The following is a 57,671-nucleotide window of genomic DNA, read 5'->3' as shown; positions in this document are numbered from 1 at the left end:
TAAATACAAGTCGCCCGGATTGCGCACCTGCAAGCCGATTGGCGCGGCCGGCGTCGCACCTGCGGCCACGTCCGTAAAATCGGATGGCCCGTTGCGGCCAGCCTTGAATGGCGCGCTGCACGAGATGACGGGGATGTTCTTGTAGCTGGACAAGGTCGCATCCGTGCTGGTGGCGATGAAATTCTTCACGTAGTCGAGCTGTGCCTGGTTCACCAGCTGGATGGCGCTGACGTCGCCCACCAGCGCGAAGTAGGCGGACATTTCGAAATCCGTGCTGATGCCCAGCGGCTGCTTGGCATAGGCGATGGTGGCAGCGTGTTCGGTGGCCACCAGCGGCGCGATGGCAGGGTCGGCTTTCACCAGAGTCTTGCCATCCGTATACTTGAAGCCGCGCGATTCCACCGTCGTCTTGGCCGGCTGCACCACCCATTTACCGCCTTGGTACGCCAAAGTCAGCTTGATGATGCCCAAACGGCGGCCCCAGCTTTGCGCCATGACGGTGGGCACGCCGTTCACGAAACCATTGACGGCGTCGATCTTCGCGCTGGCGGGGAAGGCGGCAAACGAGGCGTCCAGCGCGGCTGCGCCTTCTTCCTTGCCTTTCGGGAAGATCAAGTGCGAATGGCCGATCATCAGGGCATCGATGCCCGTGCTGGTCAAGTGATAGCTGCCGTTTTCCATCTTCGGGCTGTAGGCGCTCGTGTCCAGGCCGCCATGCGACAGGGCCACGACGAGGTCGGCGCCCTTGTTGCGCAATTCCGGCACATATTGCCTGGCCGCTTCCTGCACGCCCGTCACGCTGACCTTGCCAGCGAGCACTTTTTGATCCCATTCGAGGATTTGCGGCGGCACAAAGCTCAGCACGCCCACATTGATCTTCACGCTCAGCTTGCTGCCATCGGGCGCCGTGGCGGCGAAATCGCGGGGCAGCAGGGTGTAGGGCTGGAAGATGGGCTTGCCGCTGGGCACGCCGACGACATTGCTCAGCACGGAAGGGAAGGCGGGCGCGCCGCAAGTACCCGTCGGCTTGGCCACGCCGGGTATGCCGAAATCCGTGTTGGTGATCTGGCTCAGGTAGGGCAAGCCATAATTGAATTCGTGGTTGCCCATGCCGCCCGCATCGTATTTCAGCGCGTTCATGGCCTTGTGCACGGCCAGCGTGCCGCTGCAAGGAACGGGCGCGGCCACGGCTTGCAAGTCGGCCAGCAGGGTGCCCTGGATGACGTCGCCATCGTCGAGCAGCACATTGTTCGGATTTTCCGTGCGCGCCGCCTGGATCAGGGTCGACGTGCGCTCCAGGCCCAGGCTGGTGTCTTCGGCCAGCGCGTAATAGTTGTAACTCAAGACGTTCGAGTGGATATCGGTGGTTTCCAGCAAGGCCACCGTGACCGTCGTGCCTTCGGGAATGACCTGCGCCGTCGTCGAACCGCCGTTGCAGCCGACCAAGCCCACACTTGCCAGCGCTGCCAGCATGACCCAATTTGTTTTCATTACCGCCCTCGGAAAGATTCAAAGGACGCGACTGTAACGCGGGGATATGACGCCACCATGACAGTGTGGCAGGGCGCATGGCGCCACGCTGGCGCGCCATGGGTGAGTCGGTCTCAATGCGCCGGCAGTTTTTTCAGCACTTCATTGCTGAAGTAAGGTTCATCCTCCACCCAGAAAATATAGTCCAGGCCCAGGTAATTGCGGGCAAAATTGAGCAAATCTTCGACCGAGTTTTTTTTCCCGGTGCGGGGATTGATCTGGCGCAGATTGCCGTCCTGTACGGCCATGCCTTTGACCAGATCGGCCGGGTAGTCCTTGATGAAGCCGTAGCTTTGGCCCATATGGCTTTTTCGATACGGCATCAGGTCGGGGCCGCCCACGCCCATCTGCAGCGTTTGCGCTTGCGCAAACACGCTGCGCATATAGCCCTTGTCGGTCCACGGCAGCCATTCGCCTGGCAAAAAATTCAAATACACCATGGTGGTGGTGTGAGGAAAGGCGCCGGCCAGCACCCGTATGTTTTCCTTGATGGCATCGACATACTGTTGCGGTTTGAAATCATCGGGAAAAATCGTATTTCCTTTACTGTCCTCGACGCCGATGTCGATCGAGCTTTCGCTGAAATTAATGCCCTCGATTTTCCCGTCGAATTCCTGGCCCAGCGCCCGGATCAAGCGCTGGTAGCGGTCGCGCACCGGTTGTTCCCACATCTTTGGCGACCAGCCGTATTCATCATCCGTCACCGGTTTGTGCGGGTCGCGCTCCGGCGCCGAGAGCATGCTTTGCTTGATGATGCCGCCCTGATACAGGGGATCGCTGAGCAAATAGGCCGGCACATTATGGCGCGGCGTGAAGGATTTTTCCTGCAGTTGTATCCACAGTTTTTTGCCGATTGAATCGAGATAGGCGATGTCGTGGCGGATCGCCGCAAAATCATACCGGTCCTGTTGCGGTTCCAGGCTGCGCCAGGTGTAGACGATTTGCGCGCCACGGAAGCGGGGATCGTTTAACGCTTTATCCGAGCGGATGTTTTCCCCGTTCAGTTCACGGTGATTAAAGTAAAGATAGTGCTGGATCGGCTTTTTTATGTCTGCGGCAATGGCACTGCCCATCATCAAAACAAGTAAGGCAAGAAGCCTTGTGGAGTTACGTAAGAACATCGATTCCTTGGTGATTGTGAAAATTTAACTGTGGCAAGATGGAGTATCTTCACGCGCCATGCAAGCACAATTGATCAAGCGCGCCAAAAAATCTAATTTTGTATCAAATCTATATTTTCTGATGAGTTTTTGGCTAATACGGGATTGTTGCTATTATTTAAAACCCAGGGAACAAGCTTGCCATTTTCAATAATTTCTTTTTTGGAATAGATTATACTAAAATAATCCTGTAGTTTGTTGTTGTCTGTCGGCAACGGCAAATTTTTCATATCTTCAGGGATATCTTCGAAGTAATACCTTGATTTTTCCAATGAAGGATACTTCTTCAGCAAATAATCATTCACGGTATATAGCTCATAATCTCCAGTAAATAAGTCTTTTGTCAATATTCCTGTAATTGTAATTTCATTGATATGTTTTTTTAAATATTCAAAATTCTCTTTTGTGGTCGAGAAGTCGGATTGTGAAATTGTGTTATTTTTCGACAATTGCCTGACAACAGAAAGCCGAACATGATCGCCATTGATCTCTATTACTTTGAAAATGTAATAATCCGTTTGAATGCTTTGGCTTCCACCATTAATCCCTGTTTTTTTGTTGAAAATAAAACTTCCAATTTGCAATTTATGCTCAGGGCTGTTAATGGTTTGTTTCCATATATACGGGTTGTAAATCATTTGCTTAAAAGCATATATGGAGATGAGAGCGAGCAGGCTTATTATCAGTATTTTTTTCATTGGACTAGGCGAGAATAAAATATTTAAGAGCGGCTTGCTAAGGGCTAAGTAGGTCGTGGGAAATTATTGTGAAGTTATGACGAACAGAACCGGCGCTCTGCAAGGCGCCAGCTGCGACGCATTGCGAGCACTGCTAGCAGCGGGCAACACCGCAGAGCACCGGTTATGGAAGTCAGAAATCACAATAATTTATTGCGACCTACTTAGTAAAATCGAAGCCAGCCGATGTGATGCTCACGCGGCCGCGCGGCTGAGAAGCACGGCTGTATGTCTGCACGAGGGGCAAAACCAGTCTTCATCGCATCATCCAGGGGCTGTCGACAACAGTTCAGCCTTCATGCGCTTACTTCGATGGCATCGCCGACGAGCTCGCACTCTAGCACGTCGAGGGCCGGGATCCTGATCCTGCTGGTAGCGCATGGATTCCTCTTTTTCACGGTGGCAGGCAAAGATCGCCATACAAATGCAAGTTAGTTGCATTATAATTCGAAAACGCAATTCATTTGCATTAATGCGACCATCGCCAACCCAGCAACTCAGCCAGCCGAAGGAATCCCCATGCCACAGCGCAAACTCCCCGTCACCGTCCTGTCCGGCTTTCTCGGCGCCGGCAAGACCACCTTGCTCAACCACATACTGCGCAACCGCGAAGGCAAGCGCGTGGCCGTCATCGTCAACGACATGAGCGAAGTCAATATCGATGCCTCGCTTGTCAAGGACAGTGCGGAGGCGGCGGGCGCGGCCCTGTCGCGCACGGAAGAAAAACTTGTAGAAATGTCGAACGGCTGCATCTGCTGCACCTTGCGCGACGATTTGCTGCTGGAAGTGCGGCGCCTGGCGTTTGAAGACCGCTTCGATTACTTATTGATCGAATCGACGGGCGTGGGCGAGCCGATGCCCGTGGCCGCCACCTTCGACTTCGAGGACGAGCACGGCGACAGCTTGAACGACGTGGCGCGCATCGACTGCATGGTCACCGTCGTCGACTGCGCCAACCTGCTGACGGATTTCCACAGCGAAGACAGCCTGGAGCAACGGGGAGAAACGGCGGGCGAGGGCGACGAGCGCCAGCTGGCCAATTTACTCACGGAACAGATCGAGTTTGCCAATGTCATCGTCCTCAACAAGGTCGACATGGTGGCGGCCGACGAGCGCCTGCGCGTGCTGGCCATTTTAAAAGCCCTCAATCCCGGCGCGCGCATCATCGAAACCAACCAGTCCATCGTGCCGCTCGACGCCATCCTCGGCACGCAGCTGTTCGACCTGGAGCAGGCGGCCGCCATGCCGGGCTGGGCCCAGGAGCTGGCTGGCGTGCACACGCCGGAGACGGAAACGTATGGCATCAGCAGCTTCGTCTACCGGGCCAGGGAACCGTTCCACGCGCAGCGCCTGCATGAGTATATTTCGCAGCCGATTCCGGGCGTGGTGCGCAGCAAGGGATACTTTTGGCTGGCTGGCCGCCCCGAATGGGTGGCCAGCCTGTCCGGCGCGGGCAAGCTGATGAATATCGAACCCGTGGGCCTGTGGTGGGCGTCCGTGCCGAAGGAACGCTGGCCCACGGATGCCGCCTCGCTGGCGGAAGTGAAGGCGGGCTGGAGCGAGCCATATGGCGACCGCTACCAGGAACTCGTCTTCATCGGCCAAGACATGGACCAGGCCGCCATCGAGGCGGACTTGAAAAAATGTCAACTCAACACCACGGAAACGCGCCAGGGCATGGCCGCCTGGCGCCGGCTGCCCGATCCGTTTCCACTATGGCAGCGCATGGAAGAACTGGAAGACTAACCTGGAACAGGAATACACCATGACAGAACTGATCCCCGTCACCATCATCACGGGTTTTCTCGGCAGCGGAAAAACCACCTTGCTCAAGCGAATATTGCAGGGCGATCACGGCGTGCGCATCGCCGTGATCGAAAATGAATTCGCCGCCGAAAGCATCGACCATGGCTTGCTGGTGCAGGACAGCGACGAGCAGATCGTGGAAATGAACAATGGCTGCATCTGCTGCAGCGTGCGCGGCGACCTGATCCGCATCCTGGGCGAGCTGCACGCGAAACGCGCGGCGGGCACGATCGCCTTCGACCACGTGATCATCGAAACGACGGGCCTGGCCGCGCCGGGCCCCGTGGCGCAAACCTTTTTTGCGGAGCCTTCCATCAGCGAGTGCTATATGCTCGACGCGATATTGACGGTGGTCGATGCGCGCCACGCGCAGCAGCAATTAACGGCGCACAGGGAAGCGCAGGAGCAGGTGGGCTTTGCCGACCGCATCCTGCTGTCGAAGACGGACCTGGTCAGCAAGGACGCGCTGGCCGCGCTGCGCCAGCGCCTGGTCGCCATCAATGGCCGCGCTGGCATCCAGAAAGTGCGCTTCGGCAATGTGCCGCTGCGCGACATCCTGAACATCCGCGGTTTCAATGTGAACGCCATCGTCGAGCTGGAGCCGGATTTCCTCGGAGAATTGGGGCACCGCCATGGGGACGGCGTGCAATCGTTCGTCTACCACCAGTCCCGGCCCCTCGATCTGCTGCAGGTGGAAAACTTCCTCGATGCTGTGGTGCAACTGTTCGGCAGCCAGCTGATGCGCTACAAGGGCATTTTGTACGTGGCCGACTTGCCATGCCGCGCCGTGTTCCAGGGCGTGCACATGCTGATGGGCTCGGAACTGGGCGCGCCGTGGCGCGATGATGAAACGCGCGCCAGCAAGATCATTTTTATCGGCCGCGACTTGCCGCAGGACATGCTGACGCGGGGCCTGGACCGCTGCGTAGTGGACAGTCCGGCTCAGGCGGCCGCATGAGCGTGGAAGCGGGCTTGCCCGCCCTGGCGCTGATTTTCCTGCTCGGCATGCGGCATGGCCTGGAACCGGACCACCTGGCCGCCGTCGACGGTCTCACTTTGCGCAGTCAGGTCGCCCATGCGCGCTGGACACCGTGGATGGGCGCGCTGTTTGCGCTGGGGCATGGCATTTGCGTGCTGCCCATCGTGGCCGTGGCGGCGCTGGCCTCGCGGCAATTTGCGCCATCAGAGGTGGTCTTCGGCTGGCTGGAGTGGCTGCCCATCGCCTTGTTGCTGCTCATCGCCGGCATGAATGCGCGCAGCTTGCTGGCCGGCGCGCAACTGGCCGAGGTGCGCGGCCGGCTGCTGCCAGGCTGGCTGCGGGGCGTTTCCGGGCCGCTCGGTGCCATCCTCGTCGGCATGCTGTTCGCGCTGGTCTTCGACACGGCCTTGCAGGCGGCCGCCTGGGGCTATGCGGCCGTCGCGCTGGGCGGCATGGGGCCAGCCTTGCTGACTGGTACGGTGTTTGCCGTGGGCATGGGCGTGACGGATACCTTCGATGGCTGGGTCACGGCAAAGGTCATGCGCACCGGCAAGATTGATATCGTGCGGGCGTTCCGGCGCCGCCTGGGCTGGCCCATCGTCGCCATCTGCGTGGCGATGGCCGCTTACATGGCTGCCGGCAAGCTGGAACCAGCCTGGTCCCTGCCGGAAAGCTGGACGGCGGCGCTGGGCGCGGCCATGCTGCTGCTGATGGCTGCCCTGTACGGCTGGACCTTGCTGGGCTTGCGCCGCGTGCGTGCGTAAGGGAAGGGCGTGGGTATAATGGAAAAAAACTGCCGAGTCCTCCTATGCCCGCACCCGATATCGTCATCCGCCTGCTGACGCCAGCCGACACCACCGCCTTTTGCGCGCTGCGCCTGCGCGCCATCCTTGACTCTCCCAGCGCGTTTTCCTCGTCGCGCGAGGATGAACTGGTGCGCACGCCCGCAGAACACGCGCAGCGCATCGCCGGCGGTTCCATGCAGCGCGGCTTTGGCGCCTTCGATGGCGATCGTCTCGTGGGTTTTGCCGGCCTGCGGCGCGAATCGCTGCGCCAGCTGTGGCACAAGGCCTTGCTGTGGGGCGTCTTCGTCGATGTGCATCAGCGGGGCAAGGGCATGGCGCGGCGTCTCGTGAATGCCTGCATCGAACAGGCCGAGACGGACCCTGCCATCATGCAGGTGCACTTGAGTGTGAATGCGGAAAACAATGCCGCACGGCAACTGTATGAATCGCTGGGATTTATCGCGTATGGCACGGAGCCGCGATCGATGCGCGTGGGCGACTTGTTTTATGACGAGCATCACCTGGCCTTGCTGCTCAAGTGATGTCAGAAAGGTCTTACTTGCAGCGCGGGCACAGGCCCTTGATCAGGTAATCGACTTCGCCGCCGCTGAAACCTTCCGGCAGAAGCACGGGCGGCGGCAGCTTGACTTCATTGAAGCAGGTGACGTTCGCGCATTTGGTGCACTGGAAGTGCGCGTGTTCGTGCGCCTGGTGGCCCGCACCGGCGCTGAAGCGCCAGACCTGGTCGGCGCCCGCGATGCGGTGCACCAGTTCATTTTCCGTCAGCCATTCCAGCACCCGGTACAGGGTGACGGAATCGATATCGCTGTCCTGCGACAGCGCTTGCTGGATTTCATGGTGGGTCAGCGAACGGCTTTGCGCCATTAAAAAGTCGAGCACCTTCACGCGTGTCTTGGTGACGCGGGCGTTGGTGTTGCGGATCAGCGATTCGGCGTGCGGTGTGGAAGATGATGTCAACATAATAAGCCTGCTTGCGGGGGATCGGCTGGCGGCGTCATCGCCGTGCCCGTTGCCACCCTCTAGGCCGTATCTTAGCATGCGTGCTCACAAGCATGAAGCCGCGTCATGCTTTGAACGGCCAATTCAGCATGCCGGCGCCGCTGGCATGCCCGGGGTAGAGGGCAGTGCCAGCGGGCGCGGGACGCGTATCACGCCATGGCTCAGGGCACCGAACATTCGGCCTTGGCCATGCCCGCGATCCATGCGCTCAACATGGCGTTCGCTTCCGCGTGATTGGAGGCGCGCCCGATCACCGGCATCACCGATTCTGAATCGGTATGGCTGGTGCGGTACAGCAAGATGGAGGTTTCAGGCGAGCCCGGTACGATATCGTACTGGTAGGGCAGTCCCGGGCCACCGTATGCCAGCGGCTTTTTACAGATGCCGCGCTTGATCGAGTCGATCAGCGGATTGGCTGTCTGGTTAAAGCCAAGCAATAGTCCGCTTTGCTGGGCTTGGCCAGTGGTGGAATGACAGTGCGCGCAGTTTGCTTCCAGGTAGCCCTTGGCGCGGGCATCCAGCGTTTGCGAGGCATCGCTCCAATCGACCGCCTTGGGTGCGGCCGCAGCGCTGGTATAGCCGCTCAGCAAACCGAGGTCGTTGAGATTGTCGAGCTGATTTTTTGCTCCCGCGCCATACAGATAAGTCTTGTTGAGATTATGTGCCTTGGTGCCTATCGGCAGCAGTGCGCCCCCGCCAGCCGAGGTGGTGGCGTGGCATTGCTGGCATTGCTGTGCGCTGGGTACTTTATAGCTGATTTTCTGACGCGATGCATTATCGCTGACCAGCTCTACGCGTTTGACGTCGCCGCCAATTTTCAGGGATGCGTCTTTCTGATCGTCATCCCACACATAGGGCAGGCCCAGCCAGCTGCCATCGGCCTGCTTGACCAGCAAGCGGGTTTCTATCAGATGGTTCTTGCTCAGGTCGATGGAGTTGCCCTGCACCGCTTGATGGCTGACTGCCTGTGCCCCGATGTAGCTGGCATCGCTGCCTGTGGCCTTCGGGTAATAAAAAGTCTTGACGATGACCGAGCCATTGGGAAAAACAAAGGGGTCGGCGCCATTGCCGTTATAGGTAATTTTGCCACCCTTGGGCAGATAAATGGCGCGCAACTTGCTGGAATAATCGGAAAACAGGGGGCTGTTCAGATCATACGCCACGGTAGCGGCATTGAGCCGCATCAGCTTGCCATCGCTCTGCACCAAATTCCAGCTGGATAGTTTATCCGGTGCGGTGGTGCGTTCAAAGAGCTTCACCTCGGACGCAAAGCTATCACCCTCGGCAGTCTTGCCGCCGCCGCAGGCGCTTAGCAAGCTCATGGCAAACATGAGGGGGAAAAGTGCGGCAAAAAATGTCAATCTGGTCTTCATATCATGGACTCCTGACGAGCAAAAATGGATGGCAAGCACACTGCACCCTGTGGCGCGGGCACGCGCAGCGGCCCTGGTTTGCTTACTTAATGATCGGAAAGGCTGGAATGGCTGGCAGCGTCAATTGACAGTTCATGCGCGGCGCGAAAGGAAAGCTTGGCTGTAACAGTTCGGCAGGTATGCCGGCAATCGCTTCCGGCGGTGTTTCTCCCGCCTCGACCGAGGCGCCCAACTTCAGCCCGATGAGATTGATATCCAGCGTCTCATAGGAAATCACGGTGTCGATGACGGGGGTATCGAGCGAGGTATTGTTCTTGATGCAAATGCGGCTGTCATCGCTGGCCACGCCACCGATGCCCAGGCCGCCCATGCCGGGCAAGGGTAGCAGGCCGCTACTTTTTGCCGGATCGAGTATGCCGTCCCACACGCCATACGGCAGCAGCGTCGGCAAGCCATTCGATGCCAGCTGCGCGAACAGGCCATCGACCAGGGGTTTGAGTTCCGTCTTGAATGCGCCGTCCGGCGCATAGCCCGATAGCGAGATGGTATTGCCGTAGGCATACAGGCCATGGATGAAGGGATTGTAGTCCGGGTCGTTGATGGCGAAACCGGTCGCCTGATAGCTCAGCGCCAGTATGCTGGTGGTCTTATGGTTCTTGATGACATTGTTTTTGATTTCAGTATTGTCCGCCGCCAGCACCATGATGCCGGTACCGACCGGCACCGATGTGACAAAGCCCGTGGCATTATCGGCGACCGGCGTATTGTTATCGTGGATATTGTTGTTTTGTATCAAAACCCCGGAACCTTTTTTAAAGCGATAGGTGCCAGGCAGGGAGAACACCAGCACGCCGCCCGTGTTGTCATGCAAATCATTGTTCTCCACGATGGCATTGAGCGAGTTTTCTATTTCCACGCCTGCCACGTTCAAATACACTTCATTGTTGCTGACACGAATATTTTGCGATTGTCCGACATAGATACCCGCATCCTCCGAACCGACCACCTTGCTGTTCCTGACGATGATATTGTCGGAGTTGACCGGGTAGAGGCCATACGCCATTTTTGACGTTTTGGTCGGATCGGTGGTCCACTCTGCGCGCAAGCCATCCATGGTCACATTGCTCGACGCTGAGACAAACACGGCATTGCCGGCCGCATCCTCTACCGCGAAATTTTTCAGCGTAATGGTCTTGACATTGCTGACCTGCAAGCCGTTACGGCTGCTGGCGTCCTTAAAGGACAAAATGGTATCGCTGGCCGGATTGCTGCCGCTGCCTTTGCCGATAATCGTCACGCCGCTGGTGTTCATGATCAAGGGACGGTCAAAGTGGAATTTGCCGGCCGGAAGCATGACGGTGGAGCCGTCCTTGAGACGAAACAGCAGATTACTCATGTCGCTGTCATTCATTTGCGCTGCCGTGACGACGACGTCCAGTGTCGGCGGCGCCACGGCCTCGACAACGGGCACGCTGGAACTGCCGCCGCAACTGGCCAGCATGAGCATGGCGGTCGCACAGGACATGGGTTGAAAGTGGCTGAGGCGCGCTAGTTTGTTCATGCAATGTCTCCCTTGTTGTATGGCGGTTTTTATCTTTTTATCCATATTTATGCGATGATTATAGTTCTGCCCTTGACTTTCATTAGTGACAGAATTGGCCTAAATATGTGCATTTCATGCCAAATTTCGGGAGAAAAAATGTTGCATTGCATTATTTAATGAGCCACCAGAGCGCGACCATTTCGGTGAGCCTGGCCACCGATTTGCTGGAAGGACTCGATCCTGATTCGGACCTGGTCAGGACGGTCCTGGCGCGCGCCAAGATCGCGCCCGAATTATTGCTGGAGCAAGGGGGACGCATTACGATAGAGCAATTTTCCACCTTGCTGCGCCAGACTGCGCTCTTGCTCGACGACGAAACACCGCGGTTTTTTTCCCGCCCCTTGCGCAATGGCACGCTGAAGTTTCTCTGCCTGGGGATGCTCGATGCACCCAATCTGGATATTGCACTGCATCGTTTCGTCCGTTATTTCCGTTTGCAGCTCGATGACATGGGCTTTGATGTCACGCACGACAATCAACTGACCCGTATTGCCCTGATCGAATATGTGCCACCAAAAGGAGAGCGGGTGCTCGTACATGAGCTGATGCTGAAACTGGTGCATGGACTCGCTTCATGGATGATAGGGCGCGAGATACCGCTGGCGCGTGCCGATTTTGCGTTTCCCCGGCCGGTCCGGGCGGCTGAATACGTGTATTTATTTCCTGGCCCCATATATTTCGAGCAGGCCCAGACTGCGCTGTACATAGGCTCCGAGCATCTGGGCGCGCCACTGCGTCAGGACAAGAGTGCGCTCAACCAGTTCTTGCGCAATGCGCCTGCCGATTGGCTGTACGTGCCATTGAATGACAAGATCCTCACGCATCGTCTGCGCGACTACCTGGCGTCCCGCCTGGGCGATGTGATGACGATAGGTTCTTGTGCGAAGGCGCTGCATTTTTCCGTCCGCACGCTGTCGCGGCGCCTGGCCGAAGAAGGAAGCTCGTTTCAGACGGTAAAGGATGAGTTGCGGCGCGACATGGCGATTTTGCAGCTGATTAAGAGCGATTTGACGATCGCGGCGATAGGGCAGAACCTGGGCTTCGATGATCCCACCACGTTCAGCCGGGCATTCAAGCTATGGACAGGCAGCGCCCCAGGCGTTTACCGCCGTCTTGGGAGTAGCGAAAAGTGCAATTGAACGGCGTGGCTCAGGGTTTGAACGTCCAATAGCGGCCGGCGGCCGTATCGACGGGGTCGAGAAATCGCTGGTCGGCGCGCGCCTGGTTGCGTATCAGATAAAACATGTCAGACAGGGCCGAGCGCTTTTCCGCAAAGTACGAGTGCTTCATGAAGCTGGTGTCGACCCCGGTGGCGTCGATGGTTTCCACGCCCGCCACGATCAGCATGCCGGCGCCGCTGTCGCCCGCGCGCGCGTAGCCGTGCACGGCTTTCGAGGCGGCCAGGGCCAGGTCTTGCGACGAGGCATACAGGGTGACGGGATTGCGCGCGCCGGCCAGTTGCGGCGCGATATCGTGCTTGAAGATCGCCGCGTCGATGTCGGGCGCGGAGAGGATGAGCTCCGTGATCTTTTGCGCCAGCTGCGGTTGCGCGGCCAGCAAGTCGGCCACGGCGCGCGCCAGGCCCCGGCTGCCCATGCTGTGGCCCACCAGATACACTTGCGCCGCCTCCGTGCTGGCGAGAAAGTCGCACAGGAAGGCCGTGATGTGGGGCGTACTCCATTCGATATTGTTTTCATCGATGGTGTAGCTGGCCACTTCACCGCGCGACGGCCAGCTGTAGAACACGGGCGCGCCGTCGAAACCCAGATCGTAGGCCATTTGTCCCGTGCGCCGCGCCGCATCCTCGAAACTCACGTTGTAGCCGTGCACGAAGATAAAGGCGCTCTTGCCGGCCGAGGCGCGCATCCGGGTTTTGAGTGCTGCAAAGAAGTTGGCACGGTCCAGCACCTCGGCCGACAGCACCACCACGTGCTTGGCCGGGTCGTCGCGAAATTCCAGGCGCCACAGCGACGGCGATTCCAGCTGGCCCATGCGGTGGTCGCGCGGGATGCTGATGTCGCAGCTGCCATAGCTGAGCGGACCATTGCCGCCCATGACGTTGCGTTCGCCGCTGAAGCGCTGCGCCGGCGGCTTGCCCACGTCGCGCTGGCGGTCCGTGGCGAAATACACTTTGACCACCGCATAATTCGAGACCACGGCGCTTTTGTCGGCCGGGGCGGGCGCCGTTGCCACTTCGGGCAGCGGTGAAGGCGGGCGCTGCAGCACATCAAGCAAGCCTTGCGCGGCAAACAGGGTTTCCATGTCGTCCGGGACGTTTGCCGTGGCCAGGGCGGCCGACAGGGCCAGTTGCAGCCGGGCATCGTCAGGCGCCGCTTCCAGCGCGGCGATGGCGGCCAGGATGGCGGCGGCACCGTCGAACTTGGCGATGGCCAGCTTGAGCCGTTGATAGTTGCTGGCGACGGCTTCGGATGCATGGCCGGGCGCGCCATGCCCGATGGCTGCCACCACAGCGGAAGTGATCAAGTCCATGTGCCACCTGCCTTTCAGGTCAATCTGGATTGAATGTCAACCGATATTGCCATAAAAGCACGCGCAAGGCGACTTGTCCAGCACCGCGCGCAGGCGGTGCGCGGCAGATCAATGCTGCTTGTCGTCGCTGAACTGCTGCGCCAGCGATTGCAAGGGCGCCACCGTCAGGCCGCCGCGGCTCACGTGTTCGGGGATGGCCACGCGCACGGGCTTGCTGTGCATGTTGGCGGACGATAGCACGTTCGTCGTGGTCTCGGGCGCCGCATTCCACACGGGATCGACGATGCCTTCGAACACATGTTTCAATTGTTCGCCCCAGGTATCGCGGATCATGCGGAAATACTGGTTCTTTTCATCGATGGTGACGAAGCGCGTGACGGCCAGGCTGCCCGTCTCGTAGACGAGCAGATCGAGCGGCAAGCCGACGGAAATGTTCGAGCGCAGAGTCGAATCCATGGAAATGAGCGCGCACTTGGCCGCCTCGTCCAGGCGTGTGAACGGGTTGATGACCCGGTCGATGATGGGCTTGCCATATTTCGCTTCGCCGATCTGAAAATACGTGTTTTCATCGTGCGATTCGATGAAATTGCCGGCCGAATACACCTGGAACAAGCGGCAGCGCTCGGCACCTATCTGGCCGCCTAAAATGATGCTGACATTGAAATCGATGCCACAGTCGGCCAGGGCCTTCGCTTCGCGCTGGTGCACGGTGCGCACGGCGTCGCCCACGATGCGCGCCGCGTCGTACATGCTGGTCACGTTCCAGATGCTGCGCCCATCCGCATCCACGTGTTCGGAGACGATCTGGCGGATCGCTTGCGAGATTGACAGGTTGCCGGCCGTCATCAAGACCAGCATGCGGTCGCCCGGGTTCTCGAACACGCTCATCTTGCGGAAGGTGCCCACCTGATCCACGCCGGCGTTGGTGCGGGAGTCGGACAGGAAGACCAGGCCTTCGTTCAGGCGCATGCCTATGCAATAAGTCATCGTCGTAAATCAAGTCAAAGGTGGGAGCATTCTACACCAGCCTGGCCGTGCCACCTGCTGGCAAGGCCCGGCCAGCCTCATTCTTGCCACTACACCGGCACGATCTGCACATCAACCCGCAAAGTTTCCGTGCCGCCACCCTGGCGCACGCCGCGCACGGGGGCCGCCGAATCGTAGTCGCGCCCGATGGCCAGGCGGCAATACGCATCCGTCATCAGGCGCGCATGCGTGACGTCGATGCTGACCCAGCCCGCGAAATCCGTGTCTTCCGTCCAGGCATCGACCCAGGCGTGACTGGCCGCATGGCCCGTCGTGCCCGGATCGATGTAGCCGGACACATAGCGGGCCGGGATGCCCCAGGCGTGGCAGCAGGCCAGGAACAGATGGGCATGGTCCTGACACACGCCGCGCCCCAGCGCCAGCGCGTCGCCGGCCGTGGTGGTGACCATGGTGGCGCCGCTTTCATACGCCACCTTGCCGACGATGTGCTCAGCCAGGCGCAGCAAGTGGCCCGTTCCCGCCGTCATGCGCCGGTCGGGCAGGCTGGCGGCCGCCAGTTCGAGGATGGCGGGGTTGGCCTGTGTCAGGGGCGTTGGCATGGTAAACAACAGCGGCGACAAGGTATCGATCAGGTTCAGGCGTCCCTTGTACGGATAGATGGTTTCCACCACGCCGTGCGCGACCAGGCTCAGCGACTGATGGCTGCCGCTGATCGTCAGCATGTGCGACAAATTGCCGTAGGCATCCGTGTAGGCGTGGCACTGGCCCGGCGTGGTGATTTGCCAGGAGAGGGCCCGCTGCTGCGGCTCGATACGCGGCGTCAGGTGCAGCTGCTGGATGGTGTAGGCCAGCGGCGCACTGTAGGCGTAATGGGTTTCGTGGCGGATAGTGAGCTGCATCAGGCCGCCAAGGGAACGAGGAAGTCGCGGCTGACCCGGTTGCCCAGCTCATAGATGTTTTCCAGAAACTCCGTCAATGTATGATGCAAACCGGCCTTCATGATGTCGTCGATATGGCCAAATTTCAGTTCCGCATGCAATTTGCCCGCGAAGCGTTCTGTATCGGCCGACACATCGTTGCGGATATGCTTCAGGTTTTCCACCACGTCATCCATGCAGGCAAGTAAAGACCTGGGCATGTCGCCGCGCAGCATCAGCAACTCCGCCACCCGCGCGGGGGTGATCACGTCGCGGTACACCTTGCGGTAGATTTCGAAGCCGGACACCGAGCGCAGCAGCGCCGCCCAGTAGTAAAAGTCGCGCTGGGTGATGTCTTTCGAGGTGTCGCGCGCGCCGTGGAACTTCACGTCGAGGATGCGCGCCGTGTTGTCGGCCCGCTCCAGGAAGGTGCCCAGGCGAATGAAATGGATGGCCTCATCCTTGAGCATGGTGCCCAGAGTCACGCCACGCGACAAATGCGAGCGGTATTTGACCCATTCGAAGAAGGCGCTGGGGTCCGTTTCCAGCAGATTGCTTTTTAAACGCTTCTGCATGTCGAGCCAGGTGGCGTTCTGGATTTCCCACACTTCCGTCGTCAACGTCCCCCGCACGGCGCGGGCGTTTTCGCGCGCGCCCGTCAGGCAGGCGAGGATGGACGACGGGTTGTTCGGGTCGCGCACCATGAAGTCGAGCACGTCGCGCGTGTGGAAGCGGCCATATTGATGGTCATACGCGCTTTGCAGCTCGGAAATGCCCAGGGTGGCGCGCCAGCCTTGCTCGGCGTCCTGCTCGGACTGCGGCAGCATCGATGTCTGCATGTTGACGTCCAGCATGCGCGCCGTGTTTTCCGCCCGCTCCGTGTAGCGGGCCATCCAGAACAAATGATCGGCAGTGCGGCTCAGCATGTTTTCTCTCCTGCAAAAGCGGATGTCTCTTCCAGTACCCAGGTATCCTTGGTGCCGCCCCCTTGCGAGGAGTTGACCACCAGCGAGCCTTCACCCAGCGCCACGCGCGTCAGGCCGCCTGGCACCATGGAAATCGTCTTGCCAGACAACACGAACGGGCGCAAATCGATGTGGCGCGGCGCGATGCCGGCCTCGACATACGTGGGGCAGGCGGACAGGGCGAGGGTCGGCTGGGCGATGTAGCCACCCGGATTGGCCAGCAGGCGCTGGCGGAAATCCTCGATCTGCGCCAGGCTGGACGCCGGCCCCACCAGCATGCCGTAGCCGCCCGCACCATGCACTTCCTTGACCACCAGTTTCGATAAATTGGCCAGCACATACGACAGGTCAGCCCCTTTGCGGCACTGGTAGGTAGGCACGTTGTTGAGGATCGGTTCCTGCGACAGGTAGAATTTGATCATGTCGGGCACGAAGGGGTAGATCGACTTGTCGTCGGCCACGCCCGTGCCGATGGCGTTCGCCAGGGTTACCCTGCCGGCGCGGTACACGGACAGCAGGCCCGGCACGCCCAGCGAGGAGTCCGAGCGGAAGGCCAGCGGATCGAGGAAATCGTCGTCGACGCGGCGATAAATCACGTCGACTCGCTTCGGCCCACGCGTGGTGCGCATGTAGACGGAGTTGTCGTTGACAAACAGATCCTTGCCTTCGACCAGTTCCACGCCCATTTGCTGGGCCAGGAACGCGTGCTCGAAGTAAGCGGAGTTGTACATGCCCGGCGTCATGACGACGACGGTGGGGTCGTCCACGCCCATGGGCGCGACGGAGCGCAGGTTGTCGAGCAGCATGTCCGGGTAATGGTCGACGGGCGCGATGCGGTTGCGGGCGAACAATTCCGGGAACAGCCGCATCATCATCTTGCGGTCTTCCAGCATGTAGGACACGCCGGACGGCACCCTTAAATTGTCTTCCAGTACATAGAATTCGCCCTTGCCCGCGCGCACGATATCGACACCGGCGATATGGGCGTAAATGTCGGAAGCGACGGCAATGCCCTGCATTTCCGGGCGGTACTGGGCATTCTTGTAGATTTGCTCGGCGGGAATGATGCCCGCCTTGATGATGTTTTGCTCATGATAAATATCATGGATGAACATGTTCAAGGCTTGCACCCGCTGCACCAGGCCCGTCTGCATCTGCGCCCATTCGGCGGCGGGGATGATGCGGGGAATGGTGTCGAACGGTATCAGGCGTTCCGTGCCCGCATCGTCGCCATACACGGCGAAGGTGATGCCGACGCGGCGGAACGTCAGGTCGGCTTCGGCCCGCTTGCGGGCGATGGTCTCGGGTGATTGCTGCGCCAGCCAGTTGTCGAATTCACGATAGTGTTCACGTACCTTGCTGTCCGCCCCCACGTCATCCGCAGTCATTTCATTGAAAAAATTTGCCATGTTGTGATTTCCCTTGAGCCGTGTCTATGTATAGCTCAGCAGGAAGCGTGCCAGCGGGCCGGCTGCAGGAAGGTGTAAATATGACCACTTTTGTGGCGTCGCGCCGTCCTTCGCACCGCTTTGGTGCGCTAGCTGTCACTCTTGGGAGCGCCGGCGGGCGGGACGAACGGACGGCAATCGACGGGCACGTCGAAGATGAAGCTGGTGCCCGTTTCGGGTGCGCTGTCGACGGCGATGCTGCCGCCGTGGCTTTCGGCCACGTTTTGCACGAAGGGCAGGCCGATGCCCCAGCCCGGCGCGGGGCTGTCATTCTCGCGGCGCAAGTAGTCGAAGATGCGTTCGGCCTGTTCCGGCGCGATGGCGTGGCCACCATTGTGGACGGTGAGCATCAGGCGCTCGTGGACCGCTTCCACGTGCACATTGACGGGCGCATCATCGCCGTACTTGAGGGCATTGCTCAGCAGGTTTTCCAGCGCACGCCGCAGCGAGTTTTCGCACCACCAACCGGTGACGGCTTGCCCGCTGACCTGGCATTTGCCGGGCCGCTGCAGGTTGACCTGGCCGGCCACGGCGTGTATCAGGGGCAGCACGTCGAACTGGCTCAGCGCCAGCGGCAGCCGCTGGCCCCGGTGGTAGCTGAGGCTATCGAGCAATTCCTCGATCATGCTGTCGAGCCGTTTGCTGTGCTCGGCAATTTTGTGCGCCAGCAAGACCACCCGTTCCGGGTCCGCCTGCCGCAGCAGCAACTGGGCGCTGGTGCTGATGACGGCCAGCGGGTTGCGCATGTCGTGCGACAGGCCGGCGGCGATGCGGCGCCGGAAGCCTTCGTGCATGCTGGTAAATTCGCGTATCGATTCGCGGATGCCCACGTCGATCGAGGCGTTGAGCACCTGCCAATCCTTGCGACGCAGGGTGATGCCGGACGCATGCGCGGTAGCGGCGAAGCAGTCGCGGAAGATCTGGTATTCCTGGATCACCTGTTCCGGTCCGTAATTGGTCATGCGCGCCCGTTCATTGCCATGCACGGCGGGCACATTGCTGTTGCTGGCGGCGTTTTCGCGCGGATGGCCCGGCGTGAGGGCTTCGGCCAGGTTGTCGAAAAAGGCGGGCAAGGTATTGATGAGTATGGGCGTGAGCAACTGGTCGGCGCCGCGCACGCTGGCGCGTACGTGCTGTTCCCAGGCGCTGAGGACGGCATCGCGCATGGCGAAGAGGCGCTGCGCGCGCTGCAGTGGCTGGTGCGCGCCGGCCTGGCGATCCGCATGATGATCCGAGCTGATGCTCACCTGGCCTCCCTGACCGCAGTGACTATGCTTGCAATAGTATGCGCCTAATCAGCCGGCGGGGAAACGCTTTATTGTCCAGTATCGGCCTGGCGCAAGGCCGCATACAGGCGGGAAAGCGAGGCTGACCACTCGGTCAGCGAAAAGTTCTGTGGGTCATCATGACCGTTCGCAAAGCCCGTATCGAGCACGGCGTGGAAGGCAGGGATCAACCACGTGCCCTTGCGCACGCTGGCGGCGAGGTACAGCAGGGCCAGCCGGTCGTATTGCGCGGGCGTAAAGCCCGGATCGGGCGCCAGCCCGTCGTTGCCCTTGCCGCCAGCGGGCACGGAATGGCGCGGCTGCACCAGTTCCACGTGCAGGAACAGGCCCGTCAACGAAGGCTTGTCCTTTTCCAGCTTGCTGGCATAGCCGGGCGTGCCAAAGTCGCGCACCGACAATGAATCGCCGAGGCGGTTCACGTAGACATGGCCTTTCGGGCCGCCGCCCAGCGCCGGATTGCGCAAGCTGAAGTCGTTGAAGTCCCAGCTGGCATCGTTGATGCGGGCAGGAATGGATTCCGCCAGGAAATTCGGGTAGCTGGTGTCGTGGATGACGAAAAAGCGGGCCATGGGCGCCGCCAGCCGGCCCACCGCGCGCGACAGGGGTGCGTCGATGGCGCCACCCACGTCCGTCTCGGCTATGCCTTGCCCGGCTAGCCAGGCGCGCAGGCGGGCCGGGGCGATGCCCGTGCGCTGGCCGATGTGACTGGCAAGAAAGTCCGGCAGCGGCGCGCTGTCGCCCAGGCGCGCATACAGTTTCACAGGGCGCAGCAAACACGTGGCTTGCGCCCGCGCATCGCCCTTGAAACCGCTCTTCCAGGCGGCGTAGGGGCAGGCGGCTTGCTTTTGGGCAAGGGCGGTGCTGGCGGTGGCGAAGAGCAACAGGGAGAGGAGGGCGAGGCGCAGTGTCATGCGCGCATTGTCGCCCAAGCACAAGCGATTGCACAGGGGCGCACGCGGCGCGGCGCCCCTGCCGGGCATGGAATTGCCGTTTAGAAGTCGACCGAGGCGGAGACGACGACGGTGCGCGGCGCGGCCAGCACCAAGTAGCCAGCGTTGGAAGCGCCCCCAGCCGAAGCCCAGTAGTTCTTGTCCGTCACATTATCCAGGCGCGCGCGCAAGGTCACGGCGCGCTCAGCAATGCTGGCCGTATAGCGGGCGCCCAGGTCCAGGCGCGTCCACGATGGCAGTTGCTGCCGGTTGGCGGCATCGAGATACTGGGTCGAGGTGTACAGGGCGCGGCCCGTCAGCGCCAGGCCGTGCACGCCAGGCACATCCCACTCCACGCCCGCATTGAGCTGTTTGCGCGGCACGCCGATGGCGTCCTTGCCATTGTTCGCCTGGTTTTGCACATTCACCTGTTCCGCATCAAGGAAGGTCAGGCCGCCCAGCAGGCGCAAGCCGCGCACGGGGCTGCCGAAAACGGACAATTCCAGGCCACGGTTGCGCTGTTCGCCAAAGACGCCAAAGGTGCCGTTGTCCACGTACGCCAGCGGCTGTTTGGTGGTGAACAGAGCGACACTCATGCCGATGCGGCCGCCGTCATACTTCACGCCGATTTCCTTCTGTTTCGATTTGTACGGCGCAAAGACCTGGCCGATATTGTTCGTCACACCGAAGCCGCCAGCCACGACGCCTTTCTGCAAGCCTTCTATATAGTTGGCATACACGGATAGTTCCTTGCTGGGGCGGTACACGAGGCCGGCCAGCGGCGTGGTGGTGCTTTCGCTGTAACCAGGATCCGTCTGCTTGCCCGTGTCGTAGCTGTAGCTGTCGTCCTTGATGGTCTGGCGGCGCAAGCCCACGGTCAGCAGCACGCTGTCGTTGGCGAAGCCCATGGTGTCGGCCACGGCAAAGCTGGACAGGATGCTGCGCGACGTCACCAGAGGATTGTCCAGTTTGCCGCCAACATACAGGGTGGCGGCCGGCGGCACGGCATTGAACGGCGCATCGATGCTGGCGTTGAAGTTACCGCTCATGCCGTAGGCGTTGCGCGATTGCGACCAGAAGCTCGACGCCGTGGCGCTCAGGCTGTGGCTGATGCTGCCCGTGACGGCCTTGCCGCGCACGCCGATCTCGCCCGTGCGCACCGTATCGCGGCGTTCATTGTCGAAACGGTAGGCCGTGCCGCTACCATCCGCGCTGGCGACCGTGGGCACGGCCAGCACGTTCGATTCATTGCCGCTGCGCGCACCCAGCGCGGCCCAGGCCACCACATCCTTGGCGATATCGTATTCGCCGCGCAGGGTGCCGAAGGTGTCGCGTTCGTTCGAATGCGTCCAGTTCTGGGCGAAATTGCGGCTGGCGTCCGGTGCGGTCGGGATTGCCAGGCCGGGCGCCACGTTCACGCTGGGGCGCGGCGCCGTCAGCTTGTGGTCCTGGTAACCGGCATCGGCCGACAGGCGGAAGTCGCGGCCACGGTAGTCGGCACCGATGGAAAAGACGCTCAGTTCGCGTTTTTCATGGTCGACGGCCGTATCGCCGTCGCGGCGGGCCGCATTGATGCGGATACCCGTATTGTTGTCGGGGCCGAAGCGGCGCGCGATATCGGTGGCCAAGTACGCCTGGCCGCCGCTTTCCACGCCCACCGTCACCTGCGTCAGCGGCGCATTCGGCGCCCGCTTGGGCAGCAGGTTGATGGCGCCGCCAACGCCGCCGCCTCCCGGCGCCGCGCCATTGATGAAGGTATTCGCGCCACGGAATACTTCCACGCGCTCCAGCAACTCGGATGCGACAAACTGGCGCGGCAGCAGGCCGTACAAGCCGTTATACGCGAGGTCGTCCGAATTCACGGGGAAGCCGCGGATCATGTACATTTCCTGGAAATTGCCGAAACCGCGCGTGACGCGCACGCCCGGATCGTTTTGCAGCACGTCGCCCACGCCCTGCGCCTGCTGGTCCTGGATCAGCGCCTGCGTATAGTTGGTGCTGTTGAAGGGCGTGTCCATCATATCTACATTGCCCAGCAAGCCCAAACGCCCGCCGCGCGCCACCTGGCCGCCCGCATACGCCTTCGACAAACCTTCCGCCGAGGCATCGGCCGAGGCGTTCACGACCACCGTGGGCATGGTTTGAGCGTCGCCGGCCGGCGTGGTTTGGGCGTGGGCGGCGCTGCTGGCCAGCAGGAAGGCGGCCAGGGCGAAGGGGGTAGGGGCGAGGCGGAAGATGCGCATGGTGTTGTTGGGATATTAATGAGAATGATTATCATTATATTCCAGCATGGCACAACGCGTGGAAAAGTGTGAGAATGTTGAAAAAAAGTCGCCATTCGTACAACAACTGCCGGAGCAGGCACTGGAATCTGGCGGGAAAGGGCGCGCCAGACGATACCTTGTGGATTTATCAATGCTTGTCGCACAGTTTCGTTAGAATGGGCCATCGCGCCCGGCGCCCACAGGAAACCGCATGTCATTGCTCCGCCATCTACCGTCCGTCTCCATGCGCATACGGGACGGTCTGAGCCTGAAAGGCGCGGCCGTCGCGCTGATCCTGGCCATGCACGCGCTGGGCCTGTACTTCCTCTTGCTGCCGGCACGGCAGCTCAAGCAATACACGGAAGTGGCTTTCATGACACTGCTGCCTTCCCGGCCGCCGCAGATGCCGCCGAAGGCATTGCCGCTGCCCATGCCGGCACCCTTGCCGCGCGCGCGCGCCAGTGCGGTGCCTGCCACGCCGTCCGCCGTCCTCGCAGCGCCCACAGTGGCAGCGGAAACCATCACCGTACCCGCCGAAGAATTGCCCGCCGCGCCGTCCACGGCGCCGTCCACCGCAGACTTGCGCACGCGCGCCCGTCTGGCCGCCGGCGCCGCCGACAAGGCCCTGCGTGGTGAACTGAAACAAGACAAGCCATGGCTGGCCGCAGCCGACCTGAAGAGCGAAAGCAGCTTCCAGAAACTGGTCGCCTCCGCCTGGCGCGGCGGCCCCGTCATCCGCGTGGAGGAATACCTGACGGCAGATGGCCGGCCCGCCACGCGCGTCGTTAGCGCCGTCGGCGCCACGTGCTATGGCATGGATGCAAACCCGGGCGCGGGCGCCGACCCGTTCAAGACGGGCGGCAAGGTCAAACGCGTGCCTTGTCCGGGTTGAGGCGATCTGACCATCGTTGTGGCGGTGCTTGTCGGCTTACGGCCGTTGGGCTAAGCCGACCTACGCATGATGCAAGGGTGATCCATGCCATCCCCCGCAGGGTCGCAAATATGCTAAGTTGCGTCTGCAAATCTTGTCGACACCAACTTGGACGCCCATGCTCCCCGAACTCCTCATCCTCGCTCCCAGCCCTTCGGCTGCCGTCAACGCACAGCTGGAGCAGCAATACACCTGCCATCACGCCTGGCAAGTGCCGGCGGACGAGCGCCACGCCTGGCTGGCCGAACGGGCGCCGGCCATCCGCGCCGTCGTCACGACGGGCGCGCTGGGCTTGAATGCCGCCGACATGGCCTCGCTGCCGCATCTGGAAATCATCGCCGTCAACGGCGTGGGTCTCGATGGCGTGGCGCTGGACCGGGCGCGTGAGCGGGGCATCGCCGTCACCACCACGCCGAACGTGCTGACCGATGACGTGGCTGACGTGGCGCTGGCCTTGCTGCTGGCCAGCGCGCGGCACATCGTGACGCTCGACCGTTTCGTGCGCGACGGCGGCTGGGAACGCCGCGTAGCCATCGCGCCCGCCTCCAGCCTGCGCGGCAAGACGGCCGGCATCTTCGGCTTCGGCCAGATCGGCCAAGCCATCGCGTTGCGCCTGGCCGCCTTCGGCGTGCAGGTGCGCTATTTCCAGCCGCGCGCCATTACCGGCACCAGCGTGCCACGCGCCGCATCCCTGCTGGCCCTGGCGCAGGAAAGCGATTACCTTTTTGTTTGCGCGCCGGGCACGCCGGCCACGCGCCAGAGCATCGACCGCGGCGTGCTCAACGCGCTGGGTCCGCAAGGCACCTTGATCAATATCGCCCGTGGCGCGCTGATCGACGAAGATGCCCTGATCGCCGCCTTGCAGGATGGCCACCTGGGCGCGGCCGGCCTGGACGTGTTCGCGGACGAACCGCGCGTACCAGCCGCCTTGCGCGCCTTGCCGAACGTGGTGCTCACGCCGCACGTGGGCAGCCTGACCGTGGAAACGCGGCACGCCATGGGCCAGCTGGTGCTGGACAATCTGCAAGCCCACTTTGCCGGCCTGCCGCTGCGCACGCCTGTGCCCTGACGCTGCGCCGCCGCGTCAGGGCCGCACCACCCAGCGCACGTCTTCGAGCGACAGCAGCAGTTGCTCTGGCGCGCCGTCCGTAAAGAAGTTCAGGCGGAAATCCATGGCGGCGCCGCCACCCGTGGTCGGCTGCTGCGTGTCATACCATTGCTGCACCTGGGCCACCAGCGCCATGGGCGCGGCGGGAGGCTGAGCCGCATCGATGGGCGCGAGCACGGCCGGCAGCAGGCTGACCGGCAGCGAGGTGCGGGGAAAGCCCGCCACGGCCGGCATCACGCTGTAGGAATAGCTGCCATCCATGGCGATGCGCACGCTGCCCGAGGCGCCCGTGAAGAGGGCGTTGAAGAAGCCCCTCATGTAGGCCGCCACATCGCTGCCGTCCACCGGTGCGACTTGCCGCAAATCATAGCCTTGCCAGCTCAGGCGTGGCAGGATGGGGTCGCTGAACTTGACGACCGGCGTCTGGTACAGGAAGGCATGCATGGTCGACACCTGCGTCTGGCTGGGCGGGCACAGGTAGCGGTTGCGCTGCACGTACAGCGAGGCCTGGGCGTTCTTGTACACCATCACGTTCAGCCCTGGCATGCGCACCTCGCGGCCGGTATTGGCCAGTGCGGCGGCAAACGACAGGTCGGGCGCGTCGGCGGCGATGGCCGCGTAGCGGTAGGCCAGCAGCGCATCGGGCGGCGTGGGCGTGGCCGGCGTGGCCCGGTACCGCTGCGCATCGATGTCGAGCACGGGCACGGGCACGGTGACGGCGCCGTTGCTCAGGGTGCCGGCCAGCGGGTCGTAGGTGGCGGGCGCGCCGCCGACGGTGACATTGAGCAGCGCATACCAGGCGTCGCCGCCATGGTCTTCCAAACGCGCGTCGAATTCCACGGCCACGCTGGCCTCGCCTTGCGCCGCCGCCAGCCGCGCCGCGCCGAAATGGCCGCCATAGCTGGCTGCCACCTGGGTCACCAGCTGCTGGAAGGCGGTGGTGGCCAGTGTTGCCTTGGCGATACTATCGGCCGTATCCTGCTTGCCATCGAGGGGCGCGAGGAATGCGTCGAGGTCAGCCGAGATGAGCGGATAGTTGCTGACGAAGGCGGCCAGCGCCGTAAACAGGTCGGGACCGGCCGCCGCGGACAGCCTGGCCGCCTGCGGCGGCACGTTGAGCACGACGCTGACGTGCACGGCATCCTGCGCCGCCTGGCGATAGGTATAGCTGAAGCTGTAATCCCACTGGGCCAGCTGGGCCGGCTGCAAGCCGGCGGCGGCCAGGCGCATGCGGCCGGCCTGCGGCGCGGCGGACGCGGTGGCGGTCTGCCGGTTGACTGTGGGCGGCACGGGCAGGGCGCGGTTCAGCACGGGGATATATTGCGTGCCATTGCCCAGCGCTACCTCGAACGGACCGGTGATGAACAGCAGCCACTGGCTTTGCGCGTAGTTTTCGATGCCGGGCACGAATTGCTGGTCGAATTCCATGTGCGTGATCTGATAGCGCAAGTCCAGCGGCACATAGGCCTGGCCTTCGACATTTTTCGAGATGAAGTTGAATGACAGCCGGCTCTGGTCTGGCGCGGCAGTGCCTTGTAGCGGCAGCCGGGTCGGGAACAAGGTGTAGTTCTGGTTGCCGTCGCCGGCCGCGCCGTCCGCAGTGCCGCCAGCTGCGCCCGCGCCGGCGGGCTGGCCGTACAGCGCGGGCGGCCCCGCCGCGTAGATGCCGTCCATGCCCGTGATCTGGTCCACGCCGTATACCACCACGGCGCCGGCGGCAAAGGCCGGCCCCAGGGTGGTCAGCAGCTGCTGTCGCATGGTGGCGGCCGCGCTGAAGCGCGTGGCTTCGTCCGCCGCGCTGCTGCTGAGCACGGGGCTGACCGTGGCGCTGATGGCGTCGGCCAGCGTCTGTTTCGCCTTGAGTACGAGGCCCAGCTGGCCGCTCTGCAGCGGATCGGCGATGCCGTTGAGGCGATCGAGGATGTAGGCGGGCGGCGCATAGGTGGCCGAGAGGAACTTGTCGATGGCGTCGAGACAGCTTTGCAGCCACAGGTTCAGGTCGACGCTATTGAGCGTCAGCGCATGCGGCGTATTGGTCGGATAGGCGTCGATGCTGACCATGCGGCTTTCCAGCGAATTGGCAACGGGCAGCGGCGCGTAGTAGCTGGCCTGCTGGCCCAGGCGGAAATGGATGCCCTGGCCGGGCGTGTCGCTGAAACGCACGGCGAACAACTGCTGCGTCTGCTGGCCGGCGCTACCCACGCGCGTCAGCCCCGCGCCAGCGCGCATCGACCATTGCGGCGTCTTCAGGCACGCTTCGAGCGCCTTGGCAAACGTGGTGTAGCTGGAGGCGCCGCCATTCGTGTCGGCCTGCGGCAGCACGGCGCTGACCACGCTGGCGCCGTCCGGCAGGGCCGCCAGCACGGGGTCGAGCAGGATGGCCTGGCGCGTCAGCACCAGTGCCACGTCGAGCGCGATGCGGTTGGCGCTGGCCAGTTGCGCCAGCGGTACCGGCACCGATAGCGTGGCGGCGGGCGCCGTGGCGCTGCCGCCGCCGGCCAGCGCCTGCAAGTAGATGGCGCAGGCGGCGACGAAGTCGCGCACCTGCCGCGACTGGGCCTCGCCCAGCGGCTGCAGCGGCGTGGCCAGCAGGGAGTTGCTGAGGGAGATGCTCACCGCATTTCCGCTCAGTCCGGGCACGCCCAGGCCCGTATAGTCCTGGTGCAGCTGGAAGTACAGGCGCTGGTAGGTGGGCAAGTCTTGCATCGCATCGGCTGGCGTGGCGTAGGCCAGGCCATCCATGCGCAAGGTCAGCAGCAGCGCGGGTGCGCCGCCCGCATCCGTGTCGTACAGGTAGCTGGCCTGGACTTTCGGCCAGGCGGACAGGCCCAGCAGGCGATCCGTGTAGCGCAGCGCGGCGGGGGCCTGGTCCAGCGCCCCCGTGTAGCCGACCGGCGGCGCCTCGAACGGCGTGACGGTGGTGTTGCCGAACAGGTCTTGCCAGCGCAGGGCCAGCGACGCATGGCCGCCCACGCCCAGGTAGGGATTGTCGGCGGCGGGCGGCAGGCCGGCCGGCGGATTGACCGGCGCCGCATTGAGCGTGGCGAACGGCCGTCCGTCGCTGTTGTTGCCCAGGTAGCCCAGCGCCTGGCGGTAGTCGTAATCGGCCAGGGCCGCGGCGGCATAGCGCCGGCGGTGCGCTTCGCCATCGTCCCCATCGCCATCGCCGCCGCCGTCGCTGTCGTTCGTATGGTCCTGCGGTCCGAAGGGCAGGCTGTAGGGACTGGGCAGGAAATACGGGTTGTGGCCCAGGCCGGCCGACAGCGTGTTGTACAGCGCAGACAGGGTCGCTTGCGCATATTGCTGCTGTTGCTGCGGCGTGGGATCGGGCGGCAGCACGGGCACGCCGTCGTTGCTTCGCTTGAGCTGGAACGACAGGTTGCCCGGCGCCAAGGTCGCTTGCGCATCGAGGGCCAGGCTGTCGACGTCGAGCACGGTGCCATCGGTGTACAGGCCCGCGGTGTCGGCCGCGCCCAGGGCCAAGGCGTCCACCGACAAACCATAGTAGGCGGCCAGGGCGGTGAAGGTATTGCCGGGAGCGTCAGACGTGGCTGGCACGCGATAGACGAGCGGCGGAATGCGCATGGTCGCGCCCAGCGCCACCGTCACGCCGGGATTGTAGGCGGCGATCTGCGCCGCGCTCAGCGGGGTTGCGCCGGCCGAGTAATACGCGGCCAGCTGCTCCAGCGCTTGCGCGGGCGCGGCCATGTCTTGCTGGTTCAGCTGGTGCAGGATGCCGCCCACTGGCACGCTGGCGCCGGCGCGCAGCGGCCGCACGGCGTTTTGCCGCGCCAGCTGTCCCACGCCCATGCCATACGTGGCGGCCAGGGCGGTCAGGGTGCTCGTGGCGGCGTGGGCCAAAGGCTGGGTCTTGGCCGGCTTGCTCAGCGATTCGAACACCAGCACGTCCTGCTGCGGATCGATCGCCTGCGTTGTCAGCAGGGCGTTGACGAAGTTCGGCACGGTGTCGGCGGCGCCCGCCGCCGGGCGCGCCAGCGGAACCACCAGCGTCAGTGTGGCCGTGCCCGTGGCGTCGAAGACGGATGGGGGCAGGCCGGCGCCCGACACCATGTCCTCGAAATACAGATAGTAGCCGCCGCCGCGCACCACCGATTGCTCCCACAGCAGCTTGATGAATTGCGACGGACTGTTGGCTATGCCGCGCGGCAAGGCTGTCTCCGCCGCGTCCAGCAGCATGCGGCTGGACGGTGGATGGCTTTCCGTGGACAGATTGGTTTGCGTCAGGAAGCACAGGTAGTCGGCATCGGCCTGGCCCGTCAGCGCCACCTGGTCGCTGCCGCCTTCACTGTACAGCAGGAACAGGCCGGCCACCAGGGATTCGCCCACGGCGGCCATGCCGCTCAGCAGGTATTGCAGGCGCTGGGCATCGGCGGCCGACGGTCCCACCAGCTCGTAGACGTGGGCCAGGGTGGCGGCGCTGGCCAGCGCGGTGCCGCTGGCGTCGTTGGTGGCCACGGTGGCGGCCGGCATGCGCGTGATCTGGAAGTCCACGCGCGTGGCGTAGGCATAGCCGCTCAAGTCCTGGAACACCGTGCTGCCGCTGTTGGGCGGCGTGTTGCCGATGCGGGGACGATAGGCGGGCATCAGGGCCAGCATGTCCGCGTATTGCGCCTGCGTGTACAGCGCCTGCAGCGTATCCTGGCGCTGGGTGATGCTGGCCAGCATGGCGTCGGGCAATTGCCACAGATACGGCGCGGGCGCGGCTTGGCTGGCGGCGCGCGCCGCTGAAGCGGCGCCGGAGGTCACGGCCGTCAGGCGCGCCAGGTCGGCGGTGATCCAGGCGGCGTAGCCTGCCGCAGGGAACTGCCGCGGCTGCAAGGAAGCCAGCGGCAGGATGTGCAGCACAGGCGACGGCACGAAGCTGCCCGCCTGCGCATACGCCAGCACGCCCGACAGCAAGCCGTACGCGGCGTCCAGGTCGATGGGCAGGCTGGTGCCGGGCGCGCCGGCGAAGGTGATGAAATCGAGGGCGACGCCATGCGAAATGGCATTGCGTCCCAGGCTGATGCGGTAGCCGCCGGCGGCGCTGGCGGGCGTGGGGAATTGCTGCCCCGTCAACTGGTACAGCGCGTAGTCGGTCTGTGTCTTGCTATACAGGAAGGATGGCGACAGGCTCAGGCCCGCCGCCACCGGCAGGCGCAAGCCATAGGTGATGAAGCGCGCGACCTGGCCGGCGGCCTGGGCCACGGCGCCGCTGGCCTGTACGCCGCACCACAGCTGCTCCAGCGGCAAGGCGTCGAGGCGGGCGATGGCCAGCCGGCCCGGGGCCGCGGCGAACAGATCGGCGACGCCGGCATTGTCGCGCCCCAGCGCGGCGGCCGTGGTGGCGAAGCGGCTGGCGATGCTGGCGAGGGTATCGCCGGCGGCCGATGCATAGGCCAGCGGCGGCACGGCGAGGAGGGCCGTCGGCAGCAGCAGGTCGGCGCGCGCATACAGCGATGCCTGCTGCGCCAGGGTGGCCAGCGGCACGCCCAGCGCGGCGGCAATGGCGCCGAAGCTGTCGCCGGGCGCGGTGACGTGGCTGACGGCGCCGGCGCCGAAGTCGAAGACCAGCGTCACGCCCGTGCGCAGCGCGCGCGGCGCCGCATTCGCGCCGATCAGCTGGGCCGCGGTGGTTTGCCAGCGCCCGCCGGCGCCGGCCGGATCCGTGTAGCGGGCGGCGATGGCCGCCAGCGTATCGCCGGCCTGGATCACGGCGGACAGACCGCCGACCTGCAGCGGCAGCGCGCCGTTCAGCGGGTACGTGGCATTCGGCAGCGACACGTCGTCCGCGTCGATGGCGTTGCCGGCCCGGTTGAAGGCGGCAACGATGCCGGCGATGCTGTCGCCCGGCTGCAGCGCATAGCTGTAATTGTCGAAGGCATCGATGGCCGATTGCAGCAGTGCGCGGCCGATCAGGCTGAAGACGTCGACGAAGATGAAGGCCGCCATCGATTCGGCGCCAGCGTCGTCCTGCGCCAGCAGCGCGGGCTTGGCGGGCGCCTTGCCCACCTTGGCGGCCACCTGGCGCAGCACGCCGGCCACCGTGCTGCGGTACTGTTCCGTCGCCGTCGCGTAGGTCTCGAGGTCGATCGCTTGCGTGCCGGCGCCGCCTTGCGGGTCGGGCACGTCCAGCCGCAGCCCGTCGAACAGCGGAAATAGCGTGGCGCCGTCCATACAGGCGCCCGGCGCGCTGATGTTCACGATGAAGCTGTCGGCAAGGAACTGCAGCAGGTCGCCCATGCCAAATGGTTGCATGGCGGGGTCGGCCAGCACCTGGATGCCCGCCACCAGCTGCGTCAAAGTGACGCTGGCGGTCGCGGCGGCAGCCAGGTCCAGCGCCGCGTCGTCAGCCCGCGTCGCCGGCTGCAAGGCGTCGAGCAGCCACGGGAAGTACGCCTTGCACAGCAGGTCGAACGAGGTCGTGCCTGTCCCCGCGCCGCCGGCGGCCGGGTCCGGCGCATCCATGGCGAACAGGCAGACGAATGCGCCTTGCTGCGCGCCGCTGGCGGTGGCGCCCTGCGGCGCCAGCACCGTGAATTGCGGCGCCGTCACCAGTTGCAGCAGCGGCTTGGCATCGGTGCGCAGCACGCGTCGCGGCTGGCGGCGCGGCCCGGCGCGCAGCATGGCGGCCTGCAGTTCCATCGGCAAGGTGCGCGCGCGGCCGCGCGCCAGGCTTTCCAGGCCCAGCGCGCCGCCGCCATCCCACGGCGCGCGACTGTCGCTGCCGATGCGGAATTGCGCGCTGACGGTGGCGGAAAAGCCCACGGAAATGGTGAAGCTGAAGATGCCCAGGTCGATCTTGACGCGCAGGCTGATGCGCACCGAAGCCGTCACGGACAGGGGGATGGCGCGGTAGGATTCGTAGCCGATCTGCACCGACACGGTGATGTTGACGAGCAGCGAAGCGCTGATGATTTTCAAATCCACTTCGCCGTACAGCATGCCGATCACGCCGAACGTGCCCGTCAGCTTGAAGTAGCTGCTTTCCTGGACGCTGCCGGACGCGCCGGCGTTGGCCAGCGCGACGGCGTTGCTGCGGTCGTACGGATGGTAGGTGGCGATCACGCCTTCGATGATGCCGAACACGGTCAGCGCGAAGCCGGCTTTCAGCGGCCCCTTGACGAAGTTGTAGCCCAGGCCCAGCTGCAGACCCAGGCCGAAGACGATGACGGGATTGAAATACCCGAGATCGGTTTTCGGCACCTGCGTCGCCGTCGCGCTCGACAGCTTGCCGAAATACACGCCGCCCGAGCCCATCACTGGCACGCCGTAGACGATGGCGCTAAAGCTGAACGAGCGCGTAAAGTCCATATTGTAGGGAAAGCCGATGTCGATCAGGAAATCGCCATTCGTGTAGATCTTGATGCCTATCATCGGCAGCACCACGCTGACGGCGCCGAAGTTCAGGTTGCGTATGCTGTCGGGGAAGGTGAAGTCGATCTGGAACAGGCCCACGTCGTCGCTGATCTTCTTGTACAGGATATCGACCACCAGGCCGGCCAGGCCGCCCATCTTGGGGCTGCCCAGGGTCAGGCGCAAGCCGTACAGGTTGGGATCGTTGAAGACGATCTGTACGTCGACGGCCCACACGCCGGCTGTCTGCAGCACGCCGAAATGCGCGGCGATCAGCCAGTTGCTGTCCGGCTGGTAATACGGCTGGCCCTGCACACCGCTGCCCGGGTTGACGGGATTGCTCTTGCCCGTGGTGGGCGGCACGCCGGCCAGCGCGTCGATGACGGCCTTGGTCGAGCTGAAGTCGGACGCGCCGTTGATGGCCACGCGCTGGCCCAACATCAGCAGGAAGACCTTGAAATAGCTGGAACCGGCGCCCGGCACGCTGGGCATCTCTTCCACGTCCTGTCCCTTGTCCGGGTCCAGCAAGTCGCCCATGCTGCCTTTGAGCAATGGGGGCACGCTGGCGTCCAGCGCCAGGGTCACCTTGCCGTCCGTATTGCGCTTGAAGACGATGCTGCGGATGACGATGAATCCGAGGTTGAGGGGGGAACTGAGCGTGTAGGTGGCGCTGAGGCGGTTCTTTTCGCCGGTTTTCAGCGACACGTTGATGGACAGGCCGTCCAGCGTGACCTGGTTCAGCAAATCCCACGGCGACGGCAGCACGAAATACGGATCGCCCAGCGTGCGCACGAGCGCCTGAATCAGGCTACCCAGAGACCAGCCCGCCAGGGTGAAGCTGAGCATCTCGTTGCCGCTGGTATAGGTTGCCGTGAAACCTTCCCAGCTCACGTACAGCGTGTGGTTCGGCCCCTTGTCCGTCGGCTGGAACGCATAGCCGAAGCCCAGTTTCAGATTGATGGCGGTATAGATCCATACGGCATCGGCCTTGCCCGAGAATTGCTGCGCGGCCGGCTTGGCGCCGTCATACTGCACCGAGAGCGTGGCTTTCTGCAAGCCGATCTCTTGCTGGCCAAGCAGGAACAGCCAGGTGAAGGTGGTGTCGACCGTGTAGCTGGTGGCCAGGTCCGTGCTGGGCTTGCCGCTGGGTATGACCGCATCGATGGCGAACGCGGAAATCTTCAGGTTGCCCGGCAAGAAGACGGGGAAATCATAGATGCCGCCGGCGGCAAAGAATTGCTTGATCATCTCGCCCACGTCGAGTTCTTGCGCGAGGGAGGCGGAGAGGGTCCAGCGGGGCGGCGTTTCCTGGCTGCTGTAGGCCACGCTGACGGCCGCCTGCAGGCTGGCGCCCACGCCCAGCAAGCCGGAAATGGAACCGGCCCAGGCTGTGCCGGCGCCCGCCGCGCCGGCCTCGACAAGGGCCAGCGCGTCTTCCTGCTTGTCCGCGGCCACCGTGGCGCTGATGCCCGACAGGCTGATCTGGCCTTCCGAAATGCTCAGGATGGGCGCGCCGCCCACCGTCAGGAAGGACAGGCTGATGGCGTAGTCGCTGGAAAACGCGAAGGACTGGGCCGCGCCGTCTATGCTCAGCGTGATATTCGACACCTCGGCCTGGATGCTGTCGGGCAGGCTGACGAGGCCGTTCGAGACAACGGACAGGAAGTCCGACAGCGTGGCCTTGCCGGGAAAGCTGGCCTGGAACAGCTGCGCCGAGTTGAACTGCACGTCGAATTCGCCGCCCGGCGTGCCGTCGAGGTTGCGAAATACCGTGGGCAACAGGGTGAAGGTAGTGCCGAACAGGTATTCATAGCGCGACTTTCCGCTGGCCTTGCTCGCCAGCGGCTGGTAAGCCGTCCAGTCGAGGAAGAACGAGGTGACCGTAAAGCTCAGCGCGGGCGTGGGCGCCGGGATAGGCTGCCAGCTCAGATCGCGCACGGTGCGCAGCTGCAGCGTGACCTGGTCCACCGTGGGCGGCGCCTTGGGCGGAATGCTGCCGCTGATGGTCATGCCGCCGAGGCCGAACGACGTCAGGAACTCCTGCAGCACGGCCGGGGTGGCGCGGAAATAGCTGGCGCCCCCGCCGATCAGGCTGATGGCGGCGCCGGGACTGAGGGGCTGCCCGTCGCTGCCCGCTTCCAGGCTGACCGCGTAGTTGCCGTCGCCGTCGGCGTTCGATGGCTGCAGCAGCAGCGACAGCGTGTAGTCGGTGGCGCCTGCGCCTTCCACGCTGAGCGTGGCCGTCAGCGCCAGCGTGGCGGCCTGGTCGCCATCGGCCGCTTCCTCGTCGGCCGGTTCGCCGTCGCCGCGCAGCAGCAGCTGCATGCCGCCGTCGAGCAGCAGGGCGTCGGGCGGCGGCGCATCGACGGGTGGCGGGATCGTCACGGTCAGGCTGGGCGCGGCCACGCGCAGGTAGCCGGCGAACGTGCAGTCGAGCTCGCTGAGCGTGGCCGACAGCACGCCGCTGGGCATCAGGCCGCCCAGTTCGAACGTCTTGCCGTCGTACAGCGCCATGTCCAGGTAGCCGCCGATCTGCAGCTTGCCCGGCGGCGCCGCCAGGTCGGAAAACAGTTCCAGAAATGGCGTCACGAAGGCGGGCAGGGCCACACTGGCGCTGAGGTTCTGCTTGGCGCCGCCCGTGACGGACAGCCCGCCTTCGCCACCCCATGGATAGACGCCGTCGGCGCTGGAAAACACCAGCAGCGCGTCCGCCAGCGGCAACTCGCTGAATGGCCAGCCGCCCATGAAGGGAAAGCTGCTATCCCAGTTCCAGTCGGCGGGACTGGCGGCCACCTGCACCACCAGCACGGCCGCGTCATCCCCGTCGTCATCCCCGTTGTCGCCCGGCGTGCGCGCGACGGCCGGCTGCGTGGAAAACACCAGCGTGGCAGGGGTTTGCAGCAGGCCACCGATGAAGGGCAGGCTCGCCTTGCTGACCGTAAAGACGCCGTCGCTCACGGCGCCCACGTCGGCTGCCGCGCAGCTGATCAGGAACTGCGCCGCGTCGATCTGGAATGCCTGGCCGATGATGGCGTCGAATTTTTCGGGCGGCGCGACGTCCGGGTCGGCCAGGCCCGCTTCCAGGAAGGCGGCATCGAGGGCGAACGGGCCGCGGCTGGCGGCGTCGACGATGGCTTGCTGCAGGTTTTCCAGCGCGGTATCTGTGGTGGACATACGAACTTGCTCCTTGAATCAGTCATGATGTCCGGGGCGGACGCTTGCACCGGCCCTGGCGCTCTGTCTACAGCACGGCAAACAGCGCCAGGTGGTCGCTGGTGCTGCGCAGATAGCCGTAATTGGCCCAGCCGTTCAGCGTGCGCGCCTGGCCTACGGCATACACGGCCGCTGGCGATTGCGGCCAGGCCATGCCGGCAGGCAAGTTCGTAAATTGCGCGGGCAGCGGGCGCGTGCCGATGGGCACGTCCGGGGGCATGGCGCCCGCCGCCGTGAACGGCGTGCCCGACACGGGATTCATCACCGTGAACTGGTAGTTATTCGCCAGCACCAGCGGGTTGACGAGCATATTGTCGATCGAGAAAAAGTTGCTCACCATATCGCTGCCGATATAGTTATAGCCCGGATACGGCGCCGCCAGCAGCGCGCCGCCGGCCGTATTGTCGGACCACAGGAAGCGCGATTGCTGCGTCAACTGCTGCTTGGTGCGTTTGGGGCGGATATGCGTGGCCAGGTAGCCCTGGTACGCGTCGAGCGTCAGGTTCGGTGCCACCGGCATGGCAGGCGGCGGGTTTAGCAGCGGCACGTAGTTGATCGTGCGCAACTGGTCGTAGGCCGTGGTTCGTCCGCCCGCCCCGGGCGGCTGAGCGTAGATGGCGTTCAGGTTGAAGTCGCCGCAGATCAGCTTGATTTCGTGGTGCGGCGCGCCGGCAGGCGCCGCCGCCACGTCGAGCACGCCGCGCAGCAGGATATTGATGAAATTGGTGGCGCCGCCGTGGTTGGGCGGCGCATGCACGGCAAACAGGGTCAGGTTGCGCGTGATGACGTTGGCCTGGTTGGTTTCCACGAAACTGACCATAAAGGGCTGGCGCAAACCGTTGAAATTGACCAGACCGCCAACGACCGGTGGCACGGCTGGCGCTGGCGCGGGCGCGAAGGCGATGCGCGCCGCCGCCATGCCCTCGGCCAGGCCGCCGTTGTACTGCGCGCCGGCCGGAATGGTGCGCGCCGGCTGGCCTTGCGGGTTGAGCAAATCCTGGATATTGGGCGCGCCGGCGCCCCCGGCCGGGTAGGCGGCGGGCACGGCGCCGGCCGCCACAGCCGACACGCCGCCGCCCGTCCACACGTTCGGCCCCGTGAAATAGCGCCGCACTTCCGTGGGCGTGCCAGCCGTGCCCGATATGCCGCGGTACAGCACGGCGACCGATTCCGTGCGCCCGCCCGTGCCCACTTTCAGCGGCGGCACCATGCGCCAGGCATCGCGGTTGGGGTCGGTGGGGTCGCTGCGCAGCTGTTGCAGCAGGAAGATCGCGCCCTGCAAGCCGCCCGTGTCGGGCGCCAGGTCGCCGGCGCCGGTCGCGCTGGCCGACACCTCGATCAGAACGAAAATATCGGGCTGCGTGGCGCGCAGGATGGTCAGGATATGGTTGCGGCGCTGCAGCGCGGCCACGGCCGGCAGGTTGCCGCCGCAGCGGCCGCCTTCGCCATAGCGGGGCCGCTTGCGGCTGGGATTGTTGACCTTGTTGATGCCGAAGTTCTCGATATTCCAGTACACGACGTTGGTCATGCCGCGCTCCCCAATGAAATGGCAGGCAATGGCAACGCGGCCAGTGCCGGCTCCTGCCGGGCGGCCGCATCGGCGATGTACGCGGCATACCAGCCCAGGCTGCCCGTATTCTTCGGGTCGCCAAACAGGAAGAACTGGATGTTCGCGTCGGGCGGCAGCTTGGCAATGCCGAGGAACTTGATGGCGATATTGTCGAGCCGCAGGCAATAATAGTAGGAGTCGCCGTCGGGCACTTTTTGCCGCATCAGCCCGATATTGTCGATGGCCAGCTTGAAGATGCCTTGCAGGCTGATCAGCCTGGCGCCCGGCGCCGCGCCGGGCAGCGACAGACCGACGAAGACGGCTTGCTCGTCGTCGCCGGCGGTGCTGGCGGGCGACCAGGCCAGCAGCAGGGTCGAATGGAAGCCGGCGGCCGAGACGAGCGCGCCCGGCCCGCCCATGGTGACGTCGTACACGACGCCGTGCCAGGGCCCGTCGAGCGTGCCCAGGTTCAGCGCCGTGCTGACGGGCAGGAAGCCGAAATCGGCCGGCTTTTGCCCGTCGGCGGCGGCGATAAAGCCCGCCAGTTCCAGGCCGAAGCCCTTGAACAGGCTGTCCGGCCTGGCCTGGCTGGCGTCGAGGTCGTAGGCCAGGTTGGCCGTCACCTCGTCGAAGCGCACGGCCGACGGCGTCGTCTGCGGATAGCGCATGTCGATCACCAGGTTGGAGAAGGCCAGGCCTTCGCCATCCGGCGGCAGGTCCGGCGCCAGCGCGCCGAACGACAGCAGGTCCAGCACGGCGCCCGTGCGGTCGTCCAGGCTGGCGAAGTCCAGCGTGCCCCACACGGAAAAACGGTTCAGGACGGTCGCGCCCGCGTCGATGGTACCCAGGCAGTTGAACTGGATGCGCTGGAAAGCCACGTGGCGCAACAGGTTGCTGTCGAGGCTGAATATCGACGGCGTGGCTTGCTCGAAGATGTAGATGCCGGTGCCGTTCTGGTCGATATAGCTGCCGTCGAGTACCACACCGTTGTTCGGCATCGCATTGCCGCCGAAGGTGGTGGCCGTCACGCGCGAGCCGAGCAGGCCGTTGACGGCCAGCTGCACGTAGCTCTTGAAGGTCTTGATGACGGCATTGTCGAACAGCACCTGCAATTGCAGCACGCGGAACGCATAGTTGTCGGTGTCGGGCAGGGCGATGGGGGTATCGGGCGGCAAGCCGTTGCGCTGGCCGGCGGCGAAGGCCGGGTCCTGGTAGTCGACCAGGCCGAAGGTGCTGGAATTGCCGTCGAGGGTGATGCTGCCGTCGCCATGCACCGTCACGCGGCTGGCCGTGAAGCCGAAATGGTGGGCGACGAAGCGCGTCAGGTCGAGGCCGGCCGCGATGCCCTGCAGGCCAGCAGGCAGACTGGACGGATCCAGGTCCGCCTGCAGCACCAGCACGCCCGTCCAGGCGGGATCGCTGACCAGTTCCAGGAAATGCCGGTACGGCGATTCGGGCTTGTCCGCCGCCAGCACCTCGGCCGCTTCGATGACATCCTGCAACCACTGCGACAGCCCCGTGTAGGCGATGCCCTGGACGCTGGGGCCGGCGTCGGCGGCCAGCGAAAAATCGGGCGCGCCCGACCAGGCGTTCGGATTGGCGACGCGTTCCCTGACACTGCCGCTGCAATACTTGAGCAGCATCACGTTGCGGTAGGACGTGGGCGTCACGGCCAGGCCCACCTGCGCTTGCATGGTCCAGCCCGCGATGCCCACGGTATTGTCGAAGCGCGCGCCGCCGTCCGACAGGTGGGCCGCGTTGACGGCCACCAGGAACAGCTGGTTGGTCTGCAAGGCATCCTGCAAGGTAGCGTCCGGGAAGCGGAAGCCGAACGGCAAGACCTGGCCGCCGTCGCCCAGGGTCTGGCCCAGGGTCACCGACAGGAAGGCGTCCTGGTCCTGCTCCTGGCTGGACACGGTGGCGACAGCACCCTGCGGCGTGGTGCGGTAGTGCGGCGCTTCCGCCACCGCCTCGCCGGCGGCCAGCCCGCGCACGCGGTGGCTGGCCGCCGCGCGCGCCTGCCAGGTGGCGCCGGCGCCGCTGGAAATGACGGCCTTGCGCGTGGCGGCCACGATGCTGCTTTCAAAGCTCGACAGCAGGGAGGCGCTGATCTCCAGCGGGCCACCACTGACGGCGCCGCCATACGGCAGCAGGGGAAAGGCGTGCGCGGCGCCCTGCGGCACGGGCAGCGCGGGCGGGGTCGAGGCGAGCACGGTATCGGCGGCCACAGCGCGCAGCAAGGCGGCCGCCCGGGCGGCAGGCGGCAGGCCGTACATGGGACTGCCCGCCGGCTCCGCATGGTATTGCGGCATGGCCGCGCCGCCCTTGAGCACGCTGGCCCAGGAACTGAGGTAATCGGCCGTCAGCGGCGTGGCCACGTTACCAGAATCGGGCAAGTCCAGCGTCGCGGCCTGGAACGGGAAGACGGACGCGTAGGCGGGCGAGGCGGGCACGAACAGCAGGCTGTCATTCTCCGGAGCGGCGCCATCATAGGTGGTCATGCTCAGCTGTTCCGAGCCGAAGATGCCGCATAACAAGTTTGTCTGCATCCCGGCAGCCTGGCCGCTGGCGCTCAGGCCGAAGCGCCCGGCCGGCGTCAGCAGGGCCTTGCTGGTAGCGGGCAGAGAGGGTGAGCGCGCGGCGCAGCCAAAGGCCAGGGCGCCCGACTGCAGGCCAACCACGGGCGGCTGCCCGCTGGTGGCGCCCAGCGGCAGCAAGGCCGTCGTATGGCCCAGCGCCGTGCGGTAAGCGGACGGCAAGGCGGGCTGGCCGGCCGGCAGCAAGCCGCAGCGCAATACGCCTTCCAGCCTGGCCTTGGCGGACAGCTTCTGATTGTAGGGATCGAGCGGGTCGACCGTGCCGACCCAGGCCAGGTTGGCCGACAGCGCGGCGGGCGCGCTCAGCGCCGGGTAGAACAGCTGCTGCAGCTGGCCGCTGGCCGTGTCGCGCGCACTCAGGGGGAAGCCGATGGCCAAGCCGCCGGGGCCGAAGGTGACGGCAGGGTTGACGGTGGCCGTAAACGTCAGGCAGCCCGCATTCGGGCCCGCCAGCGGCACGAAAGTGCGGATCGTGTTGCCGCTGCCCGTGACGCGTATGCCGATATCGCTGGCGTTGCGCTGGAAGGCCAGCGCCGGCGGCGTAGCCAGCGGCGCGGCCAGCCGCAGACTGCCGCTGGCGGCGTCGATGGACAGGCCGACGCCGGACAGCACGTTGAACAGCAGGTCCTGTCCCAGCCGGAAATTCACATTGCTGCTGGTGGCAAAGCCCTTGGTCAGCTGGTTATAGCTGTAGCTGCAGCCGTAGTTGTTGAAGGAATCGGCCGGCGCTGCATCGGCGTCGCGCAGCCACAGCAGCGCGTTCAGGTTCAGTCCCGGCGCCGTCGACTGCCGGTCGATATACGCGGCGAGGGCGGCGATGAAGGGGCCGGGCGCCGCGTCCAGCGCCGCCGGACGGGCGCTGGCAAACACGTAGCCGCCCATGCGCTGCGGCGACAGGCTGTCGGCATAGCTGATGCTGTCCGGCGGCGTGGCCGGCGGCGCGACGGGCGGCAGCAGGTAGCCGGCCCAGGCATGGTCCGCCTGCGGCGGCGATTCATACAGGCTGACCTTGCTGGCGGGATCGGTGGCGACGAATCTGAAACCCATGACTACCTCCACTCAAGACGCGACTCGGGCTGCGATGCGGCGGCATGGCGGCCGCGCGGCATCGCAATCGTTTACAACGGGTGGGCCCGGAAGGGCGTCGGATGGCCAGGCGGCTTGCCTGGATGCGGTGGCGGGCGGCCATCCAGGGCGCCCGCCCGCAGGCGGGCGCGGAACCGCCGCTTACTGCGAGTTGGAGGTAAAGGTAGCCAGCACGAAGCCCGTGTAGGCATACACGGTGCCGCCGTCGACGATGTCGCCGGAGAGCAGCACGTTATACAGCCCCGTGCTCTGCGGCGAGTAGGTGACCGTCAGGCCGGCTTTCCACGTGACGACGCCATTGCCCGTGTCGCTTGCCAGCTTGGCCGTGGTGAAACCCGTGGTGACGCTGGGATTCCAGTACGTGGTGCGGCCCTGGAACTGGAAGGCGATGCCGGTCTGGTTGTTGCTGTCGCCGCTGGCGATGGACAGCGCGATGCTGTTCGGCGTGGTGTTGGTGGTGACGCTTTGGCCGGAGGCCAGCGTATGGTTGGTGACTTCGACGCGAGGTAAGTTAGACATGACATTCTCCATGAGGTGATATCGGCCTGGACTTGCGGTGGGCGCCCCGTGGCCGACAGGTCCGGGGCAGTTGGGTAAGTCGGTGGAAACGGTATTGCAACGGCTTTGCGACCATGCCATAAAAATATGGCGGGACAATACGCAATTTCAAATAAAGACAAGACATTTGATATTAATCAATCCGAAATTGATTAATATGTTTTTTTATTTGCTTATTCGAAAAATAGTTTCCGGCGATTCGAAATATAACCATGCCGACTCTTGCACATCACGAGTAGCGATTCTATGCCTATTTTTTTGCGCGATTCTCTCGAATTGTCGCAAAGGCAGTAATGGTGCGCCATCCGGACGCGGCGCGGGAAAATACCGCCGTCCATTTTCCGCGGCGGCAGGCAATCCTGACAGGGAATGCAATTGAATATAAACGGTTTATTGACTTAAATAGATGGCATGCGCGGCTTTATTGCGCGGCCGGTGCGGGCCGGACCGGACAGCGCTCAAAAACGGCTATCACCTTGCCAGTCAGCGTGTATTGCGTGCCGTCATCGAGTATGGGGCCATCGATGAGGATTTGATATTGCTGCGGACCGAGGGCCTGGAAACGCAGGGTCAGTCCTTTCTGGAACGTCACGATGGTATCGCCGCGGTCGGCGCCCAGCTGCAGCAGGATATTCGCTGTCGACAATAAAACCGTCCAGTACGCGGTGCCGTTGGCGCGCAGCGCCACCAGGGTGTTGTCATTGATATCGTTGCTGGCCGTGGCGATGGCGTCGCTGTTGACCGTCAGCGCCATGGTTTGCGGCGCCCGGCACGCGGGGGCCGGTTCGGCCAGCTGGCGCGCCAGCGCCGGGGCGTCGCCACCGAGCGATAGCAGCAGCACGGCAGCCAGCCAGGGGCCGCGCCAATTCAGCTGATACATGGTAGAGGTGGTGTCCCGCGCATGCGGCCCATCGTAGCGAAATTCCGCCGGAAGAGCAAACGCATGCCGACCGCAGCGCGCCGCCATGGCCGCCATCCCCATCTGCTATCATCGTGCCGTTTTGGCCGGCGCCGCGGGCGCCGGTCCGATATTTATGCAAGGAAAAAAATGAATAATCGCATTTCCCTGCTGCGTCAGCGCGGCGGGCAGGACAGCGGCAAGGTGGGCATGATCGAGCTGTTCTTCGACCTGGTGTTCGTGTTTGCGGTCACGCAACTGTCGCATGGCTTGCTGGCGCATTTGACCGCCATGGGCTGGCTGCAAACGGGCTTGCTGCTGATGGCCGTCTGGTGGGTGTGGATCTTCACGTCGTGGATCACCAACTGGCTCGATCCCGAGCGCATTCCCGTGCGCATCAGCCTGTTTGCGCTGATGTTGGGCGGGCTGATCATGTCGGCCTCGATCCCCGAAGCGTTCGGCACGCGCGGCCTGGGTTTTGCGCTCGCCTACGTGGCCATGCAGGTGGGCCGGCCCCTGTTCGCCTGGTGGGCCGTGCGCCATGAAGAACTCGCGCGCCGCCGCAATTTCCAGCGCATCACGCTGTGGGCCGTGCTGTCCGGCATTTTCTGGATCGCCGGCGGCGTGGCGTCGCCTGAGCAACGCATCTTCTGGTGGGGCGCGGCCCTGCTGATCGATTTGGCGGGACCATGGATGCAGTTCGGCCTGCCCGGCCTGGGCCGTTCTTCGACGGCCGACTGGGATGTCGATGGCGGTCACATGGCTGAGCGCTGCGGCCTGTTCGTCATCATCGCCCTCGGCGAATCCTTGCTGGTGACGGGCGCCACCTTCGCGGGGCTGGAGTGGACGCCCGGCAACTGGCTGGGTTTCTTGTCGGCCCTGGCCGGCAGCATCGCCATGTGGTGGATCTACTTCGACACGGGCGCCGAAGCGGGCCACCACCGCATCGCCCATTCGAAAGACCCGGGCCGCATCGCGCGCAATGCTTACACGTATATCCACGTGCTGATCGTGGGCGGGGTGATCGTTTCCGCCGTGGCCGATGAACTGGCCCTCGTGCATCCGGATGAAGCGAGCTTCGCCGGCATCAGCGCCTTGCTGGGCGGCCCGATCCTGTATTTGCTGGGCAATGCGCTATTCAAATGGGTCAGCAACGACCGCGCCACGCCGCCGCTGTCGCATTTGCTGGGCATCCTGATCATCCTGGCGCTGATCCCGATGGCCTACGGCCGCCTGTATTCACCTTTGATCCTGGCTTGCATCACCAGCTGCGTGTTGGTATTGGTGGCCGTGTGGGAACATATGGCGCTGCGCCGTCCGCCACCGGAGATCGATCCTTGATATTTGTTTGACCTCAACCGGGCGGCGCAATGCCGTCCGGATCGCTGCGCGTATCGAGCTGCAGCTGCAGGAACGCCAGGTCCAGCCAGGCGCCGAACTTGGTGCCCACCTGGCGCATCAAACCCACTTCCGCGAAGCCCAGCTGCTTGTGCAGGGCGATCGAGCCGGCATTGCCCGCTTCGATGCCCGCCACCATCACGTGCTTGCCCAGGCCGCGCGCCCGCGTAATCAATTCCCCCATCAAGGCCTTGCCGATGCCCGCACCGCGACGATCGGCGCGCACATACACGGAATGCTCGACCGTATGCCGAAAACCCTCGAACGGGCGCCAGTCGCCAAACGAGGCGTAGCCAGCGACAGTTCCTTCCGCATCGATGGCGACCAGCACGGGATAGCCGGCCCGCTGGCGGTCGGCCAGCCAGGCGGCGCGGTTGGCCGCATCGACCGTCCGTTCATTCCAGATGGCCAGGGTGTTGCTGACGGCATCGTTGTAGATGGCCGTGATGGCCTCGATATCGCCCGCGTGGGCATCGCGTATGTGCATGTTGATCTCCTTGCTAGTCGTCTACTATAATGGACAAATCATAGATTGCCGCCCAGGCTTTTGTCCAATAAATCCTGATTATGTCCACTAAACCAGACGAATTGAGCCAGCGCATCGGTGCCCGGGTGCGCCTTGAGCGGGAAAACCTGGGCTGGTCGCTGACGCAGCTGGCGGCCCGCTCGGGCGTGTCGCGCGCGATGGTGCACAAAGTGGAGCGGGGCGATTGCAGCCCCACGGCCACCTTGCTGGCGCGGCTGTCGGGCGCCTTCGGCCTGAGCATGTCCGAACTGATCGCCCGCGCGGAAATGCGCGCAGGGCGCTTGCTGCGCCAGGCTGACCAGCCCGTGTGGATTGATCCGCAGAGCGGCTATGTGCGGCGGCATGTGTCGCCCGCGTCCGACATGCCGCTCGACCTCGTGCATATTACCCTGCCGCCGGGCGCCGTGGTGGCCATGCCGGCCGCCGCCTATGTGGCGCGGCGCCAGCTGATCTGGTCACTCAGCGGCAGCCTGGTGTTCATCGAAGGCGATACGCGCCACGTGCTGGATGAGGGCGACTGCCTGGAGCTGGGGCCGCCGGCCGACTGCGTGTTCAGCAATGAAACGGCCGCCGCTTGCACCTATGCCGTGGCGGTATTGAAGAACTGAGGCTAAGCCAGCGCTACAGCGCGCAACTGGGCGATGAACGCGCGCGCGGCGGGCGCCTGTTCGTGGCGGCGGAAGGCCACGGCAATTTCCGAGCTGATCTGCGGCGCGGCCAGCTCGCGGAATACCACGCCGGGCAATTGCACGCTGGCCATCACGGAATGGGGCACGATGGCGCAACCCACGCCCAGCGACACTTCCGTCAGCACGGCCACCAGGCTGCCGGGGCGCGACACCACCTGCGCCGCAAAGCCGCCGCGCCGGCTCACTTCCAATGTCCCCAATTCTTGTTCCGGCACGATGAAGGCCTGCTGCGCCAGCGCGGCCGGTTCCGCCACATCGAGGCATGCCAGCGGGCTGTCCGCCTGCACGGCCAGCACGAAGCGGTCGCGCAGCAACACCACGCTGTCCAGTCCGTCCGGCAAGTGCAGGGGCGGGCGCACGAAGGCCAGGTCGACGCGGCCCTGGTCCAGCAAGCCGGGCAGGGTATCCATCGCCTGTTCGCGCGCACCGATATGGATGCCGGGGTGGCTGGCGCGAAAGCGGGAAAACTGGTCCTGCAGCACGCCTGAGTATGCGGCCGAGGCCACGTAGCCGATTTCCAGCCGTCCCAGTTCGCCCCGCCCCGCCCGGCGCGCCACGTCCTGCGCCTGCGCCAGTTGCCCCAGCGCGCGCGTGGCCTCGATGACGAACAATTCTCCGGCCGCCGTCAGGGACACGGCGCGCTTGCTGCGCTGGAACAGGCGCGTACCGAGCAAGCTTTCCGTTTCCTGCACCTGCTTGGTCAGCGCGGGCGGCGAAATGCCCAGTTCCGCTGCCGCCCTTGCAAAGTGCAGGCTGTGCGCCACGGCCAGCACGCAGCGGAAATGCCGCAATTCCATCTCTTTTTCTGTATTCACCATGAGTGAATTATAAGGCGCTTGTCTTATAATAGGAAATAATACAAGCCTGCTTAAAATACAGGCATGAAAAATACCAACTGGACCTTATATACGTGCTCGGGCGTGTGCGCGCTGATCATGCTCGACACCAACGTCGTGGCCGTCTCGCTGCCGTCGATCGCCCGCTCGCTCAACGCCAGCTTCGTTGACGTGGAATGGGTGGTCAGCGCCTACATGCTGGCGTTCGCCTCGTTCCTGTTGCCGGCCGGCAGCATCGCCGACCGCCTGGGACGGCGCAAGGTCATGCTGTATGGCCTCGCTGTCTTCGCGCTGGCGTCCCTGCTGTGCGGCCTGGCGTGGACGCCGTTCGTGCTCAACGTGGCGCGCGCCATCAAGGGACTCGGTGCCGCACTGCTGCTGACGTCCGCGCTGGCCGTCATCGGCCACACGTTTCACGCGGAAAAGGAGAGGGCGCGCGCCTGGTCTGTGTGGGGCGCGGCCATGGGCGTGGCCATGACGGTGGCACCGCTGCTGGGTGGCCTGATCACGAGCGCCATCAACTGGCGCTGGATTTTCTACCTGAACCTGCCCATCGTCGCCATCTTGATGTGGCTGGTAAGCAAGCACGTGGACGAGTCGAAGGATGCCTCCAACGCCAGCTTCGACCCGGCGGGCGCGCTGCTGTTTTCCACCGGCCTGTTCTGCATCATCTGGGGTTTGATCGACGCCAGCGTGGCGGGCTGGTCCAGTCACGCCACCATGCTGCGCTTTCTGGCCGGCGCGGCGCTGCTGGTAGTGTTCGTGCTGGTGGAACGGCGCCAGCGCGCACCGATGGTCGATTTGTCGCTGTTTGGCCGGCGCGTGTTCGTCGGCGCCGTGCTGGGCATGTTCGGCTACGCCATCGCCGCCCAGGTGATGATGACCTTCTTGCCCCTGTATTTGCAGAACGCCTTCGGCTTTTCCGCCGTGCTGGCCGGTTGCGCCATGCTGCCGTTTGCCGTCGCCATGGTGCTGCTGTCGCGGCTGGCGCCGCGCGCCATGCGGATTCTGGATGATCGCGGCATCCTCGTGACGGGCTTGCTGATCGTCGCCGTGGGCAACGTGGCCACGGCGCTGGCCGCTTCCAGTTTGCAATACGGCTGGGTGGCGGCCGGCATGGTCGTCACGGGCGCGGGCGCGGGATTGCTGAACGGCACGACGCAAAAGGCCATCCTCGCCTGCATTCCCCGCGAGCGCACGGGCATGGGCTCCGGCATCAGCACCACCACGCGCTTTGTCGGCATCGTGCTGGCCGTGGGCGCGCTGGGCGCCGTGCTGGCCATGTGCACGGCGGACTCGTTCGACAAGCTGGCGTGGCTGCACGGTTTGAAGGCCTCGCCCGAAATGATCGGGCGCATCGTCGCCGGCAATGCGGCCGAAGCCTTTGGCCAGCTGCCGCCCGCCATGCAGGCTGTGGCGCAGGAAGCGGCGCGCCACGCCTTCATCGACGGCTTTGCCAGCGTGCTGTACCTGGCTGGCGGGCTGGCGGCCGTGGTGGCGGCGCTGGTGTTCGTGCTGGCCAGGCCGCTGGAAAAAGTGTAACTGTTCAGCAAGATCCACGTGCGCTGCCTGCACATGTAATATGATGCCATCGAGCAATACATGGCAATCATATAACTACCGCAGGTAATCCCATGCGCAGAAAACGCATTATCGTTACGAGCGTGCTGGTGGCAGTCATCGGCGTGGCCGCTCCCCTGAGCCTGGCCTTCTACCTGTCGTCCGTGCGCGCCGAGCAGGGCGAGCAGGAACGCCTGCGCCTGCTGGCCGGCTACGCGCTCGAGCGCGCCCACCGGTCGATCGCCTCGGCAAGCATGGCCCTGCGCAGCGCCGATGCGCTGGACCTGGTGCCGTGTTCGGAAGCGCATATCCAGCAACTGCGCCGCATCACCATCACCACGCGCAGCATCGACGATATCGGCTATGTCGAGAACGGCATGCTCAAATGCAGCTCCACGGGCATGGAGGACAAGCGCATCGCCGTCACGCCCGCCGATTTCACCCTGGCCAACGGCATGGGCCTCGATTTCAACCTGCGCCCCGTCGTCAGCGGCGGCAAGCGCATGGTGGGCTTATCCTACCGAGCGTATAAAGTGCTGATCGATCCCGTGCGCTTCTCCGACGTCATCGTCGACAGCGATATCCAGATGGCCGTGGCCATCGGCCGGGGCGGCGTGCTCGACACCTTGCACCATCCGGATCCGGCGCTGGTGCAAGCCCTGCTCGCCGGCAAGCCAACGGCGGACGGCAGCATCCATGCGCTGCTGTACCGCGACGGCTTGACGGCCGTGATGATCGAGCCGCGCAGCAAGCTGAACGATAGGCTGCGGCGCGAACAGCTGCTGCTCTTGCCGCTGGGCCTGCTGATGGCCGCCTTCATCGTCGGCATCGTCATCTGGTTGTCGCGCCGGCGTTTGTCCCTGATGGGCGAACTGAAGATCGCCATCGAACGGCGCGAATTCTTTGTCCATTATCAACCCATCATCGCGCTCGACACGGGCGTGTGCGTGGGCGCCGAGGCGCTGATACGCTGGCGCCGTCCCGACGGCAGCATGATACGGCCCGACCTGTTCATTCCCGTCGCCGAGGACAGCGACCTCATCTTGCCCATCACCGATCAGGTGATCGCTTGCGTCATCGCCGACATGGGCGCCGCGCTGCTGGCCGACCGCGAACTGCACATCGCCATCAACCTGTGCGCCAGCGACATTGAAACGGGCCGGGTGCTCGACGTGCTCGAACGCGCCCTGGACGGCACGGGTATCGAGGCGCAGCAGATCTGGCTGGAAGCGACGGAACGGGGCTTCATCAACGTGGAAGCGGCGCGCGCCACCATCGACAAGGCCAGGGCGCGCGGCCATGCCGTGGCCATCGACGACTTCGGCACGGGATACTCCAGCCTGTCGAGCCTGCAAAACCTGCCGCTCGACGCCCTCAAAATCGATAAATCCTTCGTCGACACCATCGGCACGGACGCCGCCACCAGCAGCGTCACGCCGCACATCATCGCCATGGCGCGCACCCTGAACATGCTGATCGTGGCCGAAGGCATCGAAACGCAGCAGCAAGCCGACTATTTGCGCGAACGCAAAGTCGAGTTTGGCCAGGGCTGGCTGTTTGCCAAAGCGCTGCCGGCTGCCGAGTTCCTCACCTTTTATCGGGCGCGCCGCGCGCCATCGTCGACATGAAACAGCCACGCTTCCCTTATCCCCTGCAGCCGCTGCGCGTGCCCGGCGGCTGGCACCTCACCGTCAACACCCTGTTCGAGGTGGAGCCGGGGCCGGACACCATGCAATGGTTCAGCAGCGCATTGCTGCTGTGGGGCAGCTGCCGGGATACCGGTTACTGCTTCAATTCGCACTTCGAGCCGGAGGATGATCCCGCCGGCGAATTCGTGCTGGAGATGGCCAAGGTGGAATATGACCGCCACGGCAAGATCGTCCCGGGCAGCGACGCTTTCCTGGGCGAGTTTCGCACGCGCAGCAAGGCGGCGTTTGTCGAGCGGGTCGAGCAATTCATGCAAGACCCGGCAGCCTGAGGGCTACTACTTGCGCGGCAGGACCACGTCCTGTCCGCCTTGTTTGAGCACGGCGCCGGCGATCTTGCCTGCCGCATCGCGCGTAAAAGCCAGTTCCGCGTCGATGGCGCGGAAAAAGAAGTGGTCTTTCGCGCTGGCAAACAGGGGCGCCGAGCCGACACCGGTGCCGGCCGCTTCCAGGCCATGCTTGCCCAAGGTCACCGTCAAGGTGAAATCGGTGCCCATTGGATACTCGCCCACATACTCGTTCAAGGCGGCGCGCGGCAGTTCGATGGCCGTTTGCGGCTTTTTCAGCGGCGGCAGGGGCGTGCCGGGCAGCAGGGTTGACAAGCCCAGGGCGTCGACGTCGCGCGCCGTGTTCGTCAATACCACCACGCCCCGCTTGCCGTCCGTCGTGAACGCCGCATAGCTGCTGTAGCCACCCGTCTGGCCGCTGTGCCAGGCGTAACCGTGTCCCTGTCGCTGTTCCAGCAGCCAGGCCAGGCCGATCTTCGTGTCGCCGTCGGGCGCCAGCGGCCGCTGCGGTTTTATTGCCAGCGCATACGGGCGCAGCGGCTTGAACATGTACGCTTGCAGGTAGGCGACCATGTCGCGCGCGCTCGAATACACGCCGCCGGCCGGCGCCACCACGTTCAAATCCCAGGCGGGTGTCGGTTCGCCCGACAGCAAATGGCCGGGCGCCAGGCGCGCCAGCATGCCGTGGCTGGGCGTGTTCGAAGTCGAGCGCATGCCCAGCGGCACGGCGATGCGCTTTTGCAGCAGCGCTTCATAGCTGGTACCGGCCTGCGCCGCCAGCGCCGTGCCCAGCACGGCATAGCCGATGTTCGAATAGTCGAAGGCGCTGCCGGGCGCGCGAGGCAGCTGGTAGGCGGCGAGAAACTGCCGCTGCTTCGCTTCCGAGTAGTCGGCATACGGGTTGGCCGGGTCTTTCGGCGCGAAGTTGTCGGGCAGGCGCGGCAGCGAAGAATAGTGCGTGGCCAGGTCGAGCAGGCTGATCGTCTTGCCGTCGAAGGCGGGCAGCGTATAGCCCGGCAATAAAGTGGCTACCGGCTCATCGAGTGTGACCTTGTTCTCGGCGACGGCGTCGGCCAGCAGCAAGGCCGTCATGGTCTTGGTGATGGAGCCGATCTGGTAGACGGTATCGGTGCCCGGTTTGATGTGCTTGCCTGCATGTACGCTGCCAAAGCCGTAGACGGCGCTGTGCTTGCCGTCGATGACGGCAATGACGATGCTCGCGTGCATGCCGGTGCGCGTCAGTTCCTCGGCGCGCTGGCGCACGGCGTCGTCGAGGACGGGCGCGGCCAAGGCAGGGGCGGCCAGTGCAGCGGTGCCGATGAGGCAAAGGGGGAGGAGGGCGAAAGTGGGTGTCATGGGAACCTTGTCCAGGGTGGGCCGAATGCACGCCGGCGCCTGGATAAGGTCGCTGGCATGCCCTGGGAAGGATACGGCGCCAACATGAAGGCCGCCTGAGTTTTATGGCACGCTTGTCAGTATGCTAAGGTTTGCGCTTGCCCGGCATCGCCTGGCCGTTCTGGTGCAGGACGACGCCCGTGATGGCGCCCTGGGCGTCGCGCTGGAATACCAGTTGCGCTTCGACCACCTTGTAAAAGAAGGTGTCTTTCGCGCTGGCGTACACGGGCGCTTCGCCCTGGCCCGTGGCGCCCACCAGCAAGCCATCGGGACCCTGGCGCACGCTGAGGACAAACGTGGGCGCCAGCGCATACTGGCCCGCATATTGGGCCAGTTCGGCGGGGGCGATGGCAATTTCCTTCGGTGCCGGGGCATTTGGCGGCGGCAGGCTGCCGGGCAACAGCACGCTCACGCCCAGCCCATCGACGTCGCGTGCCGTGCTGCTCAGCACCACCACGCCCCGCTTGCCGTCCAGGGTGTAGCCGACAAAGCTGGCATAGCCGCCCGTCTGCCCGTTATGCCAGGCAAAAGGCTGCCCCTTGACCTGGTCGAGCATCCACGCCAGGCCGATCTTTTTCACGCCATCGCCTTCGCCTTCGCCGGCCAGTACCCGGCGCGGCTGCACGGCCAGTTGCTGCGCGGGACTGGTCGCCCGCATGTACGATTGCATGTAGGCAATCATATCGCGCGCGCTGGAACGCACGGCGCCGGCCCCTGCGATGGCCTGGAAGTCCCAGTTCTCGGCCGGCTTGCCGTCGGCCAGGTGGCCCGGCGCCAGGCGCGCGCGCAGGGCGGGCGTCGTCACTGCCGAGCTGCTGGCCATGCCCAGCGGACGGAAAATGCGCGCTTGCAGCAGGTCCTCGTAGGACATGTTGGCTTGCGTGGCCAATGCCGTGCCCAGCAAGCCATACGCCAGGTTCGAGTATTCATACGCGGCGCCCGGCGCGCGCGCCAGCGCATGGCCGGCCAAAAAAGTGCGCAACTGGCCTTCGGCATAGTCGGCGTAGGGATTGCGCATGTCCACCGGCGCCAGGTTGGCGGGCAGGCGGGGCAAGCCGGAAAAGTGCGTGGCCAGCTGGCCTACCGTAATTTTCTGGCTCGCCAGCGCGGGGATGGCGTAGGCGGGCAGCAGTTCGGCCACTGGCTGATCCAGCTGCGCCTTGCCTGCCACGATGGCGTCGGCCAGCAGCAAGCCCGTCATGGTTTTCGTCACGGAGCCGATTTCATACACGGTATCCGCATCGGGCACGCCTTTGTCGGCGGGCCGCGCGCGGCCGAAGCCGTACACGGCGCTGTCCTTGCCGTCGATCACGGCGATGACCAGGCTCGCATGCTTGCCGTCACGCACCATTGTTTCTGCCCGTTCACGCACGGCGGCATCGAGGGCGGGGGCGGCCAGGGCGGCGGCGCCGGACAGGGACAGCATGGGTAGCAGCAGGGTGCGCAAGCGTGGGAGCATCGTCGATTCCGTCAGGTATGTGATTGATGGGAATACAGCATAACAGTTTCATTGGCAAGATGGCCGTTTTGGCAAGATGGCGCGGTGATCATGGCCGCCAGCTGCGCGCGCATGTCGGCAGCCATGCTGAGCAGCAATTCACCGCGCCGGCGCGCATCGGCGCGTTTCTTCGACGGCACCTCGGCCAGGTCCGGAACCCTGTAGGGGGCGCAGGGCAGGTGATAATTGCCGTCACGCATGCGCAAGGCGTGCAATTCCTGCCACGCCAGGTCGTAATCGGCGGCGATATGGCGCCGGCGGCGCGCATTCAGGGCGATGCGGTTGTCGTTACTGATCAAGAACAGATTGGTACAGGCAAAAAAATCGCCAAAGTCGCGCAAGGCTGTCACCATCAGGTTTTTCGGACGGCAGCCGTGCAGCGCCCGCGTGGCGTCCTTGACGGCCAGCTTGCCCGCCTCCGAGCGCAAGCCTTGCAGCGCGCCCAGCTGCAAGGAGACGCCATCGGCGCGCGGCAGGAACAAAAAACTGGCCAGGTACAGGGGCTGGCCGTCGCGCGTCAGGCGCAGGCACAGTTCGCCTTCGCGGTAGCTGTCGTGGATGGCCGTCAGCTGCAAACGGTACAGCGCCCCATCCTTGCCTTCGAACGTGGCCAGCACCACGGCCCCGCGCGCGGCCCGTTCGACCAGCGATCGCGCACCCGCTTGCCACAGGAAGCGGTAATGTCCTTCCAGCAAGGCCAGGCGATCCGCGCAACCGAGCTGGCGCGAGGCGTACGGGCGGTAAATCTTGAAGCGCAGGCAGGGATGCAGCTGCGCCAGCGAACTCAAGCCGGGCATGCTGCCCAGGAAAGCGTGCCAGCGCGTGCGCTGGCGGGGAAAGAACAGGGCGCCCAGCGCCGCTTTCAGGCGGTGGCCGCTGGCGGGCGATTGGGGCACTGCGGGTGGCACGGCGGCGCCGTGGCGCAAGCTTAAAGCGATGTCATTCATGGTTCTGCCGGAAAAGGGCAGGCGCTGCACAATGAGAGCCTTGCCAAGCTGAATGCTACGCGGGCAAGGTGAATTTCATATTAAGAAGCTATCCCCATGGGCATTTAGAGGACGACAACTAAACATTTGCCTTCTAGCAATATAGACGGTTATGCTTGCCGCACCTTGACTCGATGACTGATATCGCCCATGAAGCACCGCCATTTGCTTGCCATCCCCGCACTGCTCGCCGCACTGGGCGCCCAGGCGCAAGACCGCGCGGCCGATCCTCTGGCGCCCTTGGCGCAATGCATCAACCGCAGCGAGTTCAAGTTCAAAACGCAAGACCGCTTGCCGGCAGGCGCGACCACGCGCGTCGTCAAGCTGGCGACGGGAGAAGGCCAGGTATCAACGGCCGATGGCTACCGGCTGATGCTGTTCCGCAAGAGCAGCTTGCCCTTTGTGAACCTGAAAATCGAACGCAGCGCCGCAGGCAGCTTTGCCGCCGACCGCGAGACCATCGTGACGCAAATGCAGCAGATGTCCGCCAACAGCAAGCCGCCACAACATGTGCCGCTGGAAACGGACACGCGCCAGGGCGTGGAAGTGCTAGGATTGAACAACGCCAGCATCGCGCAGGCGCAAGGCATCATCAGCCTGTACTCGCTGCTGCACGCCGCCAGCGGCACGGTCGCCACCGCCTACCTGCTGAACCAGCCTGCCGACCCGCGCGACTTTGCGACGGATGCCCAATACCAGGCCTTGCGCGACCAGTTCCTTGCCTCGCTGGTCAGCTGCATGGCCGATCCTGCGCAGTAAGGCAAGCGCACAGGAAGGAGACGTGAACCATGAAAAAAGCAGCAGCAAGCACGCCGCCCGCCGAGGAAGCGGCAAGCACCGCATCGGCCGCCAGCCTGATCGATGCGAAAATCGCCTCGCTGGCCGACTGGCGCGGCAAAACCCTGGCCGCCGTGCGCGCGCTGATCCACCAGGCGGACCCGGACGTGGTCGAGGAAGTCAAATGGCGCGGCGTGCCCGTCTGGTCGCATGCTGGCATGATTTGCACAGGCGAAACCTATCAACTCGCCGTGAAACTCACCTTCGCCAAGGGCGCCGCCTTGCCCGATCCGGCCGGCCTGTTCAACGCCAGCCTGGACGGCAACACGCGCCGGGCCATCGACCTGCACGAAGGCGAGCACCTCGATGCCGCGGCATTCAAGGCGCTGATACGCGCCGCCGTGGCATGGAATACGGCACCGAAACCAAAGCGGACGAACACTTGAGACATTATTTGTATATCTGGCACGACCCGGTGGCGCGCATGATTGTCGCTTCCGGCATCGAATTCAAGGATGTGATCCCCGCGCTCCAGGACGCGGACGGCATCGTGCTGCGCAAGGGCAGCGCCGGCACGGCCAGGAAACCTGCCGCCTGCCAGACGGTGGCGCGGCAGCAACTGCCGGCCCTGATGCATGAAGATATCCATGCCTGGGGCAGCCATGCCTGGGCCGATTACCGGGGCGCGCCGCCGGCCCCCGGCGATGCGGAGGTGGCCGCGCTGCTCGGCCACCATGGAGCGCTCGCGCCGCTGCCGGCCTTGCGCGGCCGCTTCCTCGCCTTTGCCCACGACGACGGCTGGTATCTGAAGCTGTTTTACGGGGAATGGGATGACGCGGCGGCCTTGCTCGCCGGCGCCATCCCGCCAGCGCTGGGCACGCTCGACATGGATGCACTACAACAGGGCGGCGACGGCTACTGGCTGCAAGACGGCGTGCTCGACCTTGAACTGACCACCCACGACATCGACAGCGTGCTGAATCGCCGCCTGTAGCCCATGAAAACACCGCAAGAAAAGAAACACCTCAGTTACGCCAAAGACCGCCGCAACACGTATGGCGAAAACAGTAAATCCTCGCGCAAGGCGATCCACGGCGCCAAGGCACGGGCGAATCGCAAGGAGAGACATACGCAAGAACAACTATTGGCGGCCACCCTGACAGCGGACGACGCCGAGCAGTTGGCAGCGGTCGAGAACCGCGTGCGTGCCACGCCACCCAGGCGATGGCGCAAATATCCCGATACGGCGCTCGGCCTGGTGCTGGCGCGCCGCAGACCTGTTTGACACTGCTATTGCAGCTCCCAGCACCAGAAGATTTGCCACTGTTCAACTGCCAGCGCCAGCAGCGGCGCGCCGATTGGCGTCAGGGTGAAACGCTGCGCATACTCGTCCCCACTGGTGATGCACGTCCGGGGACCATCATATAAATCCCAGACCCTGTAGACGGCTTCAAACATTGCGCTTCTCCTGGCTATCCATGAGCAGGGTCAGCCTGGCCGCCATGCCGGCATGGTCGCGCAGCAAGCCATCGCGTTCCTGCGCCAATGCGTCCATTTTCTGCTGCGATATTTGCCCATGTTCCGCCAGCATGTCGAGCTGGCGGTCTTGCGCGGCCAGCGCCACCTTGGCATCGTTCAGCGCCAGCAGGGCCGTATCGAGCTTGGCCAGCAAGGCATCGGCGGACGCGGCCGCCTGCAGATATTGAAATTCGAACTGGTCGCGCTCGGGGCGCACGGTGGCCAGCGCGTCGCGGTCGGCGGCCGCTTCGCTGGATAAGCGTGTTTGCTCTGCCTGCAGCTGCGCCAGGCGCATGTCTTGCTGTACGAGGGTCGCTTGCTGGCCTTGCAGGCGTTGCTGCAGCTGGGCGCTATCCTGCTCGAGACGGCTGATCCGTTGCTGCGCCTGCGCGCGCTCCTCGCTGCGCTGCGTGGCTGCCGCTTCCTGGTAATGGTCGAACTGCGAGCGCACCTGCGCCAGCTGGCGGTTCAGGGCGGCGATTTCCTCGCCCCGGTCGGCCAGGCGCTGCGTCAGGCCCGCGTTGTCGCTGTGCAAGGTCGCCAGGGTGACGGCGCGAAAATGATGTTCTTCCTTCAGTTGTGCCAGCGCGTGCTGCGTGGCGCGCAATTCCTGGGTGAGGGCGGCGCGCGCCTCCGTCAGCTTCAGGCGTTCGCTTTCCGTCTGTTTCAGTTTTTCCAGCGCCGCATCGCGTTCCGCGCGATTCTGCTGCATGCCCGTTTCCAGCTGCTGCGCCACGTCGCGCTGCTGCTTGTCATACACGCCGCGCATCGCTTCCATCAGCTCGGCCGGCAAGCCGGACTCCGTTTTCACGGCGCCCGCGCCCTGGAATTCTTCCTTCCAGCGTTTTAACAGGGGAGCGATGGTGCTCTTGCTGCCCGTGCTGCCCAGCGCTTCGCGCACGCTGTCGACCGTGGGATTGCGCCCATCGGCAGCGACGATTTGGGCTGCTTTCATAACATCAGAGTACAAAATGCCGGTGCGGGCCATAAAACCACCTATGAGCGAAATTTAGTAACGTATTACATGATACGTAATATCGTATAATATTACGATACAAATTTTGATGATTTTTGGAAAATATAAACTGCGATAAGATCGCTTATCGCGTGTTATGGGGGTGGTTTGCATGCTATTCTGTGATCCTCTCAGTACAAAACCGCGATTTCGCCACCGCCATGCCCGATCTGCCCCTCCCGAAACGCCGTCTTGCCGTGCCGAAAAACACCGCCATCGCCGCTGCACCGTTACACGGCGCCCTGATCGATGCCGAACTGGCCGCGCGCCACCAGGCGTTTCTCGCCGCCGCCACGTCGGACAACACGCGCCGCACCTACCGTTCCGCCATCCGCCACTTCCTGGTCTGGGGCGGGGCGCTGCCCGCCGACGAGTCCACCGTCATCCGCTACCTGATGGCGTATGCGGACAACCTGAACGCGCGCACCCTGGCCCTGCGCCTGACGGCCCTGTCGCAATGGCATGTGTACCAGGGCTTTGCCGACCCCGCGTCCACGCCCACCGTGCGCAAGACCCTGGCCGGCATCGCCCGCCTGCACGGCAAGCCGAAAAAGAAGGCCAAGGCGCTGCCATTGGAGGACCTGGAGTTGATCGTGTCCAGACTGGCCGCGCTGGGCAACGTCAAGGCCGTGCGCGACAGCGCCTTGCTGCAACTGGGATTTTTCGGCGGTTTCCGCCGCAGCGAACTGGCGGGATTGACACTGGAAGACGTGAGCTGGGAGCCGCAGGGCATGGTGATCACCTTGCCCCGTTCGAAAACGGATCAATTGGGGGAGGGCATCGTCAAGGCGATCCCGTTCGGCGACGGCGTCTGCTGTCCGGCCACGGCCCTGCGCGCCTGGCTGGCCGTGGCGCATATCCGCACGGGGCCGCTCTTGCGCACCGTCAACCAGTGGGGCCATGTGGGAGCGAAGGGATTGCACGCCAGCAGCATCAACACCATCCTGGCAAGCTGCGCCCGGCTGGCGGCGCTTGATTACGTGCCGGAATTGTCGAGCCACAGCCTGCGCCGTGGCATGGCCACCAGCGCGCACCGCGCGGGCGCCGATTTCCAGGCCATCAAGCGCCAAGGCGGCTGGCGCCACGACGGCACCGTGCATGGCTATATAGAAGAGGCGGGCCGCTTCGAGGAAAATGCGGCCGGCAGTTTATTGAAGGTGAAGAAGAAGGTGGCGGGATGAGGCGACCGACAGCACCTTGCTGGCATCGGTCTGGCAGCGAACAGGATGGACAGCCTGATGCTCGCAGCATGGCTTAGTATGGCCGTTTTCGTCCCATTGCGGTCGTACGCTTTGGAACGGCAATGGCTACTGACAGAATGCCAATATAGCATTCACGATACGCTATGAGATCCAGAGGGAGTTCAGTACCGTTCTCAGGCTCAGCAGCGTGGCCCTCTTCTCCCTCTGTGGAGTCGATTTTGCGTCCCAAATTTCGCTCGGCATGACAATCTGCCTGTTAGCGGCTATCATCAGCTTATGGTTACGAACAACGTTCGGATCAAGGTTTCGGAAAAGGGGGAAGCGGTGGCTAAAAAGATCGGAAGTTCTGTCGTAGGTGAGAAGAGGGCCAAGAAGGCGACAGCTAATGTGGCGGGAAAGGTCGCGCTGTCAGCTCACAAGGCATCCGCATCCAATCCTCCAACAGGCAAGACTTACAAAGTGACACTCGCGCGCACCAAGGGGGGAGGTCAGACGGTTGTCATATCGGCACCTGGCAAGATCCTCGAGGCGAATACCACCGTGAAGCCAGGAATGATCGTGAACTGGAAGCTATCGCGTAGCAACGTAGTGGGCAAACATCCCGAGGTCCACCACCTTCCGGCGCCAAAGACCAAGTTGAAGCTCGACGACGAGACGCGAAAGTCGCTCTTAGCGTCGATGGTGCTTATCTGATGGCCCTCTT

The 57,671-nt window shown here is 64.0% G+C and carries 45 protein-coding genes (2 of these 45 running past the window's edge); 19 read left to right on the top strand and 26 right to left on the bottom strand.

Going from position 1 to position 57,671, the window contains the following annotated elements; all coding sequences use genetic code 11:
- From O0882_RS08495 to O0882_RS08485, 3 genes are all read right to left on the bottom strand, one after another.
- On the bottom strand, nt 1-1,491 hold the 5' portion of the coding sequence (locus tag O0882_RS08495) for a bifunctional 2',3'-cyclic-nucleotide 2'-phosphodiesterase/3'-nucleotidase (RefSeq protein WP_289947006.1). Its footprint begins 606 nt before the window's first position; 1,491 of the gene's 2,097 nt are visible here — the first part of the coding sequence; it begins with the start codon at nt 1,489-1,491; the stop codon falls past the left edge of the window.
- Nucleotides 1,492-1,604: 113 nt separating this feature from the next.
- Entirely contained in the window at nt 1,605-2,651 is a 1,047-nt protein-coding gene (locus O0882_RS08490; RefSeq protein ID WP_289947005.1) for a hypothetical protein, read from the bottom strand.
- A gap of 92 nt (nt 2,652-2,743) precedes the next feature.
- Complete coding sequence (locus O0882_RS08485; RefSeq protein WP_289947004.1) at nt 2,744-3,388, bottom strand: hypothetical protein; 645 nt, start codon at nt 3,386-3,388, stop codon at nt 2,744-2,746.
- A gap of 558 nt (nt 3,389-3,946) precedes the next feature.
- Between O0882_RS08485 and zigA the strand changes: the two genes are divergently transcribed.
- From zigA to O0882_RS08465, 4 genes are read left to right on the top strand one after another with little or no spacing between them, the layout of a single operon-like run.
- On the top strand, nt 3,947-5,173 hold the full coding sequence (gene zigA, locus O0882_RS08480; RefSeq protein WP_289947003.1) for a zinc metallochaperone GTPase ZigA: 1,227 nt from the start codon (nt 3,947-3,949) through the stop codon (nt 5,171-5,173).
- Nucleotides 5,174-5,192: 19 nt separating this feature from the next.
- Nucleotides 5,193-6,191, top strand: a complete 999-nt coding sequence (locus tag O0882_RS08475; RefSeq protein WP_289947002.1) for a GTP-binding protein — start codon at nt 5,193-5,195, stop codon at nt 6,189-6,191.
- Nucleotides 6,188-6,976 carry a hypothetical protein gene (locus O0882_RS08470; protein ID WP_289947001.1) on the top strand — a complete coding sequence of 263 codons (789 nt, stop codon included), beginning with the start codon at nt 6,188-6,190 and terminating at the stop codon, nt 6,974-6,976. The genes O0882_RS08475 and O0882_RS08470 overlap by 4 nt, the downstream gene beginning before the upstream one ends.
- A gap of 44 nt (nt 6,977-7,020) precedes the next feature.
- On the top strand, nt 7,021-7,539 hold the full coding sequence (locus O0882_RS08465) for a GNAT family N-acetyltransferase (protein ID WP_289947000.1): 519 nt from the start codon (nt 7,021-7,023) through the stop codon (nt 7,537-7,539).
- A 13-nt stretch (nt 7,540-7,552) separates the two neighbouring features.
- On the opposite strand, the gene O0882_RS08460 is transcribed toward O0882_RS08465, so the two are convergent.
- The 3 genes from O0882_RS08460 to O0882_RS08450 form a co-directional block, all read right to left on the bottom strand.
- On the bottom strand, nt 7,553-7,978 hold the full coding sequence (locus tag O0882_RS08460) for a transcriptional repressor (RefSeq protein WP_070218730.1): 426 nt from the start codon (nt 7,976-7,978) through the stop codon (nt 7,553-7,555).
- 200 nt (nt 7,979-8,178) lie between these two features.
- On the bottom strand, nt 8,179-9,390 hold the full coding sequence (locus tag O0882_RS08455) for an SO2930 family diheme c-type cytochrome (protein ID WP_289946996.1): 1,212 nt from the start codon (nt 9,388-9,390) through the stop codon (nt 8,179-8,181).
- A gap of 82 nt (nt 9,391-9,472) precedes the next feature.
- Nucleotides 9,473-10,951 carry a parallel beta-helix domain-containing protein gene (locus O0882_RS08450; RefSeq protein WP_289946995.1) on the bottom strand — a complete coding sequence of 493 codons (1,479 nt, stop codon included), beginning with the start codon at nt 10,949-10,951 and terminating at the stop codon, nt 9,473-9,475.
- A 158-nt stretch (nt 10,952-11,109) separates the two neighbouring features.
- On the opposite strand from O0882_RS08450, the gene O0882_RS08445 reads away from it, so the two are divergent.
- Nucleotides 11,110-12,132, top strand: coding sequence for an AraC family transcriptional regulator (locus O0882_RS08445; RefSeq protein ID WP_289946993.1), 1,023 nt, complete (start codon nt 11,110-11,112; stop codon nt 12,130-12,132).
- A gap of 10 nt (nt 12,133-12,142) precedes the next feature.
- Here O0882_RS08445 and O0882_RS08440 read toward each other — a convergent pair whose 3' ends face one another.
- From O0882_RS08440 to O0882_RS08405, 8 genes are all read right to left on the bottom strand, one after another.
- Complete coding sequence (locus O0882_RS08440) at nt 12,143-13,483, bottom strand: alpha/beta hydrolase (RefSeq protein ID WP_289946992.1); 1,341 nt, start codon at nt 13,481-13,483, stop codon at nt 12,143-12,145.
- A 108-nt stretch (nt 13,484-13,591) separates the two neighbouring features.
- Nucleotides 13,592-14,470, bottom strand: a complete 879-nt coding sequence (locus O0882_RS08435; protein WP_289946991.1) for a peptidase — start codon at nt 14,468-14,470, stop codon at nt 13,592-13,594.
- An 89-nt stretch (nt 14,471-14,559) separates the two neighbouring features.
- Nucleotides 14,560-15,369, bottom strand: a complete 810-nt coding sequence (locus tag O0882_RS08430) for a transglutaminase family protein (RefSeq protein WP_289946988.1) — start codon at nt 15,367-15,369, stop codon at nt 14,560-14,562.
- A complete protein-coding gene (locus O0882_RS08425; protein WP_289946987.1) occupies nt 15,369-16,313 on the bottom strand; it encodes an alpha-E domain-containing protein in 945 nt (314 codons plus the stop codon). The genes O0882_RS08430 and O0882_RS08425 overlap by 1 nt, the downstream gene beginning before the upstream one ends.
- A complete protein-coding gene (locus tag O0882_RS08420) occupies nt 16,307-17,761 on the bottom strand; it encodes a circularly permuted type 2 ATP-grasp protein (RefSeq protein ID WP_289946985.1) in 1,455 nt (484 codons plus the stop codon). Before O0882_RS08420 ends, O0882_RS08425 begins: the two co-directional genes overlap by 7 nt.
- Before the next feature lie 128 nt (nt 17,762-17,889).
- The gene (locus O0882_RS08415; protein ID WP_289946983.1) at nt 17,890-19,047 is read right to left on the bottom strand and encodes a HAMP domain-containing sensor histidine kinase; all 1,158 of its coding nucleotides are present in this window, start codon (nt 19,045-19,047) and stop codon (nt 17,890-17,892) included.
- Nucleotides 19,048-19,115: 68 nt separating this feature from the next.
- Nucleotides 19,116-19,997: a hypothetical protein gene (locus tag O0882_RS08410; protein ID WP_289946982.1), complete on the bottom strand. Its 882-nt coding sequence runs from the start codon at nt 19,995-19,997 to the stop codon at nt 19,116-19,118.
- 80 nt (nt 19,998-20,077) lie between these two features.
- Nucleotides 20,078-22,258 carry a TonB-dependent siderophore receptor gene (locus O0882_RS08405; RefSeq protein WP_289946981.1) on the bottom strand — a complete coding sequence of 727 codons (2,181 nt, stop codon included), beginning with the start codon at nt 22,256-22,258 and terminating at the stop codon, nt 20,078-20,080.
- 232 nt (nt 22,259-22,490) lie between these two features.
- Between O0882_RS08405 and O0882_RS08400 the strand changes: the two genes are divergently transcribed.
- Together O0882_RS08400 and O0882_RS08395 are read left to right on the top strand one after the other, a co-directional pair.
- A complete protein-coding gene (locus tag O0882_RS08400) occupies nt 22,491-23,171 on the top strand; it encodes a hypothetical protein (RefSeq protein WP_289946980.1) in 681 nt (226 codons plus the stop codon).
- 157 nt (nt 23,172-23,328) lie between these two features.
- Complete coding sequence (locus tag O0882_RS08395; protein ID WP_289946979.1) at nt 23,329-24,279, top strand: 2-hydroxyacid dehydrogenase; 951 nt, start codon at nt 23,329-23,331, stop codon at nt 24,277-24,279.
- 15 nt (nt 24,280-24,294) lie between these two features.
- On the opposite strand, the gene O0882_RS08390 is transcribed toward O0882_RS08395, so the two are convergent.
- The 5 genes from O0882_RS08390 to O0882_RS08370 all read right to left on the bottom strand — a co-directional run bounded on the left by O0882_RS08390 (nt 24,295) and on the right by O0882_RS08370 (nt 41,557).
- Nucleotides 24,295-34,848, bottom strand: coding sequence for a LysM peptidoglycan-binding domain-containing protein (locus O0882_RS08390; RefSeq protein WP_289946978.1), 10,554 nt, complete (start codon nt 34,846-34,848; stop codon nt 24,295-24,297).
- A gap of 67 nt (nt 34,849-34,915) precedes the next feature.
- Entirely contained in the window at nt 34,916-36,415 is a 1,500-nt protein-coding gene (locus O0882_RS08385) for an endonuclease/exonuclease/phosphatase family protein (protein WP_289946977.1), read from the bottom strand.
- Nucleotides 36,412-40,080, bottom strand: a complete 3,669-nt coding sequence (locus tag O0882_RS08380) for a hypothetical protein (protein WP_289946976.1) — start codon at nt 40,078-40,080, stop codon at nt 36,412-36,414. Before O0882_RS08380 ends, O0882_RS08385 begins: the two co-directional genes overlap by 4 nt.
- 180 nt (nt 40,081-40,260) lie before the next feature.
- A complete protein-coding gene (locus O0882_RS08375; RefSeq protein ID WP_289946975.1) occupies nt 40,261-40,638 on the bottom strand; it encodes a hypothetical protein in 378 nt (125 codons plus the stop codon).
- Between the two features lie 460 nt (nt 40,639-41,098).
- A complete protein-coding gene (locus O0882_RS08370; RefSeq protein ID WP_289946974.1) occupies nt 41,099-41,557 on the bottom strand; it encodes a hypothetical protein in 459 nt (152 codons plus the stop codon).
- A gap of 168 nt (nt 41,558-41,725) precedes the next feature.
- On the opposite strand from O0882_RS08370, the gene O0882_RS08365 reads away from it, so the two are divergent.
- Nucleotides 41,726-42,916 (top strand): low temperature requirement protein A, encoded by a 1,191-nt coding sequence (locus tag O0882_RS08365; RefSeq protein ID WP_289946973.1) that lies wholly within the window; start codon nt 41,726-41,728, stop codon nt 42,914-42,916.
- A gap of 13 nt (nt 42,917-42,929) precedes the next feature.
- On the opposite strand, the gene O0882_RS08360 is transcribed toward O0882_RS08365, so the two are convergent.
- Nucleotides 42,930-43,460 carry a GNAT family N-acetyltransferase gene (locus tag O0882_RS08360; RefSeq protein WP_289946972.1) on the bottom strand — a complete coding sequence of 177 codons (531 nt, stop codon included), beginning with the start codon at nt 43,458-43,460 and terminating at the stop codon, nt 42,930-42,932.
- Between the two features lie 80 nt (nt 43,461-43,540).
- Here O0882_RS08360 and O0882_RS08355 point away from each other — a divergent pair, with 80 nt between their 5' ends.
- Nucleotides 43,541-44,107 (top strand): XRE family transcriptional regulator, encoded by a 567-nt coding sequence (locus O0882_RS08355; protein WP_289946971.1) that lies wholly within the window; start codon nt 43,541-43,543, stop codon nt 44,105-44,107.
- A gap of 2 nt (nt 44,108-44,109) precedes the next feature.
- Here O0882_RS08355 and O0882_RS08350 read toward each other — a convergent pair whose 3' ends face one another.
- A complete protein-coding gene (locus O0882_RS08350) occupies nt 44,110-45,006 on the bottom strand; it encodes a LysR family transcriptional regulator (RefSeq protein WP_289946970.1) in 897 nt (298 codons plus the stop codon).
- A gap of 63 nt (nt 45,007-45,069) precedes the next feature.
- Here O0882_RS08350 and O0882_RS08345 point away from each other — a divergent pair, with 63 nt between their 5' ends.
- The 3 genes from O0882_RS08345 (at nt 45,070) to O0882_RS08335 (ending at nt 48,562) form a co-directional block, all read left to right on the top strand.
- Nucleotides 45,070-46,566 carry an MFS transporter gene (locus O0882_RS08345; RefSeq protein ID WP_289946969.1) on the top strand — a complete coding sequence of 499 codons (1,497 nt, stop codon included), beginning with the start codon at nt 45,070-45,072 and terminating at the stop codon, nt 46,564-46,566.
- A 92-nt stretch (nt 46,567-46,658) separates the two neighbouring features.
- Nucleotides 46,659-48,212, top strand: coding sequence for an EAL domain-containing protein (locus tag O0882_RS08340; protein WP_289946968.1), 1,554 nt, complete (start codon nt 46,659-46,661; stop codon nt 48,210-48,212).
- On the top strand, nt 48,209-48,562 hold the full coding sequence (locus tag O0882_RS08335) for a hypothetical protein (protein WP_289946967.1): 354 nt from the start codon (nt 48,209-48,211) through the stop codon (nt 48,560-48,562). The genes O0882_RS08340 and O0882_RS08335 overlap by 4 nt, the downstream gene beginning before the upstream one ends.
- A gap of 6 nt (nt 48,563-48,568) precedes the next feature.
- On the opposite strand, the gene O0882_RS08330 is transcribed toward O0882_RS08335, so the two are convergent.
- The 3 genes from O0882_RS08330 to O0882_RS08320 form a co-directional block, all read right to left on the bottom strand.
- Nucleotides 48,569-49,933, bottom strand: coding sequence for a serine hydrolase (locus O0882_RS08330; RefSeq protein WP_289946966.1), 1,365 nt, complete (start codon nt 49,931-49,933; stop codon nt 48,569-48,571).
- A gap of 124 nt (nt 49,934-50,057) precedes the next feature.
- On the bottom strand, nt 50,058-51,431 hold the full coding sequence (locus tag O0882_RS08325; RefSeq protein WP_289946965.1) for a serine hydrolase: 1,374 nt from the start codon (nt 51,429-51,431) through the stop codon (nt 50,058-50,060).
- A gap of 11 nt (nt 51,432-51,442) precedes the next feature.
- On the bottom strand, nt 51,443-52,417 hold the full coding sequence (locus tag O0882_RS08320; RefSeq protein ID WP_289946964.1) for a DUF535 family protein: 975 nt from the start codon (nt 52,415-52,417) through the stop codon (nt 51,443-51,445).
- Nucleotides 52,418-52,606: 189 nt separating this feature from the next.
- On the opposite strand from O0882_RS08320, the gene O0882_RS08315 reads away from it, so the two are divergent.
- From O0882_RS08315 to O0882_RS08300, 4 genes are read left to right on the top strand one after another with little or no spacing between them, the layout of a single operon-like run.
- Nucleotides 52,607-53,215, top strand: a complete 609-nt coding sequence (locus tag O0882_RS08315; protein ID WP_289946963.1) for a hypothetical protein — start codon at nt 52,607-52,609, stop codon at nt 53,213-53,215.
- A 29-nt stretch (nt 53,216-53,244) separates the two neighbouring features.
- Complete coding sequence (locus O0882_RS08310) at nt 53,245-53,679, top strand: DUF1801 domain-containing protein (protein ID WP_289946962.1); 435 nt, start codon at nt 53,245-53,247, stop codon at nt 53,677-53,679.
- A complete protein-coding gene (locus tag O0882_RS08305; RefSeq protein WP_289946961.1) occupies nt 53,676-54,227 on the top strand; it encodes a hypothetical protein in 552 nt (183 codons plus the stop codon). Before O0882_RS08310 ends, O0882_RS08305 begins: the two co-directional genes overlap by 4 nt.
- A 3-nt stretch (nt 54,228-54,230) precedes the next feature.
- Nucleotides 54,231-54,518, top strand: a complete 288-nt coding sequence (locus O0882_RS08300) for a hypothetical protein (protein ID WP_289946960.1) — start codon at nt 54,231-54,233, stop codon at nt 54,516-54,518.
- Nucleotides 54,519-54,523: 5 nt separating this feature from the next.
- Here the strand turns inward: O0882_RS08300 and O0882_RS08295 are convergent, their stop codons facing one another.
- Nucleotides 54,524-54,691, bottom strand: coding sequence for a hypothetical protein (locus O0882_RS08295; protein ID WP_289946959.1), 168 nt, complete (start codon nt 54,689-54,691; stop codon nt 54,524-54,526).
- Nucleotides 54,684-55,706, bottom strand: coding sequence for a DNA-binding protein (locus tag O0882_RS08290; protein WP_289946958.1), 1,023 nt, complete (start codon nt 55,704-55,706; stop codon nt 54,684-54,686). The genes O0882_RS08295 and O0882_RS08290 overlap by 8 nt, the downstream gene beginning before the upstream one ends.
- Nucleotides 55,707-55,888: 182 nt before the next feature.
- On the opposite strand from O0882_RS08290, the gene O0882_RS08285 reads away from it, so the two are divergent.
- From O0882_RS08285 to O0882_RS08275, 3 genes are all read left to right on the top strand, one after another.
- A complete protein-coding gene (locus O0882_RS08285; protein ID WP_289946957.1) occupies nt 55,889-56,947 on the top strand; it encodes a tyrosine-type recombinase/integrase in 1,059 nt (352 codons plus the stop codon).
- Between the two features lie 297 nt (nt 56,948-57,244).
- The gene (locus tag O0882_RS08280; protein WP_289946956.1) at nt 57,245-57,661 is read left to right on the top strand and encodes a hypothetical protein; all 417 of its coding nucleotides are present in this window, start codon (nt 57,245-57,247) and stop codon (nt 57,659-57,661) included.
- Nucleotides 57,661-57,671: the 5' end (the start) of a hypothetical protein gene (locus O0882_RS08275; protein ID WP_289946955.1), read on the top strand. Its footprint extends 625 nt past the window's final position; the window shows 11 of its 636 coding nt (coding positions 1-11); its start codon is at nt 57,661-57,663; its stop codon lies beyond the right edge, outside the window. Before O0882_RS08280 ends, O0882_RS08275 begins: the two co-directional genes overlap by 1 nt.

The sequence above is a fragment of the Janthinobacterium sp. SUN073 genome, from assembly GCF_030397665.1.
Taxonomy (GTDB): Bacteria; Pseudomonadota; Gammaproteobacteria; order Burkholderiales; family Burkholderiaceae_D; genus Janthinobacterium.
The sequence above is the reverse complement of the archived record's forward strand: the minus strand, read 5'-3'. Positions and strand labels throughout refer to the sequence as shown.

Bases quoted from the DNA above. Each gene is read 5' to 3' on its own strand.
- O0882_RS08330 (WP_289946966.1), bottom strand. From the start codon at position 49,933: ATGACACCCACTTTCGCCCTCCTCCCCCTTTGCCTCATCGGCACCGCT.
- O0882_RS08425 (WP_289946987.1), bottom strand. From the start codon at position 16,313: ATGCTGAGCCGCACTGCCGATCATTTGTTCTGGATGGCCCGCTACACG.
- O0882_RS08430 (WP_289946988.1), bottom strand. From the start codon at position 15,369: ATGCAGCTCACTATCCGCCACGAAACCCATTACGCCTACAGTGCGCCG.
- O0882_RS08460 (WP_070218730.1), bottom strand. From the start codon at position 7,978: ATGTTGACATCATCTTCCACACCGCACGCCGAATCGCTGATCCGCAAC.
- O0882_RS08485 (WP_289947004.1), bottom strand. From the start codon at position 3,388: ATGAAAAAAATACTGATAATAAGCCTGCTCGCTCTCATCTCCATATAT.
- O0882_RS08370 (WP_289946974.1), bottom strand. From the start codon at position 41,557: ATGTATCAGCTGAATTGGCGCGGCCCCTGGCTGGCTGCCGTGCTGCTG.
- O0882_RS08360 (WP_289946972.1), bottom strand. From the start codon at position 43,460: ATGCACATACGCGATGCCCACGCGGGCGATATCGAGGCCATCACGGCC.
- O0882_RS08350 (WP_289946970.1), bottom strand. From the start codon at position 45,006: ATGGTGAATACAGAAAAAGAGATGGAATTGCGGCATTTCCGCTGCGTG.
- O0882_RS08455 (WP_289946996.1), bottom strand. From the start codon at position 9,390: ATGAAGACCAGATTGACATTTTTTGCCGCACTTTTCCCCCTCATGTTT.
- O0882_RS08470 (WP_289947001.1), top strand. From the start codon at position 6,188: ATGAGCGTGGAAGCGGGCTTGCCCGCCCTGGCGCTGATTTTCCTGCTC.
- O0882_RS08320 (WP_289946964.1), bottom strand. From the start codon at position 52,417: ATGAATGACATCGCTTTAAGCTTGCGCCACGGCGCCGCCGTGCCACCC.
- O0882_RS08405 (WP_289946981.1), bottom strand. From the start codon at position 22,258: ATGCGCATCTTCCGCCTCGCCCCTACCCCCTTCGCCCTGGCCGCCTTC.
- O0882_RS08295 (WP_289946959.1), bottom strand. From the start codon at position 54,691: ATGTTTGAAGCCGTCTACAGGGTCTGGGATTTATATGATGGTCCCCGG.
- O0882_RS08435 (WP_289946991.1), bottom strand. From the start codon at position 14,470: ATGACTTATTGCATAGGCATGCGCCTGAACGAAGGCCTGGTCTTCCTG.
- O0882_RS08340 (WP_289946968.1), top strand. From the start codon at position 46,659: ATGCGCAGAAAACGCATTATCGTTACGAGCGTGCTGGTGGCAGTCATC.
- O0882_RS08410 (WP_289946982.1), bottom strand. From the start codon at position 19,997: ATGACACTGCGCCTCGCCCTCCTCTCCCTGTTGCTCTTCGCCACCGCC.
- O0882_RS08375 (WP_289946975.1), bottom strand. From the start codon at position 40,638: ATGTCTAACTTACCTCGCGTCGAAGTCACCAACCATACGCTGGCCTCC.
- O0882_RS08315 (WP_289946963.1), top strand. From the start codon at position 52,607: ATGAAGCACCGCCATTTGCTTGCCATCCCCGCACTGCTCGCCGCACTG.
- O0882_RS08380 (WP_289946976.1), bottom strand. From the start codon at position 40,080: ATGGGTTTCAGATTCGTCGCCACCGATCCCGCCAGCAAGGTCAGCCTG.
- O0882_RS08335 (WP_289946967.1), top strand. From the start codon at position 48,209: ATGAAACAGCCACGCTTCCCTTATCCCCTGCAGCCGCTGCGCGTGCCC.
- O0882_RS08280 (WP_289946956.1), top strand. From the start codon at position 57,245: ATGGTTACGAACAACGTTCGGATCAAGGTTTCGGAAAAGGGGGAAGCG.
- O0882_RS08390 (WP_289946978.1), bottom strand. From the start codon at position 34,848: ATGTCCACCACAGATACCGCGCTGGAAAACCTGCAGCAAGCCATCGTC.
- O0882_RS08345 (WP_289946969.1), top strand. From the start codon at position 45,070: ATGAAAAATACCAACTGGACCTTATATACGTGCTCGGGCGTGTGCGCG.
- zigA (WP_289947003.1), top strand. From the start codon at position 3,947: ATGCCACAGCGCAAACTCCCCGTCACCGTCCTGTCCGGCTTTCTCGGC.
- O0882_RS08475 (WP_289947002.1), top strand. From the start codon at position 5,193: ATGACAGAACTGATCCCCGTCACCATCATCACGGGTTTTCTCGGCAGC.
- O0882_RS08450 (WP_289946995.1), bottom strand. From the start codon at position 10,951: ATGAACAAACTAGCGCGCCTCAGCCACTTTCAACCCATGTCCTGTGCG.
- O0882_RS08290 (WP_289946958.1), bottom strand. From the start codon at position 55,706: ATGAAAGCAGCCCAAATCGTCGCTGCCGATGGGCGCAATCCCACGGTC.
- O0882_RS08300 (WP_289946960.1), top strand. From the start codon at position 54,231: ATGAAAACACCGCAAGAAAAGAAACACCTCAGTTACGCCAAAGACCGC.
- O0882_RS08490 (WP_289947005.1), bottom strand. From the start codon at position 2,651: ATGTTCTTACGTAACTCCACAAGGCTTCTTGCCTTACTTGTTTTGATG.
- O0882_RS08325 (WP_289946965.1), bottom strand. From the start codon at position 51,431: ATGCTCCCACGCTTGCGCACCCTGCTGCTACCCATGCTGTCCCTGTCC.
- O0882_RS08445 (WP_289946993.1), top strand. From the start codon at position 11,110: ATGAGCCACCAGAGCGCGACCATTTCGGTGAGCCTGGCCACCGATTTG.
- O0882_RS08395 (WP_289946979.1), top strand. From the start codon at position 23,329: ATGCTCCCCGAACTCCTCATCCTCGCTCCCAGCCCTTCGGCTGCCGTC.
- O0882_RS08310 (WP_289946962.1), top strand. From the start codon at position 53,245: ATGAAAAAAGCAGCAGCAAGCACGCCGCCCGCCGAGGAAGCGGCAAGC.
- O0882_RS08365 (WP_289946973.1), top strand. From the start codon at position 41,726: ATGAATAATCGCATTTCCCTGCTGCGTCAGCGCGGCGGGCAGGACAGC.
- O0882_RS08400 (WP_289946980.1), top strand. From the start codon at position 22,491: ATGTCATTGCTCCGCCATCTACCGTCCGTCTCCATGCGCATACGGGAC.
- O0882_RS08355 (WP_289946971.1), top strand. From the start codon at position 43,541: ATGTCCACTAAACCAGACGAATTGAGCCAGCGCATCGGTGCCCGGGTG.
- O0882_RS08440 (WP_289946992.1), bottom strand. From the start codon at position 13,483: ATGGACTTGATCACTTCCGCTGTGGTGGCAGCCATCGGGCATGGCGCG.
- O0882_RS08385 (WP_289946977.1), bottom strand. From the start codon at position 36,415: ATGACCAACGTCGTGTACTGGAATATCGAGAACTTCGGCATCAACAAG.
- O0882_RS08465 (WP_289947000.1), top strand. From the start codon at position 7,021: ATGCCCGCACCCGATATCGTCATCCGCCTGCTGACGCCAGCCGACACC.
- O0882_RS08420 (WP_289946985.1), bottom strand. From the start codon at position 17,761: ATGGCAAATTTTTTCAATGAAATGACTGCGGATGACGTGGGGGCGGAC.